At 64.3% G+C, this 55,705-nt stretch carries 51 protein-coding genes; 20 read left to right on the top strand and 31 right to left on the bottom strand.

What is annotated here, in order from left to right; all coding sequences use genetic code 11:
* Positions 1 to 562 precede the first annotated feature (562 nt).
* From Y706_RS27640 to Y706_RS27635, 8 genes are all read left to right on the top strand, one after another.
* A complete protein-coding gene (locus Y706_RS27640; protein ID WP_084475820.1) occupies positions 563 to 661 on the top strand; it encodes a potassium-transporting ATPase subunit F in 99 nt (32 codons plus the stop codon).
* A gap of 7 nt (positions 662 to 668) precedes the next feature.
* Entirely contained in the window at positions 669 to 2,336 is a 1,668-nt protein-coding gene (gene kdpA, locus Y706_RS0100820) for a potassium-transporting ATPase subunit KdpA (RefSeq protein WP_028275115.1), read from the top strand.
* The gene (gene kdpB / locus Y706_RS0100815; protein ID WP_028275114.1) at positions 2,333 to 4,471 is read left to right on the top strand and encodes a potassium-transporting ATPase subunit KdpB; all 2,139 of its coding nucleotides are present in this window, start codon (positions 2,333 to 2,335) and stop codon (positions 4,469 to 4,471) included. Before kdpA ends, kdpB begins: the two co-directional genes overlap by 4 nt.
* Positions 4,472 to 4,481: 10 nt before the next feature.
* Positions 4,482 to 5,093 carry a potassium-transporting ATPase subunit KdpC gene (gene kdpC, locus Y706_RS0100810; RefSeq protein WP_028275113.1) on the top strand — a complete coding sequence of 204 codons (612 nt, stop codon included), beginning with the start codon at positions 4,482 to 4,484 and terminating at the stop codon, positions 5,091 to 5,093.
* Between the two features lie 25 nt (positions 5,094 to 5,118).
* Positions 5,119 to 7,767 (top strand): DUF4118 domain-containing protein, encoded by a 2,649-nt coding sequence (locus tag Y706_RS0100805; RefSeq protein ID WP_028275112.1) that lies wholly within the window; start codon positions 5,119 to 5,121, stop codon positions 7,765 to 7,767.
* Positions 7,764 to 8,438, top strand: a complete 675-nt coding sequence (locus tag Y706_RS0100800) for a response regulator (RefSeq protein ID WP_028275111.1) — start codon at positions 7,764 to 7,766, stop codon at positions 8,436 to 8,438. Before Y706_RS0100805 ends, Y706_RS0100800 begins: the two co-directional genes overlap by 4 nt.
* Before the next feature lie 107 nt (positions 8,439 to 8,545).
* Positions 8,546 to 9,817: a glycosyltransferase gene (locus Y706_RS0100795; RefSeq protein ID WP_028275110.1), complete on the top strand. Its 1,272-nt coding sequence runs from the start codon at positions 8,546 to 8,548 to the stop codon at positions 9,815 to 9,817.
* 102 nt (positions 9,818 to 9,919) lie between these two features.
* Positions 9,920 to 10,588 (top strand): DUF998 domain-containing protein, encoded by a 669-nt coding sequence (locus Y706_RS27635; RefSeq protein ID WP_084475818.1) that lies wholly within the window; start codon positions 9,920 to 9,922, stop codon positions 10,586 to 10,588.
* A 156-nt stretch (positions 10,589 to 10,744) separates the two neighbouring features.
* On the opposite strand, the gene Y706_RS0100785 is transcribed toward Y706_RS27635, so the two are convergent.
* A complete protein-coding gene (locus Y706_RS0100785; protein WP_343213011.1) occupies positions 10,745 to 12,175 on the bottom strand; it encodes a TrkH family potassium uptake protein in 1,431 nt (476 codons plus the stop codon).
* Complete coding sequence (locus tag Y706_RS29675; RefSeq protein WP_216699085.1) at positions 12,172 to 12,837, bottom strand: APC family permease; 666 nt, start codon at positions 12,835 to 12,837, stop codon at positions 12,172 to 12,174. The genes Y706_RS0100785 and Y706_RS29675 overlap by 4 nt, the downstream gene beginning before the upstream one ends.
* 137 nt (positions 12,838 to 12,974) lie before the next feature.
* Here Y706_RS29675 and Y706_RS29670 point away from each other — a divergent pair, with 137 nt between their 5' ends.
* Entirely contained in the window at positions 12,975 to 13,502 is a 528-nt protein-coding gene (locus tag Y706_RS29670; RefSeq protein WP_216699084.1) for a hypothetical protein, read from the top strand.
* A 305-nt stretch (positions 13,503 to 13,807) separates the two neighbouring features.
* Here Y706_RS29670 and Y706_RS22820 read toward each other — a convergent pair whose 3' ends face one another.
* From Y706_RS22820 to Y706_RS22815, 3 genes are all read right to left on the bottom strand, one after another.
* The gene (locus Y706_RS22820; protein WP_084475816.1) at positions 13,808 to 14,629 is read right to left on the bottom strand and encodes an alpha/beta fold hydrolase; all 822 of its coding nucleotides are present in this window, start codon (positions 14,627 to 14,629) and stop codon (positions 13,808 to 13,810) included.
* A 216-nt stretch (positions 14,630 to 14,845) separates the two neighbouring features.
* Positions 14,846 to 16,132, bottom strand: a complete 1,287-nt coding sequence (locus Y706_RS0100765) for an ArsB/NhaD family transporter (protein WP_028275108.1) — start codon at positions 16,130 to 16,132, stop codon at positions 14,846 to 14,848.
* A complete protein-coding gene (locus Y706_RS22815) occupies positions 16,129 to 16,617 on the bottom strand; it encodes a CBS domain-containing protein (protein ID WP_043433986.1) in 489 nt (162 codons plus the stop codon). The genes Y706_RS0100765 and Y706_RS22815 overlap by 4 nt, the downstream gene beginning before the upstream one ends.
* 272 nt (positions 16,618 to 16,889) lie before the next feature.
* Here Y706_RS22815 and Y706_RS0100755 point away from each other — a divergent pair, with 272 nt between their 5' ends.
* Positions 16,890 to 18,077 (top strand): FAD-dependent monooxygenase, encoded by a 1,188-nt coding sequence (locus Y706_RS0100755; protein WP_028275107.1) that lies wholly within the window; start codon positions 16,890 to 16,892, stop codon positions 18,075 to 18,077.
* A gap of 327 nt (positions 18,078 to 18,404) precedes the next feature.
* On the opposite strand, the gene Y706_RS0100750 is transcribed toward Y706_RS0100755, so the two are convergent.
* The 11 genes from Y706_RS0100750 to Y706_RS22800 form a co-directional block, all read right to left on the bottom strand.
* Positions 18,405 to 19,577, bottom strand: coding sequence for a cation:proton antiporter domain-containing protein (locus tag Y706_RS0100750; RefSeq protein ID WP_253906661.1), 1,173 nt, complete (start codon positions 19,575 to 19,577; stop codon positions 18,405 to 18,407).
* 73 nt (positions 19,578 to 19,650) lie between these two features.
* On the bottom strand, positions 19,651 to 20,085 hold the full coding sequence (locus Y706_RS0100745) for a universal stress protein (protein ID WP_028275105.1): 435 nt from the start codon (positions 20,083 to 20,085) through the stop codon (positions 19,651 to 19,653).
* 1,220 nt (positions 20,086 to 21,305) lie between these two features.
* Complete coding sequence (locus Y706_RS0100735) at positions 21,306 to 22,079, bottom strand: SDR family NAD(P)-dependent oxidoreductase (protein ID WP_043433984.1); 774 nt, start codon at positions 22,077 to 22,079, stop codon at positions 21,306 to 21,308.
* Between the two features lie 194 nt (positions 22,080 to 22,273).
* The gene (locus Y706_RS29665) at positions 22,274 to 22,411 is read right to left on the bottom strand and encodes a hypothetical protein (protein ID WP_216699083.1); all 138 of its coding nucleotides are present in this window, start codon (positions 22,409 to 22,411) and stop codon (positions 22,274 to 22,276) included.
* A gap of 11 nt (positions 22,412 to 22,422) precedes the next feature.
* Positions 22,423 to 22,530 carry a CAT RNA binding domain-containing protein gene (locus tag Y706_RS29660; protein ID WP_216699082.1) on the bottom strand — a complete coding sequence of 36 codons (108 nt, stop codon included), beginning with the start codon at positions 22,528 to 22,530 and terminating at the stop codon, positions 22,423 to 22,425.
* A 399-nt stretch (positions 22,531 to 22,929) separates the two neighbouring features.
* Positions 22,930 to 24,141 (bottom strand): serine hydrolase domain-containing protein, encoded by a 1,212-nt coding sequence (locus tag Y706_RS22810; protein ID WP_084475812.1) that lies wholly within the window; start codon positions 24,139 to 24,141, stop codon positions 22,930 to 22,932.
* 2 nt (positions 24,142 to 24,143) lie between these two features.
* Positions 24,144 to 24,968 carry an ABC transporter ATP-binding protein gene (locus Y706_RS22805; protein WP_043433981.1) on the bottom strand — a complete coding sequence of 275 codons (825 nt, stop codon included), beginning with the start codon at positions 24,966 to 24,968 and terminating at the stop codon, positions 24,144 to 24,146.
* Positions 24,965 to 25,915 carry an ABC transporter ATP-binding protein gene (locus Y706_RS0100710; protein ID WP_028275103.1) on the bottom strand — a complete coding sequence of 317 codons (951 nt, stop codon included), beginning with the start codon at positions 25,913 to 25,915 and terminating at the stop codon, positions 24,965 to 24,967. The genes Y706_RS22805 and Y706_RS0100710 overlap by 4 nt, the downstream gene beginning before the upstream one ends.
* Positions 25,912 to 26,826, bottom strand: coding sequence for an ABC transporter permease (locus Y706_RS0100705; protein WP_084475810.1), 915 nt, complete (start codon positions 26,824 to 26,826; stop codon positions 25,912 to 25,914). The genes Y706_RS0100710 and Y706_RS0100705 overlap by 4 nt, the downstream gene beginning before the upstream one ends.
* Entirely contained in the window at positions 26,823 to 27,836 is a 1,014-nt protein-coding gene (locus Y706_RS0100700) for an ABC transporter permease (protein WP_216699081.1), read from the bottom strand. The genes Y706_RS0100705 and Y706_RS0100700 overlap by 4 nt, the downstream gene beginning before the upstream one ends.
* 99 nt (positions 27,837 to 27,935) lie before the next feature.
* Positions 27,936 to 29,402, bottom strand: coding sequence for an ABC transporter substrate-binding protein (locus Y706_RS22800; RefSeq protein WP_156945018.1), 1,467 nt, complete (start codon positions 29,400 to 29,402; stop codon positions 27,936 to 27,938).
* A gap of 247 nt (positions 29,403 to 29,649) precedes the next feature.
* Here Y706_RS22800 and Y706_RS0100690 point away from each other — a divergent pair, with 247 nt between their 5' ends.
* Positions 29,650 to 30,522, top strand: coding sequence for a LysR family transcriptional regulator (locus Y706_RS0100690; protein ID WP_156945017.1), 873 nt, complete (start codon positions 29,650 to 29,652; stop codon positions 30,520 to 30,522).
* A gap of 255 nt (positions 30,523 to 30,777) precedes the next feature.
* Here Y706_RS0100690 and Y706_RS22795 read toward each other — a convergent pair whose 3' ends face one another.
* Both Y706_RS22795 and Y706_RS22790 read right to left on the bottom strand, forming a co-directional pair.
* A complete protein-coding gene (locus Y706_RS22795) occupies positions 30,778 to 30,942 on the bottom strand; it encodes a hypothetical protein (RefSeq protein ID WP_216699080.1) in 165 nt (54 codons plus the stop codon).
* 101 nt (positions 30,943 to 31,043) lie between these two features.
* Positions 31,044 to 31,661 carry a TetR/AcrR family transcriptional regulator gene (locus Y706_RS22790; protein ID WP_043433997.1) on the bottom strand — a complete coding sequence of 206 codons (618 nt, stop codon included), beginning with the start codon at positions 31,659 to 31,661 and terminating at the stop codon, positions 31,044 to 31,046.
* A gap of 115 nt (positions 31,662 to 31,776) precedes the next feature.
* On the opposite strand from Y706_RS22790, the gene Y706_RS0100675 reads away from it, so the two are divergent.
* The 3 genes from Y706_RS0100675 (at position 31,777) to Y706_RS0100660 (ending at position 35,245) form a co-directional block, all read left to right on the top strand.
* Positions 31,777 to 32,676 carry a carbon-nitrogen hydrolase family protein gene (locus Y706_RS0100675; RefSeq protein ID WP_043433978.1) on the top strand — a complete coding sequence of 300 codons (900 nt, stop codon included), beginning with the start codon at positions 31,777 to 31,779 and terminating at the stop codon, positions 32,674 to 32,676.
* Between the two features lie 10 nt (positions 32,677 to 32,686).
* A complete protein-coding gene (locus Y706_RS22785; RefSeq protein WP_084475808.1) occupies positions 32,687 to 34,117 on the top strand; it encodes an APC family permease in 1,431 nt (476 codons plus the stop codon).
* 735 nt (positions 34,118 to 34,852) lie between these two features.
* Positions 34,853 to 35,245, top strand: coding sequence for a RidA family protein (locus Y706_RS0100660; protein WP_028275097.1), 393 nt, complete (start codon positions 34,853 to 34,855; stop codon positions 35,243 to 35,245).
* Positions 35,246 to 35,490: 245 nt separating this feature from the next.
* Here the strand turns inward: Y706_RS0100660 and Y706_RS0100650 are convergent, their stop codons facing one another.
* The 7 genes from Y706_RS0100650 to Y706_RS22775 form a co-directional block, all read right to left on the bottom strand.
* On the bottom strand, positions 35,491 to 36,717 hold the full coding sequence (locus Y706_RS0100650; protein ID WP_028275096.1) for an MFS transporter: 1,227 nt from the start codon (positions 36,715 to 36,717) through the stop codon (positions 35,491 to 35,493).
* Entirely contained in the window at positions 36,695 to 37,591 is an 897-nt protein-coding gene (locus Y706_RS0100645; RefSeq protein WP_043433969.1) for a dihydrodipicolinate synthase family protein, read from the bottom strand. Before Y706_RS0100645 ends, Y706_RS0100650 begins: the two co-directional genes overlap by 23 nt.
* 147 nt (positions 37,592 to 37,738) lie before the next feature.
* On the bottom strand, positions 37,739 to 38,611 hold the full coding sequence (locus Y706_RS0100640) for an EamA family transporter (RefSeq protein ID WP_043433968.1): 873 nt from the start codon (positions 38,609 to 38,611) through the stop codon (positions 37,739 to 37,741).
* A 121-nt stretch (positions 38,612 to 38,732) separates the two neighbouring features.
* Entirely contained in the window at positions 38,733 to 39,473 is a 741-nt protein-coding gene (locus Y706_RS0100635) for a B3/B4 domain-containing protein (protein ID WP_028275093.1), read from the bottom strand.
* The gene (locus Y706_RS0100630; protein ID WP_028275092.1) at positions 39,466 to 40,071 is read right to left on the bottom strand and encodes a helix-turn-helix domain-containing protein; all 606 of its coding nucleotides are present in this window, start codon (positions 40,069 to 40,071) and stop codon (positions 39,466 to 39,468) included. Before Y706_RS0100630 ends, Y706_RS0100635 begins: the two co-directional genes overlap by 8 nt.
* A gap of 458 nt (positions 40,072 to 40,529) precedes the next feature.
* Positions 40,530 to 42,356: an FAD-dependent oxidoreductase gene (locus Y706_RS0100625; RefSeq protein WP_253906660.1), complete on the bottom strand. Its 1,827-nt coding sequence runs from the start codon at positions 42,354 to 42,356 to the stop codon at positions 40,530 to 40,532.
* Positions 42,357 to 42,507: 151 nt separating this feature from the next.
* Positions 42,508 to 43,809 carry an MFS transporter gene (locus Y706_RS22775; protein WP_043433965.1) on the bottom strand — a complete coding sequence of 434 codons (1,302 nt, stop codon included), beginning with the start codon at positions 43,807 to 43,809 and terminating at the stop codon, positions 42,508 to 42,510.
* 190 nt (positions 43,810 to 43,999) lie between these two features.
* Between Y706_RS22775 and Y706_RS0100615 the strand changes: the two genes are divergently transcribed.
* Entirely contained in the window at positions 44,000 to 44,863 is an 864-nt protein-coding gene (locus Y706_RS0100615; RefSeq protein ID WP_162159043.1) for a sugar phosphate isomerase/epimerase family protein, read from the top strand.
* Entirely contained in the window at positions 44,860 to 45,675 is an 816-nt protein-coding gene (locus Y706_RS0100610; RefSeq protein WP_052354952.1) for an SDR family NAD(P)-dependent oxidoreductase, read from the top strand. Before Y706_RS0100615 ends, Y706_RS0100610 begins: the two co-directional genes overlap by 4 nt.
* Here Y706_RS0100610 and Y706_RS0100605 read toward each other — a convergent pair.
* Together Y706_RS0100605 and Y706_RS29655 are read right to left on the bottom strand one after the other, a co-directional pair.
* On the bottom strand, positions 45,672 to 46,673 hold the full coding sequence (locus Y706_RS0100605) for a LacI family DNA-binding transcriptional regulator (RefSeq protein WP_028275088.1): 1,002 nt from the start codon (positions 46,671 to 46,673) through the stop codon (positions 45,672 to 45,674). The genes Y706_RS0100610 and Y706_RS0100605 overlap by 4 nt on opposite strands.
* 373 nt (positions 46,674 to 47,046) lie before the next feature.
* A complete protein-coding gene (locus Y706_RS29655; RefSeq protein ID WP_028275087.1) occupies positions 47,047 to 47,238 on the bottom strand; it encodes a hypothetical protein in 192 nt (63 codons plus the stop codon).
* Positions 47,239 to 48,739: 1,501 nt separating this feature from the next.
* Here Y706_RS29655 and Y706_RS0100590 point away from each other — a divergent pair.
* Both Y706_RS0100590 and Y706_RS0100585 read left to right on the top strand, forming a co-directional pair.
* Complete coding sequence (locus Y706_RS0100590) at positions 48,740 to 49,135, top strand: nuclear transport factor 2 family protein (RefSeq protein WP_028275085.1); 396 nt, start codon at positions 48,740 to 48,742, stop codon at positions 49,133 to 49,135.
* On the top strand, positions 49,081 to 49,830 hold the full coding sequence (locus tag Y706_RS0100585) for an SDR family NAD(P)-dependent oxidoreductase (RefSeq protein WP_084475804.1): 750 nt from the start codon (positions 49,081 to 49,083) through the stop codon (positions 49,828 to 49,830). The genes Y706_RS0100590 and Y706_RS0100585 overlap by 55 nt, the downstream gene beginning before the upstream one ends.
* A gap of 45 nt (positions 49,831 to 49,875) precedes the next feature.
* On the opposite strand, the gene Y706_RS22770 is transcribed toward Y706_RS0100585, so the two are convergent.
* The 4 genes from Y706_RS22770 to Y706_RS0100565 are packed head-to-tail and all read right to left on the bottom strand — an operon-like array spanning position 49,876 to position 52,264.
* A complete protein-coding gene (locus Y706_RS22770) occupies positions 49,876 to 50,187 on the bottom strand; it encodes an SDR family NAD(P)-dependent oxidoreductase (RefSeq protein WP_028275083.1) in 312 nt (103 codons plus the stop codon).
* A 14-nt stretch (positions 50,188 to 50,201) separates the two neighbouring features.
* Complete coding sequence (locus tag Y706_RS22765; RefSeq protein WP_043433961.1) at positions 50,202 to 51,572, bottom strand: dihydrolipoyl dehydrogenase family protein; 1,371 nt, start codon at positions 51,570 to 51,572, stop codon at positions 50,202 to 50,204.
* Positions 51,569 to 51,736 carry a hypothetical protein gene (locus Y706_RS29515; RefSeq protein WP_043433958.1) on the bottom strand — a complete coding sequence of 56 codons (168 nt, stop codon included), beginning with the start codon at positions 51,734 to 51,736 and terminating at the stop codon, positions 51,569 to 51,571. The genes Y706_RS22765 and Y706_RS29515 overlap by 4 nt, the downstream gene beginning before the upstream one ends.
* A gap of 27 nt (positions 51,737 to 51,763) precedes the next feature.
* Positions 51,764 to 52,264, bottom strand: coding sequence for a VOC family protein (locus tag Y706_RS0100565; protein WP_028275082.1), 501 nt, complete (start codon positions 52,262 to 52,264; stop codon positions 51,764 to 51,766).
* 291 nt (positions 52,265 to 52,555) lie between these two features.
* Between Y706_RS0100565 and Y706_RS0100560 the strand changes: the two genes are divergently transcribed.
* On the top strand, positions 52,556 to 53,167 hold the full coding sequence (locus tag Y706_RS0100560) for a peroxiredoxin family protein (protein ID WP_216699078.1): 612 nt from the start codon (positions 52,556 to 52,558) through the stop codon (positions 53,165 to 53,167).
* Positions 53,168 to 54,940: 1,773 nt separating this feature from the next.
* Complete coding sequence (locus Y706_RS0100550; protein WP_028275079.1) at positions 54,941 to 55,318, top strand: hypothetical protein; 378 nt, start codon at positions 54,941 to 54,943, stop codon at positions 55,316 to 55,318.
* Positions 55,319 to 55,705 lie beyond the last annotated feature (387 nt).

Genomic DNA, 55,705 nt, shown 5'->3' with positions numbered 1-55,705 from the left:
TGACCGGGCTGATGCCGCACATCTACTTCCGCTGGACCGAGGGAAACCCGGTCACTAACCTGCTGCGGTTCCTGTTCCTGGGCGAGGGCGAAATCGCGCCCGTCACCCGCGAAGTGCTGCGCGAAGCCGAACCCGACGTCACACGGCGCCCCTGGGTCCACGTCGGCTGAGCCCCTGCCGGCACGGAGCCCTAGCAAGACCGTGCAGGTTTCGTCCGCCCCCAAACCATCGATTCCCGGGGAACGGATGCGTGAAGGAACGGGCGCCGGCATGTCCGAAAGACTCGGGAATGGCATAGAAAATCCGTCCGCCTCCGCGCGCGTTAAGACGGTGTCAAGATCCGTCCTGAAGGCGTTAAGAAACCATCAGGAGCCGGCTTTTTCCCTCGGCAGAGGAGTTGACTTTCAGTAGCCCCGCAAACGGGGCACGGATGAAAGGAACCTGCAATGGCCGACCTGGCTTTGATCGGAATCCTCATGGTCTCCATGGGGTTCGTGATGTGGATCGGCCACGTCCTGGCCGGGATGGTCGGGGGTGCCGATGACCGGCCGGAGGCCGGCCAATGAGCGCCGACGCGATCATGTGGCTCGTCCTGCTCATCGCCGGGCTGTGCCTCTTCGGCTACCTGCTGGCCGTCCTGATCCATCCGGAAAAGTGGTGAGCGGATCATGACCTTCAACCCTGCATCCTTTGCTGTCCAGGTGGCTGCGCTCCTCATTGTCCTGGCCGCCCTGCACAAGCCCTTCGGCATCTACCTGGCCCGGGTTTTCGAGGGCACCACGTCGAGCCGGCCCGAGCGGCTGTTCTACCGGCTCGCCGGGATCGACGCCGGCACTGACCAGACCTGGTCCGTCTACCTGCGCAGCGTTCTGGCGTTCTCCGCGGTGTCCATCCTTTTCGTGTTCGGCCTCCAACGGCTGCAGGGCGTCCTGCCGGGCAGCGGATCCCTGCCCGGCGTGGACCCATGGGTAGCCATGAACACCGCCATTTCGTTCGTGACCAACACGAACTGGCAGACATACGTCCCCGAATCCACGGTAGGCATCTTCGTGCAGATGACCCTGCTGGCCGTGCAGAACTTCCTCTCCGCCGCCGTCGGCATCGTCGTCGTCGTCGCCCTCATCCGCGGCATCGCCCGGACCAGGACGCCACGGCTGGGTAACTTCTGGGTGGATCTGGCCCGGACGACCTTCCGGGTCCTGCTTCCGCTCGCGTTCGTCGCGGCCGTGGTGATGGTCCTCGGCGGAGTGGTGCAGAACTTCTGGCCCACCGACGTCGCCAACCAGGCGTCCGGGATCAGCCAGAGCATCCCCGGCGGGCCGGTCGCGTCCCAGGAAGCCATCAAGGAGCTCGGAACCAACGGCGGCGGCTACTTCAACGCCAACTCCGCCCACCCGTTCGAGAACCCCAACGCCCTCATCAGCTTCTTCGAGGTGTTCCTGCTCCTGCTCATCCCCTCGGCCCTGCCCTACGCCTTCGGCCGGATGGTGGGTGACCAGAAACAGGGCTACACGGTGGCCGCGGTGATGGGCACCCTGTGGCTGGCATCGGTTTCGCTGATGGGTTGGGCCGTGGCGTCCGGCCAAGGAACCGCGACGGCGGCGGCCGGTGGCCTCGGCGAAGGCTTTGAACAGCGCTTCGGACCCGCGCCCGGCGCGATCTTCGCCGCATCCACCACACTGACCTCCACCGGCGCCGTCAACACTGCCCACGATTCCCTGCCGCCACTGGCCGGCGGCGTAGCCATGGTGAACATGATGCTCGGCGAAGTCGCCCCCGGCGGAACCGGCTCCGGGCTCTACGGGCTGCTGATCCTGTCCATCATTTCCGTCTTCATCGCAGGTCTCATGGTCGGGCGCACCCCGGAGTACCTGGGCAAGAAGATCGGCCCCACGGAAATGAAGCTCGCCGCGATGTACATCCTCGTCACCCCGACCCTGGTCCTCGCCCTGGCTGGCATCACCGTCCTGCTCCCGGACATCATGGCCAACGCACCCGCCACCGGCCCCCACCAGTTCAGCGAAGCGCTCTACGCTTTCACCTCCGGGGCCAACAACAACGGCTCCGCGTTCGGCGGCATCACCACCTCCGGCCCCTACCTCTCAGTCATGATGGGCCTGGCCATGCTGCTGGGCCGCTTCCTCCCGATCGTCCTGGTGATCGCCCTGGCCGGCTCCCTCGCCCGCCAGGGCAAGGTTCCCGCCTCCGCCGGCACCGTCCCCACCCACGGCCTCCTGTTCGGCGGCCTGCTGCTCGGCGTGACAGTGATCCTGACCGCCCTGAGCTACTTCCCGGCCCTGGCCCTGGGCCCCCTCGCAGAAGGACTCCTCAAATGACCCGGTCTCACACGGCGTTAGCCACGGACACCGACGCCCAGACCTACGCCGACGGCAACCCCCTCGGCACCCCCGGCGAACACAAGCACCACACCAAGGCCCCGGCAAAACTCACGTTCGCGTCCGTCCTCGCCGCCCTGCCGCTCGCGGTGCGCAAACTCTCCCCGCGGCAGATGGTCCATTCCCCGGTCATGTTCACCGTACTGGCGGGGGCCGCCCTGTGCACCGCGATCTCGGTGTACCGGCCGTCGGTTTTCGGCATCGCGGTCACAGCCTGGCTATGGCTCACCGTCCTCTTTGGCACGTTGTCCGAATCCATCGCCGAGGGCCGGGGCAAAGCCCAGGCCGACAGCCTCCGCGCCAGCCGCAAAGGCGTCCAGGCCCGGCTCCGCCAGCCCGACGGCACCACCCGGGACGTCCCCGGCACGGAGTTGCGTCTCAATGACGTGGTGATCTGCGAGGCCGGGGACGTCATCCCCTCGGACGGCGAAATCATCGAAGGCCTGGCGAGCGTCGACGAATCGACCATCACCGGCGAATCAGCCCCGGTGATCCGCGAATCCGGAGGTGACCGGTCCTCCGTCACCGGCGGCACGAGGGTCCTCTCGGACCGGATCGTCATCCGCATCACCGCAGAGCCGGGCCAAACCTTCATCGACCGGATGATCAAGCTCGTCGAGGGCGCCATGCGGCAGAAGACCCCGAACGAAATCGCGCTCCACGTACTGCTGGTGTCCCTGACCATCGTGTTCCTGGCCGTCACCATGTCACTGGCACCGTTCGCCGCCCTCGCCGGCGCCACGCCGTCCCCGATCGTGCTGGTCGCACTGCTGGTCTGCCTGATCCCCACCACCATCGGGGCCCTGGTCCCGGCGATCGGCATCGCCGGCATGGACCGGCTGGTCCAGCACAACGTGCTGGCCACCTCCGGCCGCGCTGTGGAGACCGCCGGAGACATCACCACGCTCCTGTTGGACAAGACCGGAACCATCACCTACGGCAACCGCCGCGCCGTCAATTTCTTCCCCGCCAACCATGTGGACAGGATCCGGCTCATCGAAGCAGCCCGGGTCTGCAGCCTGGCCGACGAAACCCCCGAGGGCCGCTCCATCGTGGACCTCGCCGCGGACAAGGGCGTGACCGGAGCCGACCTGGCCACGCTCGAACGCAGCTCCGACGATTTCGCCGTGGTCCCCTTCAGCGCCACCACCCGCATGAGCGGGCTGGACCTTGACGGGCTGCAGATCCGCAAAGGCGCCGCCTCCACCGTGGGGGCCTTCGTTGCCGAATACGGCGGCCACACCCCGGCCGAGGTCGACCACCGGGTAACGGAAATCTCGGCGCAGGGCGGCACACCCCTGTTGGTCGCCCAGATCGACAAGAACGGCCGGGCGGACATTCTGGGGACCATCCACCTCGCCGACGTCGTCAAACCCGGCATGAACGCCCGCTTTGCCGAACTGCGGCAAATGGGCATCCGGACCGTGATGATCACTGGGGACAACCCCATCACCGCCAAGGCCATCGCCGCGGAGGCCGGGGTCGATGACTTCCTGGCCGAGGCAACCCCGGAAGACAAACTCGCGGTCATCAAAAAGGAGCAGGCCGCAGGCCGGCTGGTGGCCATGACCGGGGATGGCACCAACGACGCCCCTGCCCTGGCCGCGGCCGACGTCGGCGTCGCCATGAACTCAGGCACCCCCGCCGCCAAGGACGCCGCCAACATGGTGGACCTCGACTCCGACCCCACCAAGCTCATCAACATCGTCGGCATCGGGAAGCAGCTGCTCATCACCCGCGGCGCACTGACCACCTTTTCGGTCGCCAACGACGTCGCCAAGTACTTCGCGATCGTCCCGGCCCTCTTCACCGCCGCCTTCCCGGGGCTCGGACTGCTGAACATCATGGGCCTGGCCACCCCGTCCTCGGCCATCCTGTCTGCGGTGATCTTCAACGCCCTGATCATCGTCGCCCTGGTCCCGCTCGCGCTCCGCGGCGTCAAATACCGCGCCGTCTCCGCCAACCAGGCACTGGGGCGGAACCTGCTGATCTACGGGCTCGGCGGACTCATCGCTCCCTTCATCGGCATCAAAATCATCGACCTGATACTTTCCCTCATCCCCGGAATCGGCTAGGAACGCCCCTATGAACACTCTCACCGGCTACCTCCGGCAGGCAGGCACCGCCGTCCGGTTCCTGATCTTTGCCACACTGGTCCTCGGAGTGGCCTACCCCCTGGCCGTCTTCGGCGTCGGACAGCTGATCGCCCCGTACCAGGCCAACGGTTCCATCATCAAAGACGGCACCGGCGCCCCGGCCGCGTCCGCCCTAATCGCCCAGGCCGCGGCCGACGATTCCGGCGCCCAGGACCCGCGCTGGTTTCACGCCCGGCCCTCGGCCGTGAAGTGGGACCCGGCGTCGTCCTCGCCGTCCAACCTGGGCCCCAACGATCCGAAACTGCTCGAGGCCGTCACCGCGAACCGGGCCGCCGTCGCCGCCGCCGAAGGTATCAGCGAGGAACAGGTGCCCGCCGAGGCGGTGACGGCCAGCGGTTCAGGACTGGACCCGGACATCTCCCCGGCGTATGCGCGGCTGCAGGTTCCCCGCGTCGCCGCGGCCCAGCATCTGAGCGCCGACACCGTAATGTCCCTGGTCAACAAGCACACCAACAGCGGCCTGACGGCCTTCCTGGGCCAGCCGTCTGTCAACGTGACGGCCCTTAACGTTGACCTGGCCGCCGCGGCCCCGTCCAAGTGAAAGTCCAAGCGGGAGGATAGCACCTATGGCACGTGGAACGCTGCGGATCTTCCTGGGGGCCGCGCCCGGGGTCGGCAAGACCTACGAGATGCTCGAAGAGGCGCACCGGCTGGGCAAGCGCGGCGAGGACGTCGTGGTCGCGTTCGCCCTGGACCACGGACGGGCCGATACGAGAGCCCTGATGGAGGGGCTCGAAGTCATCCCGCCGCGGCGCTTGCCCTACCGGGGCACAGAGTTCGAGGAAATGGACCTCGACGCCGTCCTCGCCCGGGCGCCGGGTACCGCGGTCGTGGACGAATACGCCCACTCCAACATCCCCGGCAGCCGCCACACCAAACGCTGGGAGGACGTCGACGAACTCCTCAGCGCGGGGATAAATGTTCTCTCCACAGTCAACATCCAGCACCTGGCGTCCTTAGGAGACGTCGTCAGTGCCATCACCGACGTGCGCCAGGCAGAAACCGTGCCGGACGACGTCGTGCGCCGGGCCGACCAAATCGATCTGGTCGACATTTCCCCGGAGCTGCTCCGCCAGCGCCTCGGCGACGGCAAGATCTATGCAGCCGAGAAGATCGACGCAGCCCTGGCGAACTACTTTCGTCTCGGAAATCTCGCCGCACTGCGCGAACTCGCTTTGCTGTGGCTGGCAGACCGGGTGGACGAGGGCCTGGCCAGGTACCGGGCAGAACAGGGCATCGTAGCCAGCTGGCCCGCCCGGGAACGCATCGTTATCGGGCTGACCGGCGGCCCGGAAGGCGAAGTCCTCATCCGCCGCGGCGCCCGGATCCTCAACCGCGTCAACGGCGGGGACCTCCTGGCCGTCCATGTCCGGGCCGCCGACGGTATCGCCGAGGAGTCGCCACAGGCGCTGGAGGCCCAGCGCCGCCTGATCCTGGACCTGGGCGGCAGCTACCATGTGGTGACCGGGGAGGACCCCGCCGACGCGCTCCTGGACTTCGCCCGCAGCGTCAACGCCACACAGATCGTCGTCGGCATCTCCCGCCACAAAAGGCTCGCCAGCCTGCTGGGGAGCCTGCTCGGCGGAGGCGTGGGAACCCGGGTGGTCCGGGATTCGGGAGACATCGACGTCCACATGGTTTCCCACCCGCTCGGGGGCCGCGGCGCCGGCCCGCGGCAGCAACGGGACCTCGGGCGCATCCGGGTCGCGGCAGGCTTCATCATGGCCGCAATGCTCCCGGTGCTTCTGCAGATGCTGCTCTTACTTAACCCGGATCAGAACGTCGCCACCGCGGCGCTGGTCCAGCTCGCCGGGTCCGTTGCCGTCGCCCTCGTCGGCGGACTCTGGCCCGCCATCCTGGCCGCCCTCTGGAGCAGCCTGCTGGTCAACTACTTCTCCACACCCCCGGTGGGAACCCTGACCATCAGCGACCCACAGAATCTCCTCGCCCTCCTGGTCTTCGTCGGCGTCTCCGCGGCCGTCGCCGTTGTGGTCGACCTCTCCGCACGCCGGTCCAAAGAAGCCGCCCGGGCCCGCGCGGAAGCCGCCACCCTAGGGGACCTCACCCGCGGTGCCGCCCGCGCCGAGGACACCCTGAAAGGACTCCTGGAACAGGCCCGGGACGTATTCCAGGTCAGCGGAGCTGCCCTCTACACATCCACCGGACACACCGGGACAGGAGCCGATGGGAGCACCGGCTGGCGGCCCGTTGCAGCGGCCGGCGACATCCCGCCCGCCGCCCCGGAGGGTGCAGAAAACATCGAACAGATCGACCCCACGACCCGACTCGTGCTCTCCGGCCGGACGCTGCCGGCCAGCGACAGACGGCTGCTCGGAGCCTTCGGTGCCCACCTGGCCGCACAACTGGAACGCCAGCAACTGGCAGCCAGCCGCCGCGAAGTCGTGCGGCTGGCCGAAAGCAACACCATGCGCACCTCCATCCTCCGCGCGGTCTCCCACGACCTCCGCACACCCCTGGCCGGCATCAAACTCGCCGTCGGAGGCCTCAGGCAACCCGACATCCACTACACCCCCGAGGAGCAACAGGAACTGCTCGCCACCATCGACGAATGCTCCGACCGGCTGGACGCGCTGGTGGGCAACCTGCTGGACATGTCCCGGATCACCTCCGATTCCGTCAACCCGCTCATCCGGCCGGTGCGCTGGTACGAAGTGATCCCGGCCGCCCTCCACGGAACCCCCGCCGGCAGGGTGCGGGTGGAGCTCCCGGGAAACATGCCAGAAGTCGACGCCGACGCCGGAATGCTCGAACGCGTCATCGCGAACATTGTCGAAAACGCCGTCAAATACGCTCCCGACTCCGACATCGTCCTCGTCGGAGCAGCAGGCGGCCTCAGCCACGCAACCCTGCACGGCCGCCCCGCGGGAGAACTGCGCATCATCGACCACGGCCAGGGCGTCCCCGCCGAAAGCGTCCTCCGGATGTTCCAGCCATTCCAGCGCCTCGATGACGTCCCCCAAGCCACCGGAGTCGGCCTAGGCCTGGCCGTTGCCAAAGGCTTCACCGAAGCGATGGGAGGAACGCTGACCGCGGAAGAGACCCCAGCGGGCGGACTGACCATGGTGATCCGGCTGCCACTTTCCGTCGGTACCGCGTTCGACCGGGATGCCGCCCAGGCCCCGCTTCAGGCGCAGTCAGCCCTCCTGCAGCGACACCACACCCCGCCCGTGTCCAGAACGGAGGAGACGCCGTGAATGACGTGCTGGTGGTCGACGACGACCCACATCTCCTCAAAGCTCTCAAAATCACCCTGCACGCCCACGGATACACCGTCGTGACGGCCCCCGACGGCGAAACTGCCCTCCAGTCAGCAGCCAGACACCGCTTCGGCATCATAGTCCTGGACCTGGGCCTGCCCGACATGGACGGAACCACCGTGATCACCAGGCTGCGCCAATGGACCCGCGTCCCTATCCTGGTCCTCTCCGCCCGGCACGGGTCCGAGGACAAGGTCAAGGCCCTGGACGCCGGAGCCGACGACTACGTCACCAAACCCTTCGGACTGGACGAGCTCCTGGCCCGACTGCGGGCCGTCCAACGCCGGACCATCCAAGCCGACGAAGCGCCCGTGGTGACCACAGCCTCCTTCACCGTCGACCTGGCCCTGAGACGCGTCACCCGCAACGGGCAGGACGTGCGGCTGACCCCCACGGAATGGGGCATCCTGGAACTCCTGGTCCGGAACCCCGAAAAACTCATCACCCAGCAACAGCTCCTCACCGAAATCTGGGGTGCCGCCTATACCAAGGAAGCCAATTACCTGCGCGTCTACATGGCCCAGCTCCGCCGCAAGCTCGAACCAGAACCCGGCAACCCCCGCCACCTTATGACAGAGGCGGGCATCGGGTACAGGTTCCAGCCATGACCCGACGGCCACCACCACGCCGACGACCGGTTTGCTGGACTGAGGGCCAGCTGCCTCGCGGAGTGTGGTGTTCACCATCGCTTCTTCGCCCGACAGGAGGCTTGCTGATGAAGGTACTGGTCATGACGCTGGGGACGCGTGGTGATGTCCAGCCGTTCATAGCGCTGGCACGAGGGTTACTTGCTGCCGGGCACGAAGTGGTGCTCACGGCGCCGCAACGGTTTGCCGGGTTCGCCGCTGGTCACGGGGTGCCGTTCGCGGGCGTGGACGACGGCCCGATGCGGTTGATGGACGACCCGGCCATGACGGGTGCGGTGATCGAGGGCGGTGCTCGCGCCCGGCTGCAGCAGGTGCGGGCCATGCCGGCCATGTTCACCCAAGTGCTGGCCGACTGCTGGGCCGTCGCTTCAGAGGGCGCGGGTGCCGGTGCGGATGTCGTGGTGCATAACGGCCAGATCATCGCCGGTCAGCACGTGGCCGAGAAGCTGGGTATCCCGGCGGTGCTGGCTCTTCCGATACCGATGTACGTGCCGACCAAGGAGTTTCCCTGGCCGGGCGTGGGCATGCCGTCCTGGCTGCCTGCCGTCGCCAACCGGGCCACGTTCCTGGGGATGAAGGCCCCGGCGGCAATATTCGGCCGGGTCATCGACCGTTGGCGCGAAGACATCCTCGGTCTCCCGCGCCGCCGCGGACGGCACGACCCGCTGCGCCGACCGGACAACGGCCAGGCTCCGGTGCTGCACGCGTTCAGTCCCTCGGTGCTGCCCCCACCAGCGGATTGGCCGGACTCGGTGCACACCACGGGCTACTGGTTCCTTCCGCCCTCGGCCGAGGCGCTGCCGCCGCACGTCAAGGACTTCCTTCGTGCCGGCGACCCCCCGGTGTTTGTCGGATTTGGTTCAATGTCCGGTCGTGACCCCGCGCGCAGCACCGCCCTGGTCCTGGAAGCCGCGCGCCGCGCAGAGATGCGCCTGGTGATCGGCGCGGGATGGGGCGGACTGGACAGCAGCATACAAAGCGATGACGTTCTTGCTGTGGAGGATCTGGACTACCTGCGGTTGTTCCCGGCGATGGCTGCGGTGGTGCACCACGGGGGCGCAGGGACAGCCGGCACCGCATTCGCCTCCGGGCGCCCGCAAGTGGTGTGTCCGTTCGTCGCCGACCAGCCGTTCTGGGCTCGACTGGCACACAGCCGCGGTGTCGCTCCGGCACCACAGCCGCAACGCCACCTCACGGCCGGCGGCTTTGCCTCCGCCATCACCACCGCCGCGACAGATTCCGATATGGCACGTGCCGCCCAGGAGTTGGGCCGTCGTGTTCGCGCCGAGGAAGGAATATCCGCAGCGGTGACTGTGCTGGAGCGCGTCGCGGTGCCATAAGCGCAGGGGTTTTGCAGGTGGCCCCTTAGGCCAGCCCAGAAGAAGCGGGGAGGTTAGCCTTTTCATGAACAGGGTTGGATCCTCGTTGAACGGGAGACCACGATGCCCGCCCATAGTGCTCTCACACGGTCGTTGCTCGCCGGCGGCATCATCGCGGGAGCAATGTTGCCCATCGTTCTCGGAGTTGCCGGCGCCACCCGCAAGGGGTACAGCGTGTGGCGCAATGGCGTGAGTCAACTTGGGACCGGAGACGGGGCGTGGGTGTTCGCCGTCGCGTTCGTTCTCGGCGGAGTTCTTCTCGGTTTCTTCGCGCTCGGCCTTCACCGCGTGCTGGGATCTGGTCGTGGAGTGACATGGGGTCCCCTCGTGATCGCCGTGGCCGCTGTGGGCTTCATTATCGGCGGCCTGGTGCCCACGGATCCGGCGCTGGGTTACCCACCGGGGGAGCTGCCCGTCGCAACGCTTGCCGGGCGGATCCACCAGGGCGCCGGCATCCTCCTCTTCGGCGGCATGGCCGCAGCAGCATTCATCCTCGCAAGACGGCTCCGTTCTGATGCCCGGGGGCTGTCGAACTTCTCGCTCGTTGCCGGCACACTCATCATTGTTTTCGCGTTTGCGGCCGGGATCGCATTCCGCTTGGACGCACTGGAGATCTGGCGGCCTGCACCGGCCGGGATTCTTGAGCAACTATCGCTCCTCGTCGCCTGCGGCTGGCTGATGGCCATTGGAATCCACTACTCCCGCAACCAACCCGTCGGTGCGGGCACATAGACGGCCCACCGGGTTCTGGATTCCCCGTGAGGGTCGTCCTTCGGGCGCGTCTGCCGCTCTTGGCGGGCAGTGATGCGGTCTCCCGATGACACCGTGTTCCCTGACAGGCGGCGGAAGCCCCGGCGCGGGAGCCCGTCTTTCCGGGGGCGGTGAGGGTTAGCCGATGATGGGTCTTTCCTCCGGGAGTTGGTAGAGCCGGGGGTGGGAGGACAGGGCGAGGGCGGAGGCGACGGTGATGGTGCCGATGCGGCCGGTAAACATGAGGGCCATGAGTACCCATTGGGCGTTGGGCGGCAGGTCGTAGGTGATTCCGGTGCTCACGCCGACGGTCGCGAACGCGGAGATTGATTCGAAGAGAACTTTCTCGAGGCTGTAGTCGGTGAACATCAGGAGCCGCAGGGTGCCGCTGATCACGGCGGCGACCCCGAGGAGCGCCACGGAGAGGGCCTGGCGTTGGACGGAGGAGCTGACGGAGCGGTGGGCGATGGTGACATGGTCCCGGCCCCGGATCTCATTCCAGATCGCGAACCCCAGGACCAGGAACGTGGTGATCTTGATGCCGCCGGCCGTGCCCGCGCTGCCGCCGCCGATGAACATCAGGATATTGGTGACCATGAGGGTCTCAGGGGACGCAGTGGCGTAGTCAATGCTGTTGAACCCTGCCGTGCGCGGAAAGACGCTACCGGCCAGGGTCGCGAGGAGTTTCCCGCCCACGGACATGGGGCCGAGGGTTTGGTCCCGGTTCCATTCGAAGGCGCCGAAGAGCGCGCACCCGGCGGCGAGGAGCGCCAGGGTGCCGTAGACGGTCAGGCGCAGGTGGATGCTCCAGTCTTTCATCCTGACACCGCCTCTGAGCAGGGCGATGAGCACGGGGAATCCGAGCCCCCCGGCGATCACGGCCAGGCAGATCGGGATGATGATCCAGGGATCGTCGGCGAAGCTGATCAGGTTGTCGCTGTAAAGGGCGAAGCCGGCGTTGTTGAACGCTGAAACAGCGTGAAACGTCCCGTGCCAGAGGGCTGCGCCCGGATTGTCGTCGTAAGCGAACCAGAAGCGGACGGTCAGGACGGCGGCCGTGACGGCTTCGAAAAAAACCATGATCCGGGCGACCCGGAAAACGACGGAGCGGACGTCGCCGAAGTTCAGGGTGTGCGTTTCGGATTGGGCGACCAGCTGGCCGCGGAGCCCGATGCTTTTGCGCACGAGCAGCGCCAGCAATGTCGCCAGCGTCATGATGCCGAATCCTCCGACCTGGATGAGTCCGAGAATCACGGCATGTCCGAAAGGCGTCCAAAACGTTGGGGTGTCGACAGTGATCAGACCTGTGACGCACACCGCCGAGACGGCCGTGAACAGGGCCGGCAGTGTGGGATCTGCCTCGGCTGCCGTACGCGCGACGGGCAGCATCAGGAGTCCGGTGCCGAGAAGGATCACGGCGAGGAACGCCAGGGGGACCGAACGGACGGGATGCAGCAGCCCGCGCCCCAGGCTGTCGCCCCGGGCCCGGAGCCAGGACTGCATCCGTCCGCCGTTCAGGGGGGCGGTGTTGCGGATTTTCAGATCCTTTCGTCGGTCGCCGGTCCTCATCCAGACATCTCCTCGGCTTCGGCCTCGACGTTGCGGATCCCGCGCGGGCGTCCGGAGCTGACCCATGCCACGTACAGGATGGCAGCGATGATCAGGGCCGCGGCCAGGCTGATAATCGGCAGGCCCCTGGAGAGGTTGGCGATGAGGGTGAAGGCCACCACCGCGGCGCCGGCGAGATTCATGATGAGGTAGCCGCGGCGGCCGTCCCGGTGGGAGAAAAGGGCCATGGAAAGCAGGCCGGCCAGGAAGCTCAGGAAGACTGACACGGCGTAAAAGAGGACAAGTTCCTGGTCGTTGCCGCCGGCCGCGGCGGTGACGGCGCACGCCAGAGCGATGAACAGTGCCACCCCCCAGTAGGGGGTGTGGTGGGTATTCGTGCGTCCCAGCGCGGGAGGAAGGATGCCGACGGTATCGCCCTGCCTGTTGGTGTGGCGGGCGAGGGCCTTGAGCAGACCCGGTCCTGCCTGGAACGAGGAGCTGGCGGCCGAGAGAAGCAGCAGGGCGGTGACGAGCTGGAAGGCGGCAAATACCGGGCCGGGAGCAGCCAGCCGGGCCAGTTCAGCGATCTGGGTGCTGTCCTCGGGCGGGATGCCGACCTGCAGGTGCGCGGCTTCCAGGGCAGGCCCAGGGTGATTGCTCCGACGATCGCGAGGGTCAGCCACAGAGTGGCCCTCCCGAAGCGGCTCCGGCCGGCATCATCGAGCTGCCCCAGCTGCGCGATCGCCGAAGAGGGGGCTTCCACGCCCGTGGCCAGGGCCATGGCCACGGGGAAGGCCAGCACCACGGCGATGACCGGGGGGTGTCCGGGGTCGTCGGTGACCGCCCCCACCGGCTGCGGGGTGGCGCCCAGACCGTAAAGCAGAACGACGGCGGAGACGATGATGAATCCCACGGTCATCGCGGCAAAGACCAGCCGGCCCAGATGCCCGAACCACGTGGCGGCGCCGACGAGGATGACCAGTCCCAGCGCGAGCAGCAGCCGCCAGGGCGCCAGGGCGGGAAAGTATGCGATTGCCGCCGACGCCCCGGCCGAGACGCTGATGGCGATCGTGAGGACGAAATCGACCACCAGCGCACCGATCGGGATAAACGACCAACCGTCACCGAAAGCCTCCCCGACTGCTGCCGACGCTCCGCCGCCCTGCGGGTAACGCATGACCAGTTGCCGGTAATTGACGATCACCAGTGCGATGATCGCCACGACCAGAACCATCGTGGGCACCAGCAAGGCCAGATCGCCGTTCAGCGCCCGGAGAGCTGCTTCAATCGCGTAAGCGACCGAAGAAACGGGGTCGGCCATCACGGCAAAAGCGAATGCCAGCAGTAAGGCCGTCCGGGAACGGAGTGCTCCGGCGAGGCCGTGCCCGGGCGCGATCCTGTCAGGTGCCGGCATCGGATGGTCCTTTCCGCTCGTCGGCCGGCCCTGCGTATACCTGGCCGCGGCCCGGCCGGGCTGCCGAGAACATCACGGAGCCTAGCATTGGAGATCCGGTGCCCGGCGGGATACCGGGCAGTCTTGACGAAACCTTAATGCCGGCGGTCCCCGCACGCGCGGCAGGCCTTGACTGCTTCCGGCGCCGGGCACCTGTGCTGGCTGGAAGGCGTGTGCCGGTCTTCCAGCGAAGGAGCCGGTCAAGCACGGGATTCCATGAAGTCGGTGACGGCTGCTTGGGCTTCTTGGCGTGCCGGTCCGAGCCAGAACAGGTGGCTGGGCGCTGACAGTTCGACGAGCCTGGCCCCGGGGATGCTGTCCGAGTAGTCCTCTGCATGGGCGAAAGCTACACCGGCATCCTGGCGTGACGCGGTCACCAACGTCGGACAGGCGATCCGGGTTTGGACCAGCCGGCGGTATGCCGAGCGATCGGGCCGGGCCTGCTGAAGATCGTTGACGAACCCGGTTCCGGAGCGCATCGTAAGGAACAACTCCCGTGCCCGGCCCTTGTCCTCCACGGACCAGGTATGCCACCAGTTCTCCACCGGCGTCTTGGATAGTGCGCCGACCATCCGGCTTAGCCCTGCATCGGATCCGACCAGACTTGCCACCATCGCCCACGTGAAGCCCTGTAGGGCCGGAGAGAACGCCAGCGGGCCGAACAGTGATTCCAGTCGGCCGTCCGGATACGCCCGCGTCGAAGCGGCGCAGCTGTGCAGGACCAGTCGAGGCACCAACTCCGGCAGGGACCACGCGGCATGAAGAGCCTGCATACCGCCGAAGGAAACGCCAACCGCCCCTGCAGTCCGGCCGATGCCCAGTTCCTCGCAGCACTCAGCCACCGCGGGAACAAACTCGGCAGCATTCAGGCGTCCCACATCCGTGTCCCCGTAGCCTGGGCGTGAGAACGCCAGCACCCCGTGCCCTGCTGACGTGTAAAGGCTCCAGCCGCAATCAACGGCCGCAGAGCAATGACCTCCCGGGAAGAACAACACGGCCGGCTTGCCCCCGGGCCTGTACATGACCTCCACAGGACCCAGGCGTGTTTGGATCACTCGAGTCTCGCTCACTGTCCAAGCCTACGGTGGCTATGTCAGTCCATTGTGGCCTCGACGATGATCAGGACGGTGGAGCCCAGGGCCGCGCACTGGAGCCATTCCCATGCGTTCGAGGGCGTGAGTTTCAGCAGCCCTGCGGTGACTGGCCAGGTCACGACGGCCCCGTGCAGCAGGTGGCGATCAGATGAAGTAGCGCATCCAAAGGTAGAGCACGGCAATTGCGATGGTGACAGGCATGACGATGAGGCCGTACTTGGTGAAGGTCCAGAACGTAATCGGCTCGCCGTGGCGTTTGGCTATTCCGATGACGACGACGTTCGCACTGGCCCCGACTGCGGTCGCGTTGCCGCCCAGATCGGCGCCGAGTGCAAGGGCCCACCAGAGCGGCTGGGCTGCCGCGCCGCCTGCGCGGACGAGGTCGTCGGTGATCGGGGCGAGAGTGGCCACGTATGGGATGTTGTCGATGACGCCGGAGGCCACTGCCGAAACGACCGTCAGCCAGATGGCCGCGAGGCCGTAGTCAGTGCCGACGATGGCCGCCGCTGTCTGTCCGACCGCGGCTATGACGCCAAGGTTGACCAGCGATCCGACCATGATGAACAGCCCTGCGAAGAACACCAGGGTTTCCCATTCGACATCGCCAAAGACTTTCTGCGGCTCGAGGCGCGCAAGCATCACAAGCAGACCTGCACCGAGCATCGCCACGATCGCCGGCGCGAGCCCGGTCAGCGGGTGGGCGATGAATCCGAACAGCACCAGGCCAAGGACGACGAGGCATTTGACCAGCAACGCCTTTTCCGCGATTGCCTCCCGCTCTTTGAGTGCCATTATTCGTGCCGCACGCTCGGGCTGGTAGCGGAAAGCGGAACGGAACAGCAGCCGGCACAGGACGATGAAGACGAGCAGGAGAACGGCTATCAGCGGCGCAAGGTTCACGATGAAGTCGTTGAAGGTCAGCCCTCCGCGGCTGGCGATGATGATGTTTGGCGGGTCACCGATCAACGTCGCGGTCCCGCCAATATTGCTTGCCATCACTTCAGCGATCAGGAACGGGGCCGAAGGGACGGCGAGCCGTCCGCAGACGAGCAGAGTCACCGGCGCCACCAACAGTACTGTGGTGACGTTGTCGAGGAACGCGGACAGGACGGCCGTGATGACCACAAGCATCACCATGATCGCGTAAGGGCGCCCGCGCGCCTTCTTTGCCGCCCAGATGGCAAGGAATTCAAAGAGACCGGTTTGCCGGAGGATACCGACGATGATCATCATCCCCAAGAGCAGGAAGATGACGTTCCAGTCGATTCCGCTGTCCTCGGAAAAGAAGATGCCATGGTCATCCGTCGCACCGATCAGGATCATGGCCGCCGCACCGCCCAGGGAGGCCGTGACGCGAGGCACTTTCTCTGTTGCGATCAGCACGTAGGCTCCGACAAAGACCGCCAGTGCCAGAACGATCTGTACGCTCACGCCGAACCGCTCCCGTGACCCGTGCCGGACCAGTCCTGGAGGATCGCGCTCATGACCGCGGGGAGGGTCACGAACACGGGGGACTCACGTGGCGCCCCCTTCACACGCACAATCTGGGTACGGGCTCCAACCATTCGTGCCGCCACTTCGATCAGCGTGTCCCCAGGGTCGACGGCCAGGATCCTGCGCACGGCCACACGGTTATCGTCCATCAGCTCGGCAATGGTGCGCCGGTCAAGGCTCTCCCACAGCTCCGCGGCGCCCTTCTCATCAAAGACACCGGCAAGGGAGGGATCGTCCAGAACATAGTCCGGAACCATGAGCTGCAGGACGTCCACAGCCGAAAGGATTGCCACCGGGGTCCCGGCATCATTGGCAATGACCAGACCGACAAGGCCGCCCTCCGCGATGAGCCGCGCGGCCTCCACCGCAGTTGTCTCTCTACGGACAACGGGTAAAGCCTCCTGCAAGTCAGCGGCACGCATGGCACTCTCTCTGCTCGTATGGCCCCATCATCAGGCTACCCGGGCATGCGTCCGTGGGGGCGTGGTTTGGTGGGCTGACCGGGCGGGACGCCCCTATTACTGTCCGGTCCCGCCTTGCCCACACACAAAATCCCAGGCATGGTGCCCGCCCCGAAATTCTGCGGTCTGGACATACCGCTGGGAAAGAGTCAAAAATGAGCCGGCGGGTGTCAGCGGGACACCTGCGCTTCCGGGCCCATTCAGCCCGGCCGACCGATCGTTCGAGGCGGGGCATGAAGGCTGTGGTTGTCGGGGCGGGCATTGCGGGGCTCGTCGCGGCCCGCCAGCTCGGTTTGGCCGGCTGGGACGTTGAGCTCCTCGAGAAGTCTGCGGCTCCGCGCCCCGATGGCTACATGATGGACTTCTTCGGTCCGGGAGTGCAGGCGGCGGAGCGGATCGGCCTCTACCCGCGGCTCGCAGCGGTGGCCTACCACGTCGAGGCAGCCGAGTATGTCGATGCAACTGGACGCCCGACGTGCAGCCTCGATTACGACCAGTTCGCCCGGCTTGCCGGCGGGAATGTCCTGAGCCTGCTGCGCCCCGACATGGAGCGAGCAGCCCTCGCCGCGCTCGACGACGTGGCCCCCGGCCGGGTGCGGGTCCGTTACGGGGCGCCGGTTTCCCGGGTATGGAATGATGACTTCGGCGTGCGGGTCGCCGTCGACGGCCCGCCGAACGTGACGATCGCCGCGGACGTCCTCGTCGGCGCCGATGGCATCCACTCCGGGGTGCGGGCCCGGGTCTTCGGCCCCGACGAGGCGTACCTGCGCGCCCTGGGCATGCGTGCTGCAGCATTCATCGTGACCGAGCCGCTCCTGAATGCCCGCTTCCGAAACCGGTTCATCCTCACCGACAGCATCGACCGGATGGCCGGGCTCTACAGCCTCCGCACGGACGAGGTGGCCGCCTTCATGGTCTACCGGGACGCCACAGGCGCGACAGGCCACCAGCCGTCCGGGAGCCCGCGGGAGCGGCTGCGCCGCGAGTTCGCAGGGCTCGGCCACGCCGTGGACCGGCTGCTGGAACTGTGCCCCGAGCACCCGTACGACGATGTCGTCGCTCAGATTGTCATGCCGGGCTGGCAGAAGGGGCGGACCGTTCTCGTGGGGGACGCCTGCGGGGCCGTATCGCTCCTCGCCGGTCAGGGCGGCTCACTCGCCATCGCCGGCGCCGCGCTGCTCGGGGATGTCCTCGCACCCGTGGCCACACCTGCGGGGATCAGCCCGGCGCTCGCCGAATTCGAGCGACGCTGGAGACCCGTGGTCGAGGAGGCCCAGGCCGCCGGCAGGCGCGCCGCGTCATCGTTCCTCCCCGCAAACCGGGCCCAGCGCCTCCTGCGCCGGTGGATCATACGGGCCAGCCACCTGCCGGGAATCGACCGGCTGATCGCCCGCCGGATCGTGGGCAGGATCGCAAAGTAAGCCGGACACACACGTAGCGGCGGAGAATCGACGGAAAACGGACTGCTGAATATCCGGCGGCAGCCTGCCGCGCAGGAACTTGAAGAGAGCCTGCGTCTGCGCTGGCCGCTGACCGAGATTCAGGGAACACCGCTGGACCGGCGCTGGGTGTCACCCGAAAGGCGCCTTATGAACTAGGTGATCTCGGTGGCAGTGATTGACTCCCGGGCCGCGTTCCGCGCGGCAGAAGTGGTCATCGACTACGTGCGGAGGCCCGGCGCAAGCCTGCGGGTCCTGACCGTCAGGGTGCCCGGGGCTCCGCCACCTGAGGCGTATATTGCCGACAAACTACTGCGGCGTGCGGGGAGGGCGGCTGTCGAATTGTCTGGCGACGAGGACGTCGGTTGAGGAATGGGCAAGGATGGACAGCACAATGACCAGCGCCACGAGGTGAAAAACCTCATCGGAGCGTTCCACGCCTGATTCAAGGACGAGAAGCCCGTAGACGACAGAGGCGAACCCTTTCGGACCGAACCACATGGCAGCGAGCTGTTCCTTGGCTGGCAGCCGTGTGCCGAGGAAGGAAACCAGCAGGGCCACCGGGCGGGCCACGACGATGGCCAGGACGGCGAAGACCCACCCCGTCCAGGCGATCTCTCCGAAGAGGAATGTTGGTGTGATCAGCGCACCAAACACCAGGATGGCGGCCAGCTTCAACAGTTCGGACACCAGTTCCCCGAACTGTTCGAATTCATCCCGGAAGCCCGGGCCTGCGGTGGCGACCGTGATGCCGGCCGCGAATGCTGCGAGGAAGAGGTTGGCCGCGGTCACCAGGCAGGTGGCAAGTACGAGCAGGCCGATGGAGACGGCCACCAGCGGTTGCACGCCCTTCGTGGCCATCAAAAAGGGAAGCCGCTCCAGCCAAATGACGATCAGCGGGACCAGGACACCGATGAGCAGGCCCAGGGCGATTTCTTCGGCCAGAACCCCGATCCCGACGTCCGTTCCGCCACCCAGGGCCAGGAGCACGAGAACCACGGGAAGGGCCAGCCCGTCATTGAGCCCTGACTCGACGTTGAGGAGGTGGCGTAACCGCCCCGGAACTTCCTTACGCCCCACAATGGCGGCCGCGAACACCGGATCGGTCGGTGCCAGCACCGCACCGAGCAAGAAGCACTGCAGCCAGGGGAGCCCTGCAACGTAGTAGGCCAGCAGTGCGGTGACAAGAAGTGTCAGCGGCAGCCCGAGCAGCAGCGCCCGGCCCGGCAGACGCCAGGCGCTTCGAAGGTCGGATAACCCCACTTTCATGCCGTCCGTATACAGGACCGAGAACAGAGCCAGCTGGGCCAGGACCCCGACGACAGGATCGCCGGGCGTTACGGGAATGACGCCGAGGACGCCCTGGCCCAGGACAAGGCCGCCGAGAAGAAACAGCACCGCGGTGGACAGCACCGTCCGGCTGGCGCGTTCGGAGATGAGGACACCCAACAACAGCAGCACTGCAATAGCCAGCGTGAGCATCGGTATCATCCGCGTTCCCCCATCCGCTTGCGTGCGTCAGGATCCGGGAGCGGAACTGCCCTGCCGCCAGGGATCAGCTGCTGCTCCCGGGGCGGACAACCAGGACGGGACATCGGGCATGGTGGGCGACCTGGCTGGAGGTCGATCCGAGCAGCAGCCCGGCGAATCCTCCGTGCCCCCGGGATCCCACGACGAGCAGGTCCGCGTCTTTGGCGGCATCCAGCAAGGCAGCGGCCGGGGACTCCCGAACGAGCACTCCCGTGATGTCCACGCCCTCAGCATCAACGGCTTTCAGCGCATCGGCCTGGACACGTTCAGCGGCGTGAAAGGAGTCGTTACTGCCACTGTCTTCTAACGTTGATGGCACCGGAGGATAATGCCAGGCGGTGATCAGGCGGACCGTTCCGTGGCGCAGGCGTGCCTCGTCCACGGCCCAGTGAAGGGCGGCCAGTGACTGTTCGGAACCGTCGACACCGACCACAATCAGAAATGTACCGGTAGCGTCCATTCGTCTGTCCTCTCACATCCGCTGACCCACGGCCTTGGCCAGTGCCAGTCTGTGCCCGTCGTCGTGAGCGGTCAAGGCACTCTTCAACCTTCGGCCCTTCGGCTACCTGCCTGGCGCCAAGATGGTGTGTAGCTAACGCTGACAGGCGTGCTGCATATATGTGGCATGAGTAATCGGTTATATCGAACTCCTAAAGGGCCTCATGGTCCTCGGTGGGCGAAGGGAATCATCGTGGTGAGCAGCCTTCTTACGCTTAGATCATGGAAATGCAGCGCCGGTTTTACTGTGGTCCTTTCCGGAGGAGAAGCACCGCCAGGTCGCGGACTACGGCTTCGATGGAAGCCCTACGGCTTGCATGCTTCGCGCCGGCGGGCTTTTCGTGGCGTGCTGGTACCGGTGTCTGTTCGCCGGTTGGCCGAGGAATCCGGCCTACATCGGTATGGATGGGGTAGTAAAAGATGAGGTCGGTGCTCCGTCGACGGATGGGGATCTCGGGTGGCAGCGTGGGCTCCAAATGTTCTGAGCCGTAGTGGCAGTGTTGGACCGCACACGGGTACATCACGCCCAAGAGGGCCACGCTGTATTCCTGGGCACGATAGTGCTGCGCCGGCCAGTGGGTCGTGGAGACGTAGCTTGCGCCACTGAGCAATGCTCCCTTCCTGGCAAAGGCCCTCATTGTGTTCCTTTCTGACATCACGATTGTTCAGCTGTCCCTGACCGTGGGTTGACGTGGCGAGTGGAGCGAACAGGCTTGGGGAAATCTCTTCGGCTGCCTTGGAGTTCCAATGCCGGCGGGCTCGTCCTCATTTTTCACCCGTCTGGCCCCGTCACCTCGCAGCTCCGGCGTCCGTGCCCAAGACGGCGCTGCTGGCGGCATGGTTCCTCATACGGTCCGCCAGCACTTTGCTCTGGAACGTCAGAGTTCTTTGAGAACCGTTGCCAGGCGCGCGTGCCCTACCTCAATCCTTTCTGGGGTTTGCTATGCGCAGCGAAGTGCATTGCCGAAACTTCCGGAAACCGAGCAGGCGCGACCCGGGATGAAGGCTACGCCTTGGCAACTGCAACCTCGAACAGTTTGAAGTGTCAATCGCGTTGTTGAAGGTGACCCATCGGAAGAAGCCGCCCTCTGGATTTGTCCACGTGGCTAGTGCGGTCGGCCCAGGGAATGTTAAAGGCGGAGACTGAAGGCGTTGACATGTCATGCTCTTTTCTTGTTGCGGCTATTGAGCTGTGTATCCGCCGTCTATGGGCAACGAGGTGCCGGTGATGTAAGAGGCTTCGTCCGAGGCCAGAAATGCCACGGCTCCGGCCACGTCGCTTGGACGTGCAAGCCGTTTAAGGGGGATTTGGTCAACAACCCTTGCTTCGGCCGCTGCTGGATCTGCATGCGTTTCCAGCCACTCGTCGTACAGCGGTGTCTTTGTCATGCCTGGGGCAACGGCGTTTACTCGGATGTTGTAGGGGGCTAGGTCCACGGCTGCAGCCTTCGTCAGCGCCAGCATTGCTCCCTTGCTGGCGCTGTAAATCCCCATGGTGGGCACTCCGATTGAGGCCAAACGCGAAGTGATGTTGATGATCGATCCGCCAGTGTCCTGCATGGTTCGGGCGGCCGCCTGCAGAAGGCGGATGGTAGCGAAAGTGTTGACTTCGAAGACTTCTCGGATCTCCTTGTCGGGAACTAACATAAGGTCTCCCGTGTGATCGACCGCGGCGTTGTTGACCAGCACGTCGAGTCGACCAAAGCGTGAAACTGCTGCGGAGGTGAGGGCATTGCCTGATTCTTCGTCTTTGATGTCCATGGAATAGAAGTGCAGATGGGAACCGAGTGCCACTTCAAGTCGTTGCCCTCGCTCGATTGACCGCCCGGTTGCCAGCACCTGGGCACCTTCGGCTACCAGTCTGCGGGCGATTGTTTGCCCGATACCGGAAGTAGCGCCTGTGACCAACGCGACTTTGCCCGCTAGACGGGCATTGGAAGTTGATTGCGATAGCACTTTGAATCCTCTCGTAGGCACATTTCGTGCGTGCCAGATGTCTTCGCCTCCGCTTTCCAAGCATTCCCTATCGTTTGGTGCTCTACCGGAGTACAGGTTTTGATTCCTTAGATGCGATGGCCGCAGTTGACTGCTACGAGTAAGCGAGCACTGTCGACTGTGTTTGGAGTGGGCAGGCTGGTCCCTACTCACCGTCAGGAAGAGGCCGTGTTTGTACCGCTGCGGGCAATTTCCAGTGCCTGGTCGGTCAGTGTCAGGTGTTCGGGAGGAACGGCCGCCACGCCGAAGTTGTCTGCGTTGCGCCCGTCCTCGGGGACAAAGACGCGTACCACTTTGGTTTCGTCTACCTGCTGCCAAGGTTTCGCTGGAACCAGAGGCCACGTCCGGTGAGAATGACCACTCCTTTGTTGGCGGCGCGGGCGAGGACGTTGTTGTTGAATACGCGCAGCACCTCCACGTCTTCCTCCTCTCGTCATTGACCGGGATTGAAACTGGGGAGCTTTTGTCCAGATACGGCGACTTCCTGCGCCCTTACACGGTGCCGATAAGGGCCCATATGTCGGGGAAAGGGGGAGGACGGCTAGGAGTGTCAGGTTGCGTCCGAGCCTTTGTGGTTCGTTGTCAGGAGCAGGAATCGAACCCTGAAGTACAGGGGCAGGCAACGAGCAGAGTGGCAAACCTGGTTTGCAGCAGTCGGTTTGGCTCTGTGATGGGCAGCGGAAGGCCGGCAATTGGGTGTACAGCCACCGGGCGGCGGTCTGCTTCGGATTACCTGTGGAGGCGATTTTTATCCTTTGACCTTTATTTAGTGGGGATTCCTGAGGACCTGCGCTCCGAGGGGTCGCCTCAATCAGCTGGTGTATTCCAGGATGCTGACCATTTGCTTGAAGCCTTCAGCGTGTGCCCGGCTGAGTTCGAGTGCAACCGGCTGTGGGCAAGAGGAGAACTTCGCTATGACAGTGTCGCTGACGGGGTCAATCCAAATGAATTGGCCGTGGATGCCTGCGGCGTAGACCGTGCCTCGGCTATCTCCGGGGACCCACCACTGGTTTCGGTAGGAGCCGTTGGGGTGGACTTTCTGGTAGCCGGTTCCTCTGGCCAGTTGCGGGTCTCCGCCGCGCATCGTGTCGTTGATCCACCATGATGGGACGACCGTTTGCCCGTTGGCTTTCCCGTCGTCCAGCATGAGCTGTCCGATCTTGGCCAAGTCTCGTGCGGTACAGGCGATTCCTCCGTTCGCAAATGCGAAACCACCGGAATCAGTCGTAATGAGTGCATCATCCTGGGTCCCAAGCTGGGACCACAGTTCGTCGGAGACGACTTCGGCGTATCGCTTTCCGGTGACGTTCTCGATTATCCACGCCAGCACATCCGTACCAGCCGAGCAGTACTGGAATGATCGGCCGTGTTCTCCGGCAGCTTGGAGGAGCGTGAGGAATTCGTAAGTGTCCCTTGGGTCTGTTTCGAGCTTTGGGCGCCAGCCGGCGATCCTATCCTGCTGCTGGACTTCAGCGGCCGCATCCAGGTAGTTCTCGCTGTACCGGACTGCGGCGGTCATGTCGAGCACTTGGCGGACCGTCGCGTTACCGTATGCGCTGCCCTTCAGCGGCGGGACGTAGTGGCGGACACTCTGTTGGGTGTCTATGAGTCCGCGTCCGGCCAATATACCGACAATGAGCGCGCAGACGGATTTAGAAACAGACATCAGGACGTGCCGGTCGTGCGGCTGGAAGCCGCCAAAATAGCGTTCCATGACCAGGTTCCCGTGCTGAAGTACGACAATGGCATCTGTGTGCGTAGATTCCAGGAACTGCTCAACGCTGTGCCACCTCTCCGCGTGTTCCGGTGTGGCTGACTCACTTCCAGTAGAGGGCTCGGATGCTCTGCCTCGACGGATCGTTGCCGTAGTGATGAGCTCACTGATGTGAGCGAAGCCCCAGCGATTGAATGGGCTTTCCTGCCAGTTTTCCAGGGTGACGTGCTCATTGAAGTCCTGGCCGGCATAACGGTCAACCTTGCCGGGGCTGGTCAGAAGGGAACCATTTGCTGTTGTCTCTAGCATGTTTAGTCGCTGCCTTGCGTGGTAAGGGTGGGGAGGGCGTGGGAGTCTGCCAATTCGGGCCGGCCGCGCCCGGGGGCTGCCTCGAGGAGTCTGCGGGTGTAGTCGTGCTGTGGATCGGTGAAGATCCGTTCGGCTGGTCCACTTTCTACGATCTTTCCGGTCTTCATGACAGCCACCTCATCGCTGAGATAGCGGACGACGTCCAGGTCGTGGGAGATGAGCAGATATGTCAGCCCTTTTTGTTGCTGCAGGTCCTGGAGCAGGTTCAGAATCTGGGCCTGGACGGAAACATCAAGGGCGCTGGTGGGTTCGTCCAGGATCAGGAGACGGGGCGAGGTGGCCAGGGCGCGTGCTATGCCGACGCGTTGGCACTGTCCTCCGGAGAGCTGGTGCGGGAGCCGATGGGCGTGCCCGGCTCCCAGCCCGACCTCGTCCAGCAGATTGTTTATTCTTGCTTGGAGGGCCTGCCCTTTCAGGGCAGTGTGGGCCCGAAGTGGCTCTGCCACTGAAGCGCCGATAGTCATACGTGGATTCAATGATGCCACTGGATTCTGAAGTACTATTCCCATCCGGGAACGGATGATCCGCAGTGCCTTGGGTCCGAGTTTGCCGAGGTCATGTCCTTCAAATATGGCTCGCCCGGATGTTGGGCGCATCAGCTGCATGGCGCAGCGGGCGAGGGTACTTTTGCCGGAGCCGGATTCTCCGACAAGCCCGTAGACCGTACCTTCCTTGATGCTAAGGGAGACGTCGTCGACTGCGGTGAAGACTCGTCTGTGGTGCGGGAACGTTTTGACGATCTTTTCGAGGGTGAGAACGTTGGTCATAGTTCGCCTTCCTGGAGGCAGGCGACTGCCTGGTGTGGCCCGGTCTCGGTGAGCAGCGGGTCGGTGAGCGAGCAGTCGGTGACTGCATGTGAGCAACGGTTTCTGAAGGCGCACCCGGTGAGGGATAGGAGATTTCCCGGCACTGTTCCAGAAATAGCGTTCAGTCGCTGGCCGTCTGTTCGCCCTGCTGGGAGGGCGTCGAGGAGGCCGCGGGTATATGGGTGGCGTGGATTGTTCATGACCGCTTCCACAGGTCCGGTTTCGATCACCCTGCCTGCGTAAAGGACCGCCACGCGGTCACAGACGTCGCGGATGATGCCAAGGTTGTGGCTGATGAGCAGCACACCGAACCCAAACTTGTGTCGGAGTTCGTCAATGAGGACCAAAATTTGCCGGGCAACAGTAACGTCAAGAGCCGTTGTGGGCTCATCCAGGATCAAAAGCCGGGGCTGGCGTAGCAGAGCCATGGCAATCATGGCCCGCTGCAGCATCCCGCCGGACAGTTGGTGCGGATAGCTGCGGTAGACCCGTTCAGGGTCCGGAAGGCCGACCAGGCTTAGATGACGTATGATTTCAGCTTTGCCTTCGGCCCTCGAGATCTGCCGGTGCCGGGCCAGGACATCGCTGAGTTGGCGGCCAAGCGTGAAGACGGGGTTGAAGGCGGTTCCAGGGTTCTGGAATACGATGGCCACCGAGCCACCTGGTTCTGACGAGTCCTGTAAGGGATCGTTGCCGATGGTCACTTGCCCCGTGCGCCGTGCACCGCGTGGAAGGATCCCCAAGGCTGCGAGTCCTGTCAGGGACTTGCCGCACCCCGTTTCCCCCACCAGGCCGAGGATTTCACCAGCGGAAACATCGAGGTCGATCCCGCGGACGGGGCGGTTGGTAAGCTTTCCCCGGTCGGTGAATTCGACGTTGAGGTCGCGGATGCTAAGAACATGTGTCATCGCTTTACCTGCCTGGGGTCAAGGAGGTCGCGCAGCGAATCTCCGAGGAGGTTGAATCCCAGGACGGCCAGAAAGATGGCCAGCCCCGGAAAGGTGGCTATCCACCAGGAACTGAATATGAGCCCGCGCCCTTCGGCGACCATCAGGCCCCAGTCGGGCAGGGGCGGCTGAGTTCCAAGACCGATAAATGCCAGGGACCCGGCGGCCAGGATCACAGTGCCGATGTCGACGGTAGCTTGGACGAGGATGGGCGTCATGCAGTTGCGAAGTACATGGCGGCTGATGATGAGCAGCTGCGGAATGCCCATGGCGCGGGCTGCTTCGACATAGGAGCGTTCCCGAAGGGATTTTGCTTCCGCTCGTACAAGGCGCGCATACCAAGGCCACCAGCTGATGGCCAAGGCGATGCCGGCGTTGGTCAGGCTGGGCCCAAGGATCGCAACGGTCACCATGGCCAGGAGCAGAGGCGGGAAGGCCTGGAAGATCTCGGTCACACGCATCAAGGCTTCGTCGAGCCAGCCACCGCGATATCCGGCGACAGCGCCGAGGGGAATGCCGATGAGGGCCGCAGCCGCGACAACGACGGCAGAGATGGTCAGCGCCGGGTTCGCGCCCATGATGATGCGGCTGAGAACGTCACGACCGAGCTGATCGGTGCCGAGCCAGTTCAAGACGTTGGGAGCGAGGTTTCGGGCAGAGGCATTGGTCGCCCCCATGCCCTGATCAGGGAAAGGTGCCAGCCATTGCCCAAAAACAGCAAGGATTACAACAAGGACTATGATCATCGCGCCAACAGCGGCCAAACGGTCACGGCCCAGGGTCTGTTTAAGTAATTTGATCGGTTTAAGGGTGGCCTGTTCTCCGGCCGGCCCGGAACCGGTCGGGGCGGAGATTTGGGTCGTGGGGCTCATGACATGCTCACTCTGGGGTCGATTCGGGATTGCAGGATGTCCACCAGAAGGTTGGCCAGCAGGTATGCTGTGGCGCCCATGAGCGTAATTGCAATGATGGCTGGGTAGTCCACTGCAAGCATGGAAGATGTAGCGAACCGCCCAATTCCTGGCCAGTTGAAGACAGCTTCGACGAAGAATGTTCCGGTCAGGGCGTAGGCGGCAGCCATTCCGGCAATAGACAGGACTGGTGGCAGAGCATTTTTCAGGGCCAGGCGCCAACGGATGGCGGTCTCCCTCAGACCGTAGGCCCTGGCGGTGAAGATGTAATCCTGGTTCATGACATCGAGCATGGCGGCCCTGGTCATTCGTGCAACGAGTCCGAGAGGATATGCGGCCAAGGTGAGGGCCGGCAGTATCACGTGCTGCAAACCATCGGTGAAGGCCACGCCGTTGCCGGTGATCATGCTGTCTAACAGGGGAAGCCCGGTCACGTGAGAGATGGGGTTGGAGTATTTGATGGAGTTGCTGAATTGCCCAGTGGCCGGAAGTATGCCCAGCCCCCCAACGAACAACAGTTGAAGGAGCAGTCCGAGCCAGAAGGCGGGCACGGAAATCCCTCCGATGGAGAGGAAACGCATTGCTCCGTCGATGAATCCGCCAGGACGGCGGGAGGCAACCACGCCCAAGATGACCCCTGCCGAAACAGCGAGAACCATGGCAAACCCGATGAGTTCCAATGTGGCTGGGAGGCGGGTGAACAGCTCATCCAACACGGGGCGTTTTGTGGCAAGAGACTGGCCCCAGTCCCCGGTGATCAGCTTTGCGACGTAGTCGAAGTACTGTTCGAGGATCGGACGGTTAAAGCCGAGGTGCTCCCGGACCCTGTCCAGCTCGGCTGGGGGCGCCTTCGGGCCGGCGTAGATGACGGCCGGGTCGCTGGGAACGATGCGGGCAAGGATGAAGACGATCGCGGTAAGCACGGCGAGAACCAGCACCGAGGTGATGAGCCGCCGGGCGACGAAACGCAACATGGTTCTCCTTTTCTTGATTGTTGTGGCGGGATGGGCGGGCAGGGCAAGGGCCCGGGCTTTGTTGGTGCAGCCCGGGCCCTGCCTGCGTCGTATCGTTTAGGCGGCGCGTTTGATGGGGGCGAAGAAGGCCGTGAACGGGTAATTTTCGTTGTAGGCGGGAACTTCCAACCCGGCCGGAACGACTGAGACTGTGCGGGCATCGTAGAGGAATGCGGCAGGTGCTTCCCTATAGAGGAGGTCCATGGCTTCCTTATAAAGGCCCTGGGCTGCGTCCATGTCCGTTCCCGTCAAGGTTGCCGCCTTGTCAACCAATTTGTCGTACTCCGGGGACTTCCAATAGCTCAGGTTGAAGGATGGCTTTTCGCTGGAATGGAACAGCGTCGTGAGATTGTCGCTGCCGGCGTCGCTGTAAGTCGGCCAGTAGTTAAGTACAAAGATGTCCTGGGCGCTCTGAGGATCAGCCTTTGCGCTGTCCCATTGCTGGTTGAAAAGTTCGGCTTTCACGTCCAGCTTCACACCGATTTTAGCGAAGGCGTCCTTGATCAGCGGCACGAACCGCGCTTCCGCGGGATTCTCGGAGGCGTAGGTGAGTTTGAGGTTCATGCCGTCGGCATGACCAGCTGAGGCCAATAGTTGCTTGGCCTTTTCCAAGTCCTGGGAGTACTGCGGGACGTCCTGGCTGTAGGGGAAGATGCCGCTGGGAGCAGGGCCGTGGGACTGCGTGCCGTAGCCCTGCCCTCCGATGTCAATGATCTCTTTGTACGGAATCGCGTAGCTGAGCGCGCGGCGGACCTCCGGGTCGTTGAGTGGTGCGCGGCTCGTGTTAAACATGGCCAGGAAGTTGAACGGTGAGTTGAAGTCTTTCACCGTGAACTTCGGATCGCTGGCCAGGGTCTTGACGTTTTCCAAGGGAATGTTGGTCGCGTAGTCCACCTCACCTGCGGTCAGCATCTGCTGGGCCGTGACTGCATCCGGGGTGATAGAGATGTCGACAAAGTCGACGTGCGATGCAGCCTTTTTGTTCCAGTAGCCGTCGTACTTCTTCAGCACGACCTTAGAGCCGGGCTTGTAGGAGTCGATGGTGTAGGGGCCGGAGCCCGCGTCGATTCCGGCCTCGAAGTACTTGTCATTCTTGGCGGATGCGGCCAGGGCCTTCGGGGCAACGATCCAGGCGCCGTAGGTCGAGGAGGCGACGAGGTCCATCGGCGCAGCGTACTTCAGCTGCAGCGTGACAGTGGAGTCGTCCGGGGCGGTAACGCTCTCCACCGGTGCCCAGATGAAGGATGCGGCTGCATGGTCCCTGGCAGCGTCGATGCTGGCTTTGACCGCCGCGGCATTGATGGGCTCGCCGTCGTGGAAGGTGGCTCCGGAGCGGATCTTGAATGTCCAGGATTTTCCGTCGGCACTGGCGCTCCAGGACTCGGCTATTGCCGGGGAATACGCTTCTGCGGAACCTGCCGGGTTCTTCCAAAGCAGGGGTTCGTATATGTTGCCCATGTAGAGGGCTTCGGTGGAAAACGAACGAACCGGATCCCACGTAGTGATGGCTGCAGATGCGGCCACAGAGAAAACGTCGGGGCCGGAAGAAGCTTTGGGTGCGGCAGGACTGCATCCCGCCGCGCTAAGGGCAACGACGGCGGCTGTGGCCGTGACAAGCACCGTCCGAGCCGGGTGTGGAAATGAGAGTGCCAACAGAGACTCCTTGAAGAAGGGTGGGAAGTGTGACGAGTCTAACTAGGTGCACCTATGCCTGGGAAATGCCTATCATGAGTAAAACTCATACCTTGGAGGCATAGTGGACTTGAGGCACTTGACGTATTTCCTGAGCATCGTTGATGAAGGATCAATCAATGCCGCTTCACGCTGTTTGCGGGTGGCCCAACCCTCTTTATCCCGGCAGCTTCGCTCCTTGGAGCAGGACCTCGGGCTCACCCTCTTCGATAGGTCAGGAGCAAAATTGTCGCTGACCGCGGCGGGCACTGCGTTTCTGCCCATCGCCAAGGACCTGGTCACCCGCGCCGCCCAGGCCAAATCATCCGCGCGGGCGATGGCCGGAGGTTCGGTGCAACGGCTTACGGTAGCGGCAGCCTCTGCCACCGTCGCCGACATCATCGCCCCTTTCATTGTCTCGCAGGGGCCCGATGGAGTCCTGACCAATGTTGTCGAGGCGACCCCTGAGTTTGTCTACTCGGCGTTGCAGGACGGTAAGGCTGACTTCGCTCTGGGAACAAAGCCCCCACCATCCGAGCTCAAATCGGTTGTAGTTGGCAGGGCGTTCCTTTGGGCCCAGTGCAACGCCAAACACCCTCTTGCCGGGAGGGAGAAAATCAGCCTCCAGGAACTCGTCCAATGGCCTCTCATAACCATGACCGCTGATTTTGGTGTCCGCACAATGTTCGATGATGCTGTTAGCACTGAGCGCCTCACCTACACGACCGGATTTGAAGTACGCTCGGCCGTGGTCGGCCAAGCCTTGGCAGCCGCCGGCAAAGGCATCTGCGTGCTCTCGGATGATCCGAATTTCGGGGTGCACGCCATGCCCATCACTCATCGGGGAAAGGACCTCGTGTTCACTCTTTTCGGTGTCTGGAATCCGCTGCATTTCGCCGCGCCTGCGATAAGGGAGTGCCTGCAGAACCTTTCACGTTTCACCTCGGAGCTGTACCCCGCCGCTCGAATATAGAGGGGATGCAATCCTCAACTCTCGGCCCTGGTGGTTGAGCGGCCTCTCGAACTCTGAGTGCTAAAAGCTCACGAGATTCGCGGGGCGTGGCTCCGGGGGCAGTGGCCATCGACAGGAGCTCTCGAAGCTACTTCCACTGCCTATAAAACGCCGATACTGGACCTTTCGTGAACCTGGGGGAGTGATCGAACCAGGCACTCTTCGCCCACGCAGGAGGATGGGTGCGAGAGCCTGGCTAGTCTTCCTTGACTTCTTTCAGGACCGCACGCGCAGCTGCCGCGTCGTGAAGCTCGTAAGGTACTTCTCCTGTTCTTCGATCCTGCGGCGGTAGAAGTCGTGGGCGGCCTGTTTTGTGATCCCCAGCGATTCGCGGATCTGGGCCCACTTCGGTCCGGATACCGCGACATCCTTTGGGGTCAACGACCCCGAGGACTGCATCGCCGGAGCATACCGACGCACCGGGGTGCGCGCCCGATGAGTCGCGCCCGTCAACATGCTTGTGTCCGCTGTTGCTCGGGGAGTCAGCTGAGCTGCAAGTTGTTGCCGGTCTTGGCTTTTACCATGTTCGTCGCGTAGCTGATCAGGAATTCGTACTCGTCTTCCGGCGTCAGGTCGCCGAGGAGTACATCCATTACGAGGCCGTCCTCGAGGGCTACGAAGCTCCGGGCCAAGAATCCGGCTGGCGCTGAGAGGGTGAAGGCATCCTCCTGCGCGCCTCGTTCCAGGATCCCTTTGTAGAGGTTCGTTTGACGCTCCACGAACGCCATCTGCTGCCGAGCGGCTGCCTTGTTGCGCAGATAAACTGGGATGAGTTCCACGAGAATCCGGGAAGCGGTTTCGCTTTCCCCGGGCCAAGGTACGCCTGAGTGGATGCAGGCCCTCAGTTGCGCTTCAGGGTCGCTTTCGGCTTGGATGCGGGCCTCCCGGCGGTCACAGTACTCCGTCACGCCTTGATGGAAGACCTCGCTGAAGAGCTCGTCGACGTCCCGGTAGTAGTACAGCACCGCAGCCGGGGTGACGCCGGCCTCGTTGGCAATGTCGGAAAGGCGGGCCGCTGATGACCCTCTGTCCAGCAGGACTCGTCCTGCTGCTGCTACGAGTTGATCCCGGCGGGCTGTCTGATTCCGTGGTCTTGCCATGCTCACCATGCTTTCACACTGGCCTCGAAGTGACCCTTGACACACCCAAGTTCGTTAATTATTCTTTAATTAATCTTTAGTTAATGAAATCTCCCACGATAGGAATGCTACCGTCATGACTCGACTTCTCCCTCTGGCTCTTGTGCAATCACCTGCTGAGTCCTTGACTGATTTTGCTGCTGGTCTCGAGCGAAGGGTCAAAGCGCATGCCGTCGCCGACCTTTTCGTTTACCCGGAGCTTCACTTGAACACGGTGGATTCTGCCGGGTTTGTGGACCGGCAGGCCTACATGGAAGCCTCGGCAGAACCTCTTGATGGCCCGCGCGGCCGTACCCTTGCTGAGCTTGCCGGAGACCTTGGGATCTGGCTTTTGCCTGGCAGCGTGCTTGAACGTGGTACGGACGGGCATATCTACAACACCGCCGTTGTCTACTCTCCACAAGGAAAAGCAGTAGCCGCGTACCGAAAGATCTTTCCCTGGAAGCCCTATGAGACCGTTTGTTCCGGTAAGGACTTCGTGGTCTTCGACATGACCGGCTACGGCCGCGTCGGTTTGTCAATTTGCTACGACGCCTGGTTCCCCGAACACAGCAGGCATCTGGCCTGGATGGGGGCAGAGCTCGTTCTCAATGTTGTCCAGACGCCGACCAACGATCGTGTGCAGGAAGTTGTTATCGGTCAAGCCAATGCAATCGTGAACCAGAATTTCGTTGCCAGTGTGAACGCGGCGGGCCCGCACGGGGTTGGACGTAGTTTCCTGGTTGATCCTGAAGGCCGCGTGCGAATTTCGGCAACCGGGCCCGAAGACGCGACATTGGTTGATGTGATCGACCTGGACCAGGTAGGGAACGTCCGTCAATATGGCACAGCGGGCGTCACCCGCCCCTGGGACCAGTTCGCTGAAAACGACGACAGCATTCCATTGCCGCTATACGCCGGCCAGCTTGATCCCCGCCTTTGGCGGCAGACCAACGCCCCGTCAACCCTGACCAACCTCAGCACTGCCCCAGCCTAAGGAACTCCCCATGTCCGCTGAGAACATTAAACTTACCCCCAAGCTATCCCTGCTATCGGTGGTCGTGTTCGGCTTGGCCTATATGGCCCCGGGAATCGTAATGACGATCTTCGGTATCATCTCCTCCACCAGCGACGGAACAGCCCCGACAGCATTCGCCCTCGCCACGGCCGCGATGCTGCTGACTGCCCTCAGCTACGCGAAAATGGCAAAGATCTTTCCGAACTCGGGATCAGCCTACGTGTATGCACGACGGCTCCTCGATTCCCGTGTCGGTTTCCTCGTCGGGTGGGCAATCCTCCTCGACTACCTCTTCCTTCCCACCGTGGCCTGGCTGTTCCAATCGTTCTACCTTGCAGCGCAGTTTCCCGGCATCCCTGTCTGGGCCTGGCTCGCTCTGAACGCTGGACTGACAACGATCATCAACGTCACGGGAATCGTGCTCACTGACCGTGTCAATAAAACGCTGACCCTTCTGGTTGTTACCCTCATCGGGATCTTCATCGCCTACTGCCTGGCCTACCTCGGGGGCAACCCGCCTGCGTCGTTCACAGACCCCTTCTGGAACAATGCCACGACGGTCGGCGGCGTCGCTGCCGCAGCCGCTATCGCGGCCTACGCCTTCCTGGGATTCGACGCCGTCAGCACACTCAGCGAAGAAACCAAAAACGCCCAGCGCAACATTCCCCGCGCGATCCTCCTGACCGTCCTCGTCGGCGGAATAATCTTCGTCGTGGTCTCCTACATCATGCAGCTCGTTCACCCAGGCGGAGACTTCGAGCACGCAGCGACCGCAGCATACTCCATGCAGGTCCTCGTCGGCGGGCAGTTCTACGCCAACATCACCAACATGCTCTTCATCATCGGCGGGTTCGCATCGGGCCTCGCCATCCAGGCCAGCACCAGCCGACTCCTCTACGTCATGGGCCGCGACGGAGTCCTACCCCGCAGGCTCTTCGGACGCCTCCACCCCCGAACCAAAACGCCCATCTTCAACCTGGTCCTCGTCGGTGCCGTGGCCATGCTGGCACTGAACATCTCTTTGGAAACGGCAACCTCCTTCATCAACTTCGGAGCCTTCCTGGCATTCACAGCCGTCAACTTCTGCGTCATCGCCTACTTCATCCGAAACCGCCGGCAAGGCAAAAAGCTTTCGATCATTGGCTTCATCGTCCTACCAATACTGGGCGCCGCGGTCGACATCTACCTTCTAACCCAGCTCAGTCCCATCGCCATCACCATCGGCTGCTGCTGGATCGGTCTGGGAGTTGTTTATCTAACCTTCCTCACCAAAGGATTCCGCAAGGAACCACCAGAGATGGACCTCCACGACCGTGAGAGGCAGCCGGGCGAACCCACCAAGGAGGTTCAGCAACCAAACGCTGACGACACGCGGTCAACTAAGCGGAATGCCAGCCAGGCCCAGCCCACCGAAATCTAACCCCCACCACCCAATACAAGGACGGGCCAGGCACCAGTGCCCAGGCCCGTCCCTCTGTGTGGCGGGTGCCATCTCGAGAAACGGGACCTAATCAGCGCCATTGCCACCGTTCCCTTTCACACCCGATCGGCGCTCTCCAAAGTCGTACCGTTCCGTAGTGACAACCCACTGCATCCCGGGCTGCGGAACCGCCACCCGGGATGCGGTGCAAGTTCGGTGGCAAACCTCCGGTCAAGAGAATCCGATCGGGCGAGTATGCCATCGCTGAAAACCATTTCTTCGTCCCAAAGATCCGATTCGCTACGTGCGTGCCCACATCATGAGCATCAAATCAAAGGCGATATTAAGTGCAAATCAGGAGTCCAATGATCATCACGATCGAGGCCGGTCGCTACTTCCACATCACAGGCCTATCCCCGACGGAAATCGCAGACAGTATCAACACGGCTGTAGAGATGGCACGCGACCACTCGATGACAGAAGGATGGCAGGGCATTCTCGTCACCCGCCACGGACCTGATATGTACACAGTGAACCTCAGCGCTGATGTTCCCTACGGAGTAACTGTGGAACGGGACCTGCCGCAAGAAGTCCCGAGCAGGTGCCGGACGGCTGAGAGCTCACCGCAGCCGTGCCGGCAGTAGACTGAAAATCAGCGAGCGGACTGCCGTGGTAGCCGGTCGCCGGCCGGTACGCTCCGGCAGCGCGCGTCGTCCGACGGAGAGGACCTCAGCGATGGAACCGACCTATGTGATGGCCGAGAGCGCCCCGGCGCCCGTGGGCCCCTATTCCCAAGCGTGCGGTATACCGAATGGCCTGCTGTTCCTTTCGGGGCAGACGCCCATCGACCCGGCGACCGGGCAGCTGGTCGGCGGTGGCATCGAGGAGCAGACCGCACGCGTCTTCGACAACCTTGGCCTCGTCCTCGAGGCGGCCGGCAGCAGCTGGCGCGATGTCGTCAAAGTCAACGTCTTCCTCGTCGACATGGACGACTTCGCAGCGATGAACGCCGTGTACGCGAGGTACTTCGACGGCCAGTACCCCGCGCGCACGACGGTCGCCGTCGCCGGGCTCCCGCTCAGGGCGCGCGTGGAGATCGAACTGCACGCGATGCGCCGCGTGGGGTGATCCAAACGCACGACCACCTCGATACGCTCACTCCCGAGATCATCGACACAGCCAGAGAAGCCCTACTCGTCGGCAACTAAGCCCTGCGAATTCACTGCCAAATAGCGCTGCGATCCACAAAATAACCGTGTGAATCGCAGAGCTATTTGGCGTTGTCTTGGCGGCGCTTTTTGGCGCGCGCCTGATGCACCCCCCCGCCGGGCTGCGGGCATGTCGGGGCGAGGGTGCTGTTGAAATCTGGCGGGCTAGTGCTTGGACCAGCGTGGACGGGAGCGCTCGATGATGCTGGTGGTCGCAGCAATTGCTGTGAGGGCTGTCGCCAGCAGAAGCGGTGCCCAGACCGTTTGTGCGATGGTTGCACCCGCGACGGCTGTTCCGGCGGATCCTGCTGCGATCTTGAGTGCGCCTACCCAGATGAAGATTTGGCCGCGGGCCTCGATGGGGGCGTATTCGCTTCGCGCGGCGAGTGTTGCCGCGAAGAACATTGCGTTGGCGATCCCTGCCAGGCCGAAGGCAGTGAGGGAGGTGGGGAGTGTCGGAGTGAGCATCACGAGTATCAGCGTTGCCGCGACGAGTGCGGCGAGGGAGCTCATGAGAGGGTCTGCGTCGCGGCGAAGCGGTCGGAGCATGAGCCCTGCTGATCCGAGGAGATTTCCTATCCCGTAGGCTGCGACCAGTGTTCCGGCGGCTGATGCCCCGCCGTACGCGGGAGCTGTCGCAATGGCGTAGATCGGTAGCGCGGCGACAGAGAACGCGACGGTCACGGTGAGCCCGAGTGTGCGGCGCAGCGGACCACGTCCCCAGATGAGGCTCAGTGTTCGTCCGGGTGATGGCACGTCAACGGCCTGGTCGAGTGGCTCTTGCCTTGGGAGTGCGAGGACGGCTCCCGCACCAACGACGGCGGCTCCGGCCAGAACCAGTGTCGCGGTGAGTGCGTCGGATGCGGCCGCGATCCATGCCACTGCTGCGGGGCCGAGGGTGCCGCTGAGCCCGTAGCTTGCGACGTCCCAGCTTTGTGCTCTGCGTTGGCTGCGCTGCCCGGGGCCGGCGATGGAGGGCAGGCGGCTGCTGATCCCGCCGGTGAGCATCGGCCCGAAGATGCCGGAAGCGAAGAGCAGCAGGGCCGGCCAGATCGGCCAGGCGACGGGCAGGAGCAGTGCAGCAGCACCAAGCAGCACCCCGTGGAGGACGGAGGAGCACGCGATGACCTTGCGCCCGTCACGGGCTGTATCGAGGCGCCGGGCGATGAAGGGGCCGAGCAGGTGGGGTGCGGTGATTGATGCTCCCAGGATGCCGGCCAGCCAGCCCGGCATCCCGCAGGCGTGTGCGAGCAGCACGATGGCGACCACTGCGCCGCCGTCTGCGCTGCGAACCAGGGTCGCGGCGAAGACGTAGCGCGCCAGCGCCCCGCCCCGGCGGTCCTTCCCGCGTGGAACGCCGAGGCCGGCGCTACGGGTTAAGCGCGAGCTCATCGACAATCCTGCCAACATGGGCACGCTGCTTCGCGGTCAATCCCTGGATGGGAAGCGGCAGGCACGATGGTGATGCCAGTCCCAGCTGTTCCGCTATGGCCGCAACGACCCGGATACTCCCGCCAAACTCGGCGAACGACTCCCACAACGGTGCAAGCCGTTCGGATTCAGCGGTCGCGTTGGAGGCCCGCCCTTCCAGCGCGGCCCTGGTGATCCGCATCGCCAGGGCGGGCAAAGTGCCGCCGATGACGGAGTACCAGGCATCGCACCCGGCAGCCAGTCCGGCGGCGGCCTTGGCGTCACCGGAAACTCCGATGGTCACGTGCGCCGGTACGGCGGCGCGGATTTCCTGAACCCGCGCCTGTGCCTGCTCCGGATCGGCCGGCACGCCCGGGATTTTGATGGAGGCGATTCCGGGCAGTTCCGCGATGCGTCCGTAAAGCTCGGTCGTGAAGGTGAAATGGGTGGTGCCCGGGTTGTCATAGACGATCACGGGCAGCGACGAGTTCGCGGTGACGGTCCGGAAGAGTTCGAACACGTCATTTTCGGTGAGGGGCTGATAGGTCATCGGCGCAAGCAGGAGTGCGGAAGCCCCCGCCTGCTCTGCCATTTCAGCGTTCGCGAGGACGTGTGAGGTCCGCAAGGCCCCAACACCAATGAACACCGGTGTCGCGCCGGCGTGCTCGACGGCAAGACGAGCCACACGGCTCCGTTCCTCACTGCTCAGATACGCGTAGGAGCCGGTGGATCCGAGCGCGGTGATGGAGTCAACCTTCGCCTCCGAGAGCCGTTCGATCAGGCGAACGAAGGCAGGCTCGTCAACAGCATCATCTGCCAGAGGGGTCAGGAGGAAGGCGCTCAAGCCGGTGAACATGGTTATAACTCCTTTGTTTGAAATACGGGGAAGCGAAGTCTGAGGCGCCGGCCGCTACCTGGGTGGGCTGGGCTGCGCGGGCACCTCAACCTCGGAATTCTCGCGCAGCGACAGGCTGGCGGACCCGCCTGGCTGGACGACTGTCGCCTACTTCGGCCCTTGGTCAATGAGGTCGGGATCAATGAGGCCAGGGTCGGTGCGCGTGCCGGCGTGTTCGCGGGAGCGCGGTTGCCGTCGGCCGCCGCGTTGCGCGGCGGCGCCGGCGAGGACGACCAGCGTGATGCCACCGAATTGGACTAGCGAGGGCTGCTGGTGCAGCACGAGCAGCCCGAGGAGCACGCCGATGGCGGGTTCGAGGGCCATCAGGGTGCCGAACGCGGTGGGCGTCATCCGGCGCAAGGCGAGCATCTCGAGCGCCATCGGCAGCACCGGCATCAGGACGGCCAGTCCCAAGGCCGCGGCGAGGACACCAAGGTTGAGATTTCCGGCGGACTGCGGGATGCCGACGACCGCCGCCGTGGCAGCAGCGACGGGAACGGTGAGTGAAAGTGCGCCGATGCCTGTGAAGCGGTCGCCGATCCGTTGGGTGAGCACAATGTAGACGGCCCACCCGATGGCCGCGAGCCCTGCCAGGCCGATCCCGGCGAGGTCAATGTCGCCAGCCCAGGGCTCGGTCAGCAGGACGACGCCGAGCAGCGCCAGGGCTGGCCAGATAAGCGCCCGTGCGCTGTGGGCGCGGACCGCGGCGACCGTCAGCGGACCGAGGAACTCGATCGCGACGGCGGTGCCGAGCGGGATGCGTTCGATGGAGGCGAGGAATGCGATGGTCATCAGTCCGGTGGCGACGCCCAGCCCCAGGAGCACGGGGATGTCGCGGCGGCGTAGCGCGCGCAATGGGGGCCGGGCAACGGCGAGAAAGATGAGTGCTCCCACGCTGAGTCTGAGCCAGGCTGTTCCGGCCGGCCCCACCGATGCGATCAGATCCACTGACAGGGCCGAGCTGAGCTGGACTGAGAGCATGGCGGCAACGGCCAGCCCCCCATGGTGGCACAGGGACATTCTTGGGGACACGTTGGCTCACGGCCGGCCGCCCTGGGCCAGCCGGTCACCGATCGCGCGTATGCGGGGGTGGATGAGCATGTCAGTCTCTTTCGTTGGCTGGCGTGCCGGCGGTTATCAGGCGGCGGGCGACGCGGACGTCGGGACCGAGTAGGGTCAGCCGGGCGGTCAGGTCCTCGGCTGCGGCGTGGAGCGCCTCATCGGTCATGGGTTCGAGCGCGTCGAGGATGAACAGCGCGGCGGTGGTGTTCTCGCCGAGCTGGGTGCGGCGTGCCTGGCGCCAGTTCCAGCGCCGGCAGGTCACTCCGGCGTCGTCGCACCACACGACCTCGCCAGGTTCCGGGTGTTCGATCACCGCGGCGCCGCCGGCGGCCGTATCGAAGGGCTCCGTGCCGGTAGCGCGGACCAGCCGGGGCGCACCGCTGTAGCGATTTAGGTCCTCCCCGCCCAGAGGGATCTGGTGGAGCACCGAAACCGCGTTATAGAGGTCGGTGAGACGGTTCACCCGGGGCAACCCGGACACCGCACGGCGCAGGAGCGCCTCCAGGCTGTTGCGCGTGCGGCTGGGTCTGGCGCCGAAGGCCTGGTAAGCCTCGCACCACGCAGCCACGTGCGGGAGCTGCTCAACCGGCCGGCCGTTGAGCAGCCCCCGGGCTGCGGACTCCGCCGCCTGGAGCATCTCCTCACCGGCCTGGTCACTCGGGCCAGGGACGAGTCCGCCAACGGCCAGCAGCAACGCCCGGTAGTCGGGGCGCAGCGCAAACACGGCGGCGTCAACATGGCCGCCGTCGAGAAATTCCTGAAGCATGCCCGACTCAGGCATCGGACGCCTCCGGCCGGTGACCTGTCCCCACGCCCGGCTCGAAGACGGCCAGGGAGAACCTCGCCGGCTCCGTGCCCGGATTGGCGTAAGAGTGTGCCACGTCGCCCCGGAACGTCACCGCATCGCCCTCATCGAGGGTGAGCAATTGACCTGCGACCTCCACCGTGACCGTGCCCTGCCGGACCTGCAAAAGCTCCTTGGTGCCCGACGTGTGGGCCTCGCTCACATGACGGTCGCCGGGATCCAGCGTCCAGTCCCACAGTTCAACCACGTCCGGCGGTTCGGTGCCGGCCACCAACACCCCGCGCCCGCCGCACTCACCGCTCCACAAAGTGGCGCCCTCACCACTGCGCGTGACCTTCACCGGCCTCGACCGAGGGGGCTCGACCAACGCCGGCAGCCCCACACCCAGCGCGTCACTGATCCTCAGCAGAGTTCCCACGCTGGGATTCGCGGCACCCTGCTCCACGTTGACCACCATCCTGCGGCTTACCCCGGCAGATTCCGCCAGCTGATCAAGCGTCCAGCCCCGCGACTGCCTCTCCTGCTTAACCCGGGCGCCGATCGCCAGCGCCAAGCTCGTTGTACTCTCATCCACAAGTGCATCATACTGCACTTTGAGTGCATTATCTAGAACACCTAAATGCGCTGTTACCGTCACGATCGTCGCCGGTTGGGGCCAGTTTCAGTTGCTCGCCCGGGGCCAGGAATACTTGACACAATCAGGCCGGCAGTCGGGTAGCTGTAGATCCAATTCCCCTCACGTCGAAGTGATGCCGTATGTATATGTGGAAACACTGAACTGGTCATCACGGAAGGGGAGTTCTAGCGCCTACTTCCACTCCCGTGTTTTTAACTCCGATAATGAAGATTCCGTAAGGGTGCACTCGTAACCGACGAATCTTCGCCTTGCGCTGCCACTGATGGTGCGATGCCTCAGTGGTTCAGCAGGTCACATCGTCATTGGGGAGGGCCGACGCCCTCCCTGTGGAACCGCGTTTGGGGAGCCCGCCGTCTTCCGGCGTTGGGCCGCGCCGGGGCGCCATGAGGTGCTCGTTATCGCTGGTATGCGGAAGGCTGCCGGGCTGTGGCGTCCTGTTTTTTCTGGATTGCTTGTGCCATTGGCGCGGGGTCGTCTTCATAGTCGGTGGCCCCGGCCAGATCGCGGCCGGCGATGTAGCCGAATGTCAGTGCGGGTCCCAGGTTGATGCCGCCGGCAGGGTAGTGGCCGCCCATGACCGATGCGTGATCGTTGCCGGCTACATACAGCCCCGGGATGGCTTCGCCGTCGTTGTTCAGGACGCGGGCGCGGCCGTCCGCGTCGAGGCCGGCGAAGGTACCGAAGCTTCCTGGCACTACCTTGACCGCATAGTAGGGGCCTTTTTCAAGGGGTGCCAGGGATGGGTTGGGACCCACGTTCGGATCGCCGCCGTAGCGGTTGAATTCGGTGTCCCCTCTCCCGTAGTCCGGGTCCACGCCTTGGCGGGCGTGTTCGTTGAAGCGCTCCAAGGTGTGCCGCAGGGCGACTGGGTCGATCCCGGATTTGGTGGCGAGTTCTTCAATCGTGCGGCCCTTCTTCAGGTAGCCCGAGCGCAGGTAGGGAAACAGCGGCACGGGCAGCGGTTTGGCCATGCCCAGTGGGTACTTGCGGACGAACCGGGTGTCGGCGATCTGCCAGGACTGCACCGCCTCGCCTTCGGGCGTGGCGTCGATCAGTGCGGTGATGTAGTCGTAGTAGCCGTTGGCCTCGTTGACGAACCGTTTGCCGTTGGCCCTTACTCCGATGGAGCCGGGTTTGGCGCGGTCCATGATGTGTGGGAATGTGCCCGTCCGGCCGTTGCGGTAGGGCACGAGTGAGACCGGGCACCATGCAGCGGCTGACTTCACATTGGTTTTGAACCGGGCGCCGACGGACTGGCCCAGCGAGATGCCGTCGCCGTTGGCTTCAGCCGGCGCCAGCGTCCAATGCTCGCGGCCGGTAGGGGTTTTGGGGAACAGTTCTTTGCGTCGTTGAATATCGTGGGGGAATCCGCCGGTTGCCAGCACCACGCCGCGGGCTGCTTTGATGGCCAGTGTGCCTTCGGGGGAATCGACAAGGGCGCCGGATACCCGCCCGGTGCCGTCGGTCAGCAGGCGGGTAACGGGTGTGGAGACGCGGATGTGGACGCCGAGGTCGTCGGCGGACTTCATCAGCCGGCCGGTCAGGGCGGTTCCGTTGACCAGTTGCATGTTCCTGCGGTGGACCAGAAGATCCCAGACGTGCGGGGTGAAGCGGCAAGCGGCGTGGAACAGGCCGATGATGCTGCCCTGTGACGCTGAAAGGAATTTGGTGAGGTCGGGGCCGGCCATGATGCCCATGCCCAGAAACGAGGTCTCATAGAGCTGGTGGCGCATCTTGGCGCGTACTTCGGGTTTGATGCTGCGGGCGTTGATGGGCTTGGGCCCGACCGAGCGGTGGCCGGTTCCGGCTCCCGGTGTTTGGCCGTAGATGTCCTTGATATTCTCGCCTGGGGTGAACTGCAGGCTGGTTTTGTTCTCGAAGAAGCCCACCATGTGCGGCACGGCCTCAAGAAATGCTTCGACCTTCTCGGTCTGGTAGTCCGGGCCGAGGCGGTGGCGCAGGTAGGTGCGGATGGCTTCCCGGTCCTCGCTGACGCCGGCAGCTTTCGCCAACGGATTTGCCGGGGTCCAGGCCCAGCCGCCGGACCAGGACGTGGCGCCCCCGCAGACCGGGGCCTTCTCCACGACGATGACTTTCAGGCCGTGGTAGGCGGCCGTGACCGCTGCGGAAAGCCCGCCCGCGCCGGAGCCGATGACCAGGACGTCGCAGTCCAGGGTCTTGGCGGGGGCTGTGGTCAGGTCATCGGATTCTGTGGTGTTCACTTGGCTCTGGCCTTAATTGTTGGCTGTATCTGTGGTCTGTGTTTTGTGTGCAGGGGGTGAATGCGTGGCAACTGACGTCCCGGTTGCCGGTTGCCGCACACTCGTCTTCGCGTCGCCGCTGGTTTGGGCGCGTCCTGCTTCTTGGGTGGGTTTAGCGGTGTTCCTTGTTGGCCCACTTATAGGACCAAAGGCTGGACACCAGGGCTATCAGGCACAGCCCGGCAAGCAGTGCCGCGGCAGGGGCCCAGCTGCCGCTGCTGGCCATGAGGGCCGTGGCGATCAGCGGGATGAAGCCGCCCACGGCCCCGGCCAGTGCATAGGCAAATCCTGCGCCGCTGTAGCGGATCCGGACATCGAACATGTCGGTGAACCACGTCTGCTGAACGCAGGTGGAGATGTTGTGCCCGAGATTGATCAGGACGACGAAGCCCAGGATCATCGGGATCAGTTCACCGCTTTCCAGCGCTGCGAAGAACGGCGCGGCTGAAAGGGCCGCGGCGAGCGGGCCGATGATGTAGAACCACTTCCGGCCGTACCTGTCCGCGAGGCGTCCCCAGAGTGCCAGGCAGGGGATGGCCAGGATCATGGCGACCATCGAAGCGGTCAGGACGGTGGAGGTAGGGGTGTGGGTGAAGTTCTTGACGTAGGCCAGGGAGAAGGTGAAGCCCATGTAGAACGTGCTCTGGTCCACCATCCGCATGCCGATCACAGCGAGGATCTGCTTGGGGCTGGTCCGCAGCGCTTCGGCCAACGGTGCGCGCGCGGCCTTGTGTTCTTCCTTGGCGGCGGCGAACTCCGCCGACTCGGGTACGCCGGCCCGGATCCAGAGTCCGACAAGGGCGAAGAGGATGCTGATCAGGAACGGGAGCCGCCAGCCCCAGGCGAGGAACTGTTCCGCTGTGGTCAGGGCGGTGACCAGGGAGAACGCTGCGGTGCCGAGCAGCAGCCCGACGAAGGAGCCGATCTGCACACCGGTGGCGAGGAAGTTCCGTTTGCCTGCCGGCGCGTTTTCCACTGCCATCAGTGCCGCGCCGCCCCATTCACCGCCGACGGCGATGCCCTGGATGGCCCGCAGGGTCACGAGCAGGATGGGTGCCGCGACGCCGATCGCGGCGTAGCCGGGGAGCAACCCGATGGCGGTGCTGGCCAGTCCCATCATGATGACGGTGATGAAGAGCATGGTGCGGCGGCCGTACTTGTCGCCGAAGTGGCCGAAGATTGCCCCGCCGAGCGGGCGGAAGAGGAATCCGACGGCGAACGAGCCCATGGACGCCAGGAGCCCGGCGACTTGGTTGTCCGAGGGGAAGAACAACGGTCCGAACACGACGGCGGCGGCCGTGCCGTAGAGGAAGAAGTCATACCAGTCGACGACGGCGCCAACGGTGCTGGCCAGCGCTGCCCGCCGTCCTGCCTTGGCACTGATGACGACGGGTGGGTGGTTGGGAGCGCTCATGGCGGTAACGCTCCCGGTGCTGGGGGTTTGGGGACTCGTCATTGCGGTTCACCGCAACCTTTCTGTAGCTCGGCTGCACCTTTGCTGGCGAGCGGAATGAGTGCTTTAATGACTACGTAGTCATTCAGTGATTTAGATCATATGCACACCGCTTGATGGCAGTCAACACTTAGCGAGCAGGATGGAAGTTATGAATAGAACGATTGGTCTGGCGCACTTGTCCGCGCTGCATCTGAGTCCGCCGGACCTGGTGGAGGCAGCGGCAGATGCGGGCTTCACCTCGGTCGGGATCCGGGTCCACCCGGCCACACGGAGTGAAACTCAGTACCCGATGGCTGCCGGTTCGTTCATGTCCGCGCAGACCATCGAACGCCTGGCCGGTACGGGCCTCTCAGTCCGCGACATCGAGGTCTTCACCCTGGACGGACACCGCGGCCGCAAGGAATGGGAACCGGTGCTGGAGGCAGGAGCGGCCCTCGGCGCGGGCATTCTGAACGTGATCGGCGCTGACCCGGATCCCGCCCGGCTGACGGACAGCCTTGCGGCTCTGGTTGACGATGCCGCCCAGTACGGAATCCGTCCGTCCATTGAGCCGATCTCCTATCAGCCGCTGGATTCCGTACCCGCTGCCGGCCTGCTGGTCGACCGGACGGGGTGCGGCATCATGCTGGACTCGCTCCATTTCGTGCGGGCGGGCAGCCAAATTGAAGACCTGAAAGCCCTGCCTTCCGGCGCGGTCACAGTCATCCAGCTCTGTGACGGCCCGGCCGCGACCCCGGTTCTCCCCGTCCCGCACCGCATGCCGCTGGGACAGGAGGTGAACGGGTCCGCGCGGCAGATCGAATCCCGCGCGAAGCGGCTGGCCCCCGGGGAGGGAGTGTTCCCTCTCCGGGAGATCCTGGCGGCACTGCCTGACGCGCCCATCAGCGTCGAAGTCCCTGACGTCTGGGCCGTCGAGGCCGGCGGCACAGCCGCCCATCTCAAACACCTCCACACCGCAGCCGACACTCTGATCGGCTCACACCTGCAGACCGAAATGGAATCAACGTCATGAGCGAACTCACCGAAGTCACAACACCGGGACCAGCCGCAGGCAGCCCCCAAGGGCCCCGAACCGCCAGCGCCGAGACTTACTGGCCCGGCCGGTTCCGGGGCCAGGTCATCCTGGTGACCGGCGCAGCCGGCGGGCTCGGATCCGACACCGCGGACCGGCTCTCCCGCGAAGGCGCCACCGTCGTCTGCACAGATGTCGCCGACGGCGGGCTGGGCGACGGAAGCAGCCCCGCGAACTGCATGGCGCTGAACGTCACCCGAAGGCAGGACTGGGACCACACCGTCCAGACAGTACTGGACCGGTACGGCCGGATCGACGGGGCCCTGTTCGCCCACGGAATCCAGGGCCCCGAGGTTCCCGTGACGCAAATGCCGGCCGACGGATGGGCCAGGACCCTGAGCGTTAACCTCGACGGCTGCCTGCACGGCCTGGCCAGCATCCTCCCCGCCCTCACCCGGCAGGCCTACGGCCGGGTGGCCATCCTGTCATCGATTTCCGCCCGCGAGGGAAACCCGCACCAGGCCGCCTACTCGGCGTCCAAGGCCGGACTCGTCGCGCTGGTCAAAACGGCAGCGAAGGAAGTTGCCCCGTACGGCGTCACCGTCAATTCCATCGCACCGTCGATGATGAAGACCCGGCTCCTTGAAGACCTCAGCCCGGAACGAAACGCCCAGCTGCTCGCCAAAGTCCCCATGGGCAGGGTCGGACTGCCGGAAGAATTCTCCGCCCTGGCAACCTGGCTGCTGTCCACGGAAGCGAGCTACATGACCGGTCAGACGCTCGATTTGAGCGGAGGCCGCAACACCGCCTAAGCCGGCGCGGCTGTCGTTGCCCGTACCTCCAGCCTGACCGGGAACACGGATTTCAACGTTTCGCTGGGAGGCTCGCCTTCGATCCTCCCAGCCAGCCGGTCCACAGCCGCATACGACATTTCCGGAATCGGCTGATGCACCGTGGTGAGGTTGATGAAAGCCCACCGCGCCGGCCCGGAATCATCAAATCCGACGACGGAGAGTTCCTCAGGAACATTGATCCCCAACTGCGCGGCCGCGTCCAGGGCAGCAAACGCAAAGGCATCCGTCACGCAAAACAGTGCCGTAGGCCTGTCCTGGGTATCAAGCATCTCCAGGGCTGCCCGTACCCCGTCCTCGTGGGTCAGGCGAATGTGTCGAATCCACTCCTCGCGCACCTCCAGGCTGCGGCGTTTCATGGCCGCGCGGAAACCATCCTCACGGTCGCGGCCATTGGAACGGTCCCGCAGCGTGGTCAGCAGCCCAATACGTTTATGACCCAGTCCCTGGAGGTGCGCCACGACGATCTCGCCCGCGTCCCGATCATCGGCAAGAACTGCTTCGACCTCGACGCTGGGATCATCACGGCTGAGCAGCACCACCGGCGTGCCGCGCTCCAGAACCCTGCGGACCGCCGCAGAAGACTCCCGCGCCGAGACAAAAATCATCCCGTCGACCGTCGCCCTGTCGAGCACATCAACCGCCTCGGGATCAGACGAAACATCCGGATCACGGATCAACACCATCCGATAGCCACGCTCAAGAAGCCTGTTCTGCAACGACTCCACAATGACCGGATAAATGGGGCTGGTCAGATCAGCGACGACCACGCCAACAGCATGCGTTCGCCGCGTTACCATCATGCGGGCCGCTGCATCCGGCACATAGCCGAGTTCGCGGGCTCCGGCCAAAACCCGGTCCTTGGTTGACGGCGCGACAGCCGGATCCCCACGCAAAGCACGTGAAACCGTCGACTGTGACAATCCCAGATGCCGGGCCACATCAACGCTGGTTACCATTGCATAATCGTATTTCACCCACGCCCGTGCGGTATCCAACTGGCCCGCACGATGTCGTGCCGTCCCGCCGAGGTCCAGACATCCTCTGGACAAAGGCGGCGGCCGTAGAGGTTGGAGCTCGTGTGGGTGCGGGGATCGCTGCCCAGTGAACATGCCGCCGCGTTGCGCGGCGGTGCCGGTGAGGGTGACGAGCGAGATGCCGACGAATTTGGTCCAGCGTGCTCACGCCCAGGTGCCCGCTCCGCTCTCCAGTCACCAGTGCCTCGACGCTCATCTCCCGGGTCGCGTTGTTCGGGTACGTACCGGGGGCGTGGCTAGGGGAGGCTGGGCTCAACTCCGTATTTTTGTCGGGTAAGAGCCTCCGATGTTGCCGTTATTCGTTCTCGTCAGGGGCGAGGAACTTCATCAGCGTCTCCATGAGGTGGAGCGTCTTTCGGCCCGGATCGAGGAGGGACTGGATCCGGAGGCCGTCCATCATTGCCGTCACCATGGTTACTTTGTCGTCTGCGCTGAGTTCCTCGCTGTCCTGGGTGGCGAGCCGTGTGCTGGTGAAGTGGTCGCGCATTTTTTCTCTGCGCGCGATGAAAAAGTCGTGGGCGGGGTGGCTTGGATTTGTTGCCGCGATGGTGATGGCAAGCCAGTTCCGTTGCTGGTCCGGTGCGCGAACTCGTCCCGCAGGACGCTGGTCAGTACCTGTTCCCTGGGCACTTTCGATTCCATGATGCGGCGGGCGAGTTCCGAGTCGTCGGCGTCGCGCTGCGCGAGGGCGGCCAGGAGGAGCTCATCCTTGGTGGCGAAATGGCGGAGCAACGCCGCGTGGGTCACGTTCGCCCGGGCGGCAATGTCCCTCAGGGATGCCCGCTCGTAGCAGTGCTCGGCGAAGCTTGCTGACGCTGCCCGGACGATCTCCGCCCGGCAACTCCTTACCGACCCGAAGGAATCCCGGCTGGCGATCGTCAGTGCCACGCTGCCATTTGGACAGCCCTGCCACCTTGACGGGCTGCAGGGCGGAGTCCTGACAGCTGTCCAAGGAGCCGGATGTTCGATACTCCGCTCGGAAAATCCGAGACGGTTCTTACGCAGGGCGATGCGCTGACCTTCCGCAGGAGAAAGCCATTGACCTGGTTCAGCGCGAGAACAGGACCCTCCACAGTCCTGTGGGTGGGCAGGCCAGGGGGCGATATGCGAAAAGACTTCCGATGCGCCTAAGTAAGACTGAAACAGGTCTGCCCCGGCAGAGATCTGCCGGCGCACGGTGTTCGGGTGCATTCCCAGGACCTTGGCCTGGCAAATTGAACTCTGCCGAGAGAGCACTCAGTCAACCCACAGCCAACCACGATTCCGTAAGGAGGTTTATACAGCAGATGCCTCCCGCGGTCTCGCCACGAATGTTTTCATGGGAGATTCCCGAAAGGGAGCCCGTGGCCTGGCGTAAATCGCCAAACCCGGCTAGAAATCACCCACTAGTTGCGCACATTCTCACGACTCGAGGTGGCAGCGAGAGGGCTGCCAATGACTTGCGACAGGCGGTCCGCACCGGCTTGGGCAACGGGAACTACACCCTGCTATTTCTCTGGATCAAGTTCTGGTCATACGGCGGCGATGCCCGTATGACGGAGTTGGGCGCCTTTATACGGGGTTCGCAGGAACTGTCCAACATTGACGCGATCGTGTTGGGGTTCGTCGTCGACGAACTTCACGAACCCTGGCGAAAGGCCATACGTACCCTCCACCGTCGCGCCACGGGATCCTCACGACCGCCACCCCAGCGCCCTCAACGCCGATAACGGATCATAGGTCGGCCTTGCTGGGTGCCAACGGGGGAGCGGCAGCATCTGCTTCCCCTGTCTTTCAATGTGAGGGTTGTAAGAAACCGCGAGCGGACCGCTCGACTGCAGGTCGGCACACAATCATCTGCGAATGGCCGTCCCGCCGACCTTTCAGATGGACCAGGTCGGGATGACGGTGGATTGCGGGGGGAACTGCCAGCACTCAAACTGGACCACAAGCAGACCGCCGGTCGGCGACCTGAACCGACGGAAGTCACCCATTAAAAGGACAAGGCGATGAATCCGACCAGGGCGGTACTCGAGGCACACTGGCGCACATCCGAAAGCGGGGATAGTGAAGCCGAACACGCTATCTATTCCGACGACGCGATCCTCGACTATCCCCAGTCGGGTGAACGCTTCCGGGGTCGAACGACGATTGCGGCGCAACGTGGTGGGCACCTTGCCGAGAGGCATTTCACGGTGCTGCGGATCGTCGGAAGCGGGAATCTTTGGGTGAGCGAGTGCATCATCACGTATGACGGCGTGCCGACATACTCGGTGTCCGTCATGCAATTCGTTCAAGAGAAGGTGGTGCATGAGACGCAGTACTTCGCCGACACCTTTGGCGCCCCCGCATGGCGGATAGCAATCGCAGAGCCGATGCCGGGCCGGCAGATCGAAAGGGCATGATTCTTACCGGAGGGACGAGTAATGCCGCCGCAATCGACCCGAAGCACGTCCTTATCATCGGAGCCGGACCGGGCCTCGGAGCCGCTGTGGCCCGTCGCTATGCCGAAGAAGGGTTCCGAATCACGCTCGTCGCGCGCCACGAGGACTCCCTTGCCGCTCTCGCCGGCGACTTGCGCGCGTCCGGCGCCAACATCGATACCGTGCTCGCCGACGCCGCCGACCAGGAGGAGTTCCGTCTACGTCTGCAGGCCATCGCACAGATCGACGCCCCAGGAATCGTGGTCTACAACGCTGCCCTGATCGCCAGAGACAGTATCCTGGCCGCGGACGCGGAGTATCTGATGGCCGGGTACAACGTCGACGTCCTCGGCGCCATCACTGCTGCGCAGGTTCTCACACCGGCGATGGCACAGGCGCGCAACGGCACGTTCCTGACGACGAACAGCTGGCTCAGCCACTACCCGCAGCCCGCGCATGCGACCCTCTCGATCGGAAAGACCGCCCTGCGCGCGGTGACCCATTTGTTGCATGACGAGCTGGCCCGGCAGAACGTCCACGTCACCGGGGTCACCATCGCCGGAGACATTGCGGATGGAACAGCGTTCGCGCCGGAACTGATCGCCGAAGCCTACTGGCGGCTTCACTCTCAGCCAGCATCGGAGTGGAGCCCAGAGGCTGTCTTCGACGGCACCTGATCAGCGTCACCGTACAGGGAAGTGTCGTGGGCCGACACTGCTTCCTCACTCCTTCCCGAGGACTTGCTCGCCGCCATCGACGTCGAAGGTCGCACCCGTCAGTGCAGAGTTGGTCATGATGTGAACAGCGAGGGCGGCCACGTCCTCCGGCGTCGCAGTGTCCAGCGCGCCGAGCTCACTTGCCGCTTGCTGCAGCCTCGCGGAATCACGGCCGGCGAGGATGACGCCGGCGCCCTCGGCCCGGGCACGCCGTGCCGCCTCCAGCCCGATGCCGGCGCTCCCGCCTGTCACCACCACGGTTTGCCCCGCCAAATCCGGCTCGCGTGCGGCCGGCGAAGCGGCAGCTGCGGTGCTCATCGGATCGCTCTCCCTCAGTCCGCCGTGGATGGTCCCGCGCCGACCGGCTTGCGCGCAGCCGCGATCTCCCCGCGTAGTGCCTTGAGCGCGGAGACATAGATTTCCGAGAATGTCGGGAACGGTTGGATGGTGTCGCTCAGGACATCGAGGGGGACTCGGGCCCGGATCGCCAGCGTCGCCTGCTGCAGCCACTCGCCGGCCTCCGGGCCGAGCGCGTACGCGCCGGTTAGCCGTTCGCCGTCGCTGAGGAGGGTCAGGAAACCGTTGCTCTCGGCGTAGGAGCGCGTGTAGGTTGCAGCCTTGGACACCTGCGAGACCCGGGCCGTGGCGCTGAAGCGGTCCTCGGTGGCGCCGACCGCTGCGGCCTGCGGGTCCGTGTAGGTGACCCGCGGAACGGCCTCATAGTGTGCCTCCCGCGGCTCCCCGAGGATGTTCGCGGCGACGACATCGCCCTGGTACTTTCCCACGTGGGTCAGCGGCCAGATCCCGGTGACGTCGCCGATCGCCCACAGCCCGTCCGCCACCCGAAGCCGCGCATCGACGGGTACTCCGCGGGCCGCCGGCTCGACGCCAACGGTCTCCAGGCCGATCGCCTGGATACGCGGGCGCCTGCCCGTGGCGACTAGCAGATGGTCGCCTCTCAGCTCGCGTCCGCCGTCGATCTCGACGATGTAGTCCCCACGGTCTCGCCGCGCCGCGGTCGAGGTCGCCGGCAGGACGAGTTCGATGCCCTCGCGGCTCAGGACGTCGCCGAGGGCCTCGCCCAGCGGCGCCGGCTCCCGGGCCAGGACGTGCGCGGACCTGTCGATGACTGCCACCTCGCCGCCGAATCGGCGCACGGCCTGGGCTATTTCGACGCCGACCGGGCCGCCGCCGAGGATGAGCAAGCGGCGGGGGATCGCCTTCATGGAGGTCGCCTCGCGGCTGCCCCACACGCCGTCCAGCTCGCTCAGTCCCGGGACCGGGGGCACGACCGGATCAGCGCCGTTGGCGAGGACCACGTGGTCTGCGGTGTGGCGCACGCCGTCGACCTCTACCACGCCCGGACCGGCAAGGCGTCCGGTGCCGCGCAGCAGGTCGATGCCTTGATCGGCCAGCCAGCGTTCCTGTCCGGCGTCGGAGTAGTCCGAGACCATGAAGTCGCGCCAAGCCAGCGCCGCCTCGACGTCGACTTCGGCAGTGGCGGCGGCCGCGCGGGCGGCATGGACCGCCTCACCGGGCCGCAGCAGTGTTTTGGACGGGATGCATGCCCAGTACGAGCACTCACCGCCGACCAGTTCGCGCTCCACCACGGCCACGTGCAGGCCGCCCTCGGCGAGCTCTCCCGCGCAGTGTTCCCCCGGCGAGCCACCCCCGATCACGATCACGTCGTAGTCGCTTTTCATGTCGGCAACTCCTCTCCAGCGTGCTCGCGCACCATATAGAGCGCGTACCAGTCGGGCCAGTCCGGGTCCTCCTGGCCGGTGAGTTCTTCGTGCTTGCCATGTGCCGTCGCGGCCCGCCTGAGGGCTTCTGCGAGGTCGCCCACGGACTCATAGGTGGTGGCCATCAGCCTCTCCTTTCAGCGTTGAATGCTTCAGCGGCCCGGAAGCCGGGTCTTGATCTCCTGGAGTACCCAGCCGTTACCGTCCGGGTCGCTGAAGGAGGCGAACGAACCGTAGTCCCGGTGTCCCGGGGCGGGCCCGTCGACACGTCCCTCGTTGCCGGCGTGGTGGAAGACGCCTGTGGCATCGTGGAAGGGTTCGCTGACCTCGACCCCGCGCGAGATGAGGTCGGCCCGGGCAGCGTCGATGTCATAGACCGCCAGGTGCAGCCCCTGCAGCGAGCCCGGCGGTGCGGAGGTGACGCCCTCGCCAAAGATGATCGAGCAACCGGAACCCGGGGGCGTGAACTGCATGAGCCGGTAGCCGTCCTCCGCGGCCGCTTCAGCGTCGAACCGCCAGCCCAAGCCGTCGTAGAACTGCTTCGCCCGGTCGACGTCCGAGACCGGCACCACGATGACCTCGAGCCTGAACTCCCCGGGCTTCACCGACGGGCTGCCGATAGCGCTTTTGCTGTTCGTATCGACACTATTCATCTCGGCCTCCCTGAGTTGGGCGCGTCAGAACAGGACGGCATCAGACGCATGGACCCGGAAACGCGGACAAAGTGCCGACCAGACTACCGGCGCTGCGGGCCGCGCTGCGGGGACCCCCGCGAGCACTTCCTGATCGTCCCCCCGGCCGATCTGCGGACCGGGGACGCTGCCCTCGGACCCCACATTTGTCCGCTCCAGGGTGAAAGTCAAGGACAAAATTGCCGTCCACTCCAAGCACCCTTGCTGGCCTCCCGGCCTCGGCGTAGGCTCGCCCGCAGGAGCGGCGGAGCCTTGGCGCCGGCAACGACGTCGGCCGGGACTATCGCTGCTAACCGCTACCTGAAAGACGGCCCAATCGTGCGCTCCGACATTGCACCTGGCGGCATCTTCCCCGATTACGAGTTGCCTGACCACGAGAACGTTCCCCGCAGGCTCAGTGAGTTGCAGGGCGAGGACCCGTTGGTGCTGACGCTTTCACGCGGACACTACTGCCCGAAGGAGCATCAGCAACACCTCGAGCTTGCGGCGTTCTACCCGAAGGTCGCTGACGCCTACACGCAGATGGCAACCATCGCGACCGATGACCACCACGTGCTCCAGGAATTCCGCGCGTCAGTGGGGGCGCAATGGGCGTTTCTCTCTGATCCTGGCCGCATTGTGCAGAAGGACCCGATGATCCCGCACACTCTGGTTCTGAAGGCCGGCCTGGTCATTCACAGCATCTACAACGGCTACTGGTTCTGGGGACTCCCCTCCGTCGAGGACCTGCGCCGCGACCTTCGCGCCGTGACGAGCGAGATCCGGCCGGACTGGGACCTCAGCACCCCGGGCCTCCGCGACGCCTGGAACGCGGCCAACTGGGCACCCTTCCACGGATGGAACAAGAAGTCGGCCGGCGCCTAAGGCCAATTGGCCAGCGCCAGCGCTGGACTTGACCCGCCGTCAGTCTGGGGCCGCTTCAGGCGGCCGACTTTGGCCCGGCACGTCTTCCTGCTCTGATGGGACTTTCGAAACAACGGTCGGCTACATTGCCGCGGCGGAGGCCGGACGCTGCGGCGGTAGCCGCCAGCGGACCCGGGGTAGGTTCGAGCCGGTGGGACCTGTGGGACCATGCCGCGAACGCGCCGGAGACTTCCCTCGCTGCCTTCCCCAGGTGGCGTGATTCCATGTGGTTCGTCCCGGTGAACGCATTTGATCTTTAGTCGAACGGCAGATCTCGCAAACACTTCCTCCACCCCCGTGTCATAAGCGCCGATAACGGACGTTTCGTCCGGCCAATGCGTGGGTCGGGGCGGCCTGGGAGTTAGGTCATCGGCCAAGCGTGTCGTCACGTTGTCGTTGGTCCAACACAGCTAACCAGGAGGGCGCCTCCCATACGTGGGATCTTGTACCTGCCTGCAGCACGCCTCCGATGCAGCTAACACCGGTCCTGGTGCGAAGCCGGATGGCCGCGTGGCCGTTTTTGGCCTGGTCATGTGGGTGTGTGTCGAAAAGCTCATGAGATGGGTGAAGGAGGTGTAGCCACATGAAGTTGTTCATAGTTGGATGGTTCTGCCGGTCATTGGGTGCTCCGTCCCTCGCGGGAGACATCACCCAGAACGTGGGACGGCGCGAACCCGTCCGTCGTCCAACTGTTGCCAGCGCAAAGACAAACCGTGTTTCCTCAGCGGGGAGCGCGGTTGGCGTTGCGGGCTGCGCAGAACGGCCAATTTTGAGGTGTGTACAAAGTACACACTTTGGGCCTCGGACTGGGTCGTACTGGGGTCGGATCGGATCGGATTCCGCATGTTTCCGCGGGACCCCAGTGTTTGCAGGGGCGGGAATGCAGTTCGAGTCCCACCTCGGGCACGTGTTTTCCCTGTTCAGGGGCTTGTGGGCCGCTGAGTGTGTACAAATCTCCTTTTATGGGCCCCTGCGGGGGCCCATTTTTGTTGATGCCCGTTGCGGTCTGGCGGCTCCTCCTCTTGCCTTGGACAGCGGTGTTGCTGCTTACTCCTTCATGGCCGGGAGCGCTTGGAACTGCATGACCTGCTGCGACTTCGGGATCAAAAACTCTATGGTCATCCCTGTAGGCAGCCAGAACTCCTGGGAAATTTTCGTTGTGTCCTCGGCAATGTTCTCGAGCAGCGGGCAGGAGCCGGGCCAACCTATCGCATTTGGTGACGACAAGGGGCGTCGCCGGCTCGAACAGCCGCCACGGCTTTCGCTTGGTCCTGGCCGTTTCTTTTTCCTGTCGGTCAGCCATTGTCGAAATAGATCGGGCCCCCTGGGGACACCCAGCCAAAAAGCGCATTGCGTGGCGCTGTCAGGTCCTGTTCGTTGGTGGAGATCCGGGCGTAGCCCGATGATCTGCGCGGGCAGGGGTGCAACTGTCGCGATTGTCCAACCTGAGCGGAACAGTTTTGCGGGCGGGGCATGCGCGAATCCAAGTTTCCAGTATCTGTATCTGATTTCTCGCAGCGCCAGTGCGGGCGGACGGTGTCGCGGTGGGGGACCGTCTAACGGGCGGCTCGCAAACCTGGAGCCGGCCCACCAATGTCATTTTCCGAAGTCGTCTGCACGGAACGTCACGAGACCTCTGCACTACAGGAACAGCTCATCTGGGGCGGGGCGGGTCGAGCAAGGATCCAGCGGGCCCGCAGCCAAGTGTTTCGGGTGCATGCCACAATGAGGCCCATGACTCGAATCCTCATGATCGGCATCCACGCGCGAGCCCTCGACTATAGCAAGCTGCCTCCTGGCCTCGACGAGGCCACGATGACCGAACGGATCGAAGCGGGGTTCGGGGCCACTACGGCCGCCGGCTTCGACGCCGTCAACTGCCTGATCGGCACCTCCCCGGACGAGGCCGAAGCAGAGATCCGCTCGGCATTCGGTCGTGATCGTTTCGGCCTCGTGATGATCGGGGGCGGCATCAGGATGATCCCGGAGTACACCGAGCTCTTCGAACGGATCATCAACGTGTGCAATGCGGAATCGCCCGGAATCACCTTCTGCTTCAACACATCGCCCGAGACGACTCTGGACGCGTTGGAGCGTCACGCCCAGCCGTGAACGTCTGCGACGCGATCCGGTGCGTCGACTGATATGTAGTGATCGTTTGTCAAGGGCGTGGGGAAGCGGTCCCGGGTTGGGTTGCCCGGGACCGCTTCTCATTTTGCTTGCCGGTGTGTCTGGCGGGGGTGGTCAGCGTGTCAATGGCGACGGCGCGGTCAGACTGATATGCGCGGGTTGGTTACCGCAGGACGAAGTGTTCGGCTGGAGGTTACCGCTGGTCTAGCTATGTCGGGCATGGCCGTTTCCGGCTGCCCATAGTCGAATCGCGGGTTTACTCCACGCGCTGCAAGAAACCGCTCCGCAGGGACGTTCCGGCAGTCCGTGCCCGGGCTGGCCGAGCGCGGAATCTAGTTGGTTATTGGCTGGGCTGGTCCGTTCTGGAAG

Source organism: Arthrobacter sp. I3 (assembly GCF_000520575.1).
Lineage (GTDB): Bacteria > Actinomycetota > Actinomycetes > Actinomycetales > Micrococcaceae > Arthrobacter > Arthrobacter humicola_A.
This window is presented reverse-complemented; position numbering and strand designations above follow the sequence as displayed.

Excerpts from the sequence above, each read along its gene's own strand:
- Y706_RS0100650 (WP_028275096.1), bottom strand. The coding sequence starts at position 36,717 with ATGAGCTCGCGCTTAACCCGTAGCGCCGGCCTCGGCGTTCCACGCGGG.
- Y706_RS22790 (WP_043433997.1), bottom strand. The coding sequence starts at position 31,661 with ATGGCAAGACCACGGAATCAGACAGCCCGCCGGGATCAACTCGTAGCA.
- Y706_RS22810 (WP_084475812.1), bottom strand. The coding sequence starts at position 24,141 with ATGCTAGAGACAACAGCAAATGGTTCCCTTCTGACCAGCCCCGGCAAG.
- Y706_RS0100785 (WP_343213011.1), bottom strand. The coding sequence starts at position 12,175 with ATGAGGACCGGCGACCGACGAAAGGATCTGAAAATCCGCAACACCGCC.
- kdpA (WP_028275115.1), top strand. The coding sequence starts at position 669 with ATGACCTTCAACCCTGCATCCTTTGCTGTCCAGGTGGCTGCGCTCCTC.
- Y706_RS29515 (WP_043433958.1), bottom strand. The coding sequence starts at position 51,736 with ATGGCCACCACCTATGAGTCCGTGGGCGACCTCGCAGAAGCCCTCAGG.
- Y706_RS0100710 (WP_028275103.1), bottom strand. The coding sequence starts at position 25,915 with ATGACACATGTTCTTAGCATCCGCGACCTCAACGTCGAATTCACCGAC.
- Y706_RS0100635 (WP_028275093.1), bottom strand. The coding sequence starts at position 39,473 with ATGCCTGAGTCGGGCATGCTTCAGGAATTTCTCGACGGCGGCCATGTT.
- Y706_RS0100805 (WP_028275112.1), top strand. The coding sequence starts at position 5,119 with ATGGCACGTGGAACGCTGCGGATCTTCCTGGGGGCCGCGCCCGGGGTC.
- Y706_RS0100745 (WP_028275105.1), bottom strand. The coding sequence starts at position 20,085 with ATGGACGCTACCGGTACATTTCTGATTGTGGTCGGTGTCGACGGTTCC.
- Y706_RS0100585 (WP_084475804.1), top strand. The coding sequence starts at position 49,081 with ATGGCGGATAGCAATCGCAGAGCCGATGCCGGGCCGGCAGATCGAAAG.
- Y706_RS0100660 (WP_028275097.1), top strand. The coding sequence starts at position 34,853 with ATGGAACCGACCTATGTGATGGCCGAGAGCGCCCCGGCGCCCGTGGGC.
- kdpC (WP_028275113.1), top strand. The coding sequence starts at position 4,482 with ATGAACACTCTCACCGGCTACCTCCGGCAGGCAGGCACCGCCGTCCGG.
- Y706_RS22785 (WP_084475808.1), top strand. The coding sequence starts at position 32,687 with ATGTCCGCTGAGAACATTAAACTTACCCCCAAGCTATCCCTGCTATCG.
- Y706_RS0100675 (WP_043433978.1), top strand. The coding sequence starts at position 31,777 with ATGACTCGACTTCTCCCTCTGGCTCTTGTGCAATCACCTGCTGAGTCC.
- Y706_RS0100590 (WP_028275085.1), top strand. The coding sequence starts at position 48,740 with ATGAATCCGACCAGGGCGGTACTCGAGGCACACTGGCGCACATCCGAA.
- Y706_RS22765 (WP_043433961.1), bottom strand. The coding sequence starts at position 51,572 with ATGAAAAGCGACTACGACGTGATCGTGATCGGGGGTGGCTCGCCGGGG.
- Y706_RS22815 (WP_043433986.1), bottom strand. The coding sequence starts at position 16,617 with ATGCGTGCCGCTGACTTGCAGGAGGCTTTACCCGTTGTCCGTAGAGAG.
- Y706_RS29655 (WP_028275087.1), bottom strand. The coding sequence starts at position 47,238 with ATGCGCGACCACTTCACCAGCACACGGCTCGCCACCCAGGACAGCGAG.
- Y706_RS0100750 (WP_253906661.1), bottom strand. The coding sequence starts at position 19,577 with ATGCTCACGCTGGCTATTGCAGTGCTGCTGTTGTTGGGTGTCCTCATC.
- Y706_RS0100605 (WP_028275088.1), bottom strand. The coding sequence starts at position 46,673 with ATGGTAACCAGCGTTGATGTGGCCCGGCATCTGGGATTGTCACAGTCG.
- Y706_RS0100795 (WP_028275110.1), top strand. The coding sequence starts at position 8,546 with ATGAAGGTACTGGTCATGACGCTGGGGACGCGTGGTGATGTCCAGCCG.
- Y706_RS0100645 (WP_043433969.1), bottom strand. The coding sequence starts at position 37,591 with ATGTTCACCGGCTTGAGCGCCTTCCTCCTGACCCCTCTGGCAGATGAT.
- Y706_RS22805 (WP_043433981.1), bottom strand. The coding sequence starts at position 24,968 with ATGACCAACGTTCTCACCCTCGAAAAGATCGTCAAAACGTTCCCGCAC.
- Y706_RS27635 (WP_084475818.1), top strand. The coding sequence starts at position 9,920 with ATGCCCGCCCATAGTGCTCTCACACGGTCGTTGCTCGCCGGCGGCATC.
- Y706_RS27640 (WP_084475820.1), top strand. The coding sequence starts at position 563 with ATGAGCGCCGACGCGATCATGTGGCTCGTCCTGCTCATCGCCGGGCTG.
- Y706_RS22820 (WP_084475816.1), bottom strand. The coding sequence starts at position 14,629 with ATGTACAGGCCCGGGGGCAAGCCGGCCGTGTTGTTCTTCCCGGGAGGT.
- kdpB (WP_028275114.1), top strand. The coding sequence starts at position 2,333 with ATGACCCGGTCTCACACGGCGTTAGCCACGGACACCGACGCCCAGACC.
- Y706_RS0100640 (WP_043433968.1), bottom strand. The coding sequence starts at position 38,611 with ATGCTCTCAGTCCAGCTCAGCTCGGCCCTGTCAGTGGATCTGATCGCA.
- Y706_RS0100755 (WP_028275107.1), top strand. The coding sequence starts at position 16,890 with ATGAAGGCTGTGGTTGTCGGGGCGGGCATTGCGGGGCTCGTCGCGGCC.
- Y706_RS0100610 (WP_052354952.1), top strand. The coding sequence starts at position 44,860 with ATGAGCGAACTCACCGAAGTCACAACACCGGGACCAGCCGCAGGCAGC.
- Y706_RS0100550 (WP_028275079.1), top strand. The coding sequence starts at position 54,941 with ATGACTCGAATCCTCATGATCGGCATCCACGCGCGAGCCCTCGACTAT.
- Y706_RS22770 (WP_028275083.1), bottom strand. The coding sequence starts at position 50,187 with ATGAGCACCGCAGCTGCCGCTTCGCCGGCCGCACGCGAGCCGGATTTG.
- Y706_RS0100615 (WP_162159043.1), top strand. The coding sequence starts at position 44,000 with ATGAATAGAACGATTGGTCTGGCGCACTTGTCCGCGCTGCATCTGAGT.
- Y706_RS0100565 (WP_028275082.1), bottom strand. The coding sequence starts at position 52,264 with ATGAATAGTGTCGATACGAACAGCAAAAGCGCTATCGGCAGCCCGTCG.
- Y706_RS22775 (WP_043433965.1), bottom strand. The coding sequence starts at position 43,809 with ATGAGCGCTCCCAACCACCCACCCGTCGTCATCAGTGCCAAGGCAGGA.
- Y706_RS0100705 (WP_084475810.1), bottom strand. The coding sequence starts at position 26,826 with ATGAGCCCCACGACCCAAATCTCCGCCCCGACCGGTTCCGGGCCGGCC.